The organism is Loktanella fryxellensis (genome assembly GCF_900110065.1).
GTDB classification, from domain to species: domain Bacteria; phylum Pseudomonadota; class Alphaproteobacteria; order Rhodobacterales; family Rhodobacteraceae; genus Loktanella; species Loktanella fryxellensis.
The window spans coordinates 1-55,077 of sequence record NZ_FOCI01000010.1 but is presented as its reverse complement, the minus strand read 5'-3'; the positions used below and the strand labels follow the sequence as shown (position 1 = coordinate 55,077).

General features: G+C 65.9%; 59 protein-coding genes, 1 tRNA gene and 1 pseudogene (1 of these 61 only partly in view). 27 read left to right on the top strand and 34 right to left on the bottom strand.

Annotated features, from left to right (window positions below):
• The 5 genes from dapE to dapD all read right to left on the bottom strand — a co-directional run.
• On the bottom strand, positions 1 to 139 hold the beginning of the coding sequence (dapE, locus tag BMX16_RS09405) for a succinyl-diaminopimelate desuccinylase (protein ID WP_089902242.1). The gene continues 1,010 nt to the left of window position 1, outside the view; 139 of the gene's 1,149 nt are visible here — the first part of the coding sequence; the start codon lies at positions 137 to 139; its stop codon lies off the left edge, out of view.
• Positions 140 to 161: 22 nt separating this feature from the next.
• Positions 162 to 515 carry a hypothetical protein gene (locus tag BMX16_RS09400; RefSeq protein ID WP_089902239.1) on the bottom strand — a complete coding sequence of 118 codons (354 nt, stop codon included), beginning with the start codon at positions 513 to 515 and terminating at the stop codon, positions 162 to 164.
• A 110-nt stretch (positions 516 to 625) separates the two neighbouring features.
• Complete coding sequence (locus BMX16_RS09395; RefSeq protein ID WP_089902235.1) at positions 626 to 868, bottom strand: GlsB/YeaQ/YmgE family stress response membrane protein; 243 nt, start codon at positions 866 to 868, stop codon at positions 626 to 628.
• A gap of 66 nt (positions 869 to 934) precedes the next feature.
• Positions 935 to 1,225 carry a hypothetical protein gene (locus BMX16_RS09390; RefSeq protein WP_089902232.1) on the bottom strand — a complete coding sequence of 97 codons (291 nt, stop codon included), beginning with the start codon at positions 1,223 to 1,225 and terminating at the stop codon, positions 935 to 937.
• Entirely contained in the window at positions 1,225 to 2,052 is an 828-nt protein-coding gene (gene dapD / locus BMX16_RS09385) for a 2,3,4,5-tetrahydropyridine-2,6-dicarboxylate N-succinyltransferase (protein ID WP_089902227.1), read from the bottom strand. Before dapD ends, BMX16_RS09390 begins: the two co-directional genes overlap by 1 nt.
• Before the next feature lie 81 nt (positions 2,053 to 2,133).
• Between dapD and BMX16_RS09380 the strand changes: the two genes are divergently transcribed.
• Entirely contained in the window at positions 2,134 to 2,976 is an 843-nt protein-coding gene (locus BMX16_RS09380; RefSeq protein ID WP_089902223.1) for an LOG family protein, read from the top strand.
• An 83-nt stretch (positions 2,977 to 3,059) separates the two neighbouring features.
• Here BMX16_RS09380 and BMX16_RS18345 read toward each other — a convergent pair whose 3' ends face one another.
• The 3 genes from BMX16_RS18345 to BMX16_RS09365 form a co-directional block, all read right to left on the bottom strand.
• Entirely contained in the window at positions 3,060 to 3,221 is a 162-nt protein-coding gene (locus BMX16_RS18345) for an HNH endonuclease (protein ID WP_089902219.1), read from the bottom strand.
• A 711-nt stretch (positions 3,222 to 3,932) separates the two neighbouring features.
• Positions 3,933 to 5,105, bottom strand: a complete 1,173-nt coding sequence (gene rlmN / locus BMX16_RS09370; RefSeq protein WP_089902214.1) for a dual-specificity RNA methyltransferase RlmN — start codon at positions 5,103 to 5,105, stop codon at positions 3,933 to 3,935.
• 99 nt (positions 5,106 to 5,204) lie between these two features.
• Positions 5,205 to 5,738, bottom strand: coding sequence for an invasion associated locus B family protein (locus BMX16_RS09365; protein WP_177174621.1), 534 nt, complete (start codon positions 5,736 to 5,738; stop codon positions 5,205 to 5,207).
• A 185-nt stretch (positions 5,739 to 5,923) separates the two neighbouring features.
• Between BMX16_RS09365 and BMX16_RS09360 the strand changes: the two genes are divergently transcribed.
• The 5 genes from BMX16_RS09360 to BMX16_RS09340 all read left to right on the top strand — a co-directional run bounded on the left by BMX16_RS09360 (position 5,924) and on the right by BMX16_RS09340 (position 11,934).
• The gene (locus BMX16_RS09360; protein WP_089902212.1) at positions 5,924 to 6,937 is read left to right on the top strand and encodes an asparaginase; all 1,014 of its coding nucleotides are present in this window, start codon (positions 5,924 to 5,926) and stop codon (positions 6,935 to 6,937) included.
• 3 nt (positions 6,938 to 6,940) lie between these two features.
• Positions 6,941 to 7,729: an exodeoxyribonuclease III gene (locus BMX16_RS09355; RefSeq protein ID WP_089902209.1), complete on the top strand. Its 789-nt coding sequence runs from the start codon at positions 6,941 to 6,943 to the stop codon at positions 7,727 to 7,729.
• 159 nt (positions 7,730 to 7,888) lie between these two features.
• Entirely contained in the window at positions 7,889 to 9,406 is a 1,518-nt protein-coding gene (gene gpmI / locus BMX16_RS09350) for a 2,3-bisphosphoglycerate-independent phosphoglycerate mutase (protein ID WP_089902207.1), read from the top strand.
• Positions 9,403 to 10,503: a murein hydrolase activator EnvC family protein gene (locus BMX16_RS09345; RefSeq protein WP_245731459.1), complete on the top strand. Its 1,101-nt coding sequence runs from the start codon at positions 9,403 to 9,405 to the stop codon at positions 10,501 to 10,503. The genes gpmI and BMX16_RS09345 overlap by 4 nt, the downstream gene beginning before the upstream one ends.
• A 12-nt stretch (positions 10,504 to 10,515) precedes the next feature.
• Complete coding sequence (locus tag BMX16_RS09340) at positions 10,516 to 11,934, top strand: S41 family peptidase (RefSeq protein WP_089902205.1); 1,419 nt, start codon at positions 10,516 to 10,518, stop codon at positions 11,932 to 11,934.
• A gap of 63 nt (positions 11,935 to 11,997) precedes the next feature.
• On the opposite strand, the gene BMX16_RS09335 is transcribed toward BMX16_RS09340, so the two are convergent.
• Positions 11,998 to 12,459, bottom strand: coding sequence for a GAF domain-containing protein (locus BMX16_RS09335; RefSeq protein ID WP_089902202.1), 462 nt, complete (start codon positions 12,457 to 12,459; stop codon positions 11,998 to 12,000).
• A 235-nt stretch (positions 12,460 to 12,694) separates the two neighbouring features.
• On the opposite strand from BMX16_RS09335, the gene BMX16_RS09330 reads away from it, so the two are divergent.
• A complete protein-coding gene (locus BMX16_RS09330) occupies positions 12,695 to 14,272 on the top strand; it encodes a gamma-glutamyltransferase family protein (protein WP_089902200.1) in 1,578 nt (525 codons plus the stop codon).
• A 1-nt stretch (position 14,273) separates the two neighbouring features.
• Here the strand turns inward: BMX16_RS09330 and hspQ are convergent, their stop codons facing one another.
• Positions 14,274 to 14,600, bottom strand: coding sequence for a heat shock protein HspQ (hspQ, locus tag BMX16_RS09325; protein ID WP_089902197.1), 327 nt, complete (start codon positions 14,598 to 14,600; stop codon positions 14,274 to 14,276).
• Positions 14,601 to 14,818: 218 nt separating this feature from the next.
• Between hspQ and BMX16_RS09320 the strand changes: the two genes are divergently transcribed.
• A complete protein-coding gene (locus tag BMX16_RS09320; RefSeq protein ID WP_089902194.1) occupies positions 14,819 to 15,403 on the top strand; it encodes a transglycosylase SLT domain-containing protein in 585 nt (194 codons plus the stop codon).
• A 42-nt stretch (positions 15,404 to 15,445) separates the two neighbouring features.
• Here BMX16_RS09320 and dps read toward each other — a convergent pair whose 3' ends face one another.
• Complete coding sequence (gene dps / locus BMX16_RS09315) at positions 15,446 to 15,925, bottom strand: DNA starvation/stationary phase protection protein Dps (RefSeq protein WP_089902190.1); 480 nt, start codon at positions 15,923 to 15,925, stop codon at positions 15,446 to 15,448.
• Positions 15,926 to 16,130: 205 nt separating this feature from the next.
• On the opposite strand from dps, the gene BMX16_RS09310 reads away from it, so the two are divergent.
• Positions 16,131 to 16,733, top strand: coding sequence for a LolA family protein (locus BMX16_RS09310; protein WP_089902380.1), 603 nt, complete (start codon positions 16,131 to 16,133; stop codon positions 16,731 to 16,733).
• A 6-nt stretch (positions 16,734 to 16,739) separates the two neighbouring features.
• Here the strand turns inward: BMX16_RS09310 and BMX16_RS09305 are convergent, their stop codons facing one another.
• Positions 16,740 to 17,960 carry a urate hydroxylase PuuD gene (locus BMX16_RS09305; RefSeq protein ID WP_089902187.1) on the bottom strand — a complete coding sequence of 407 codons (1,221 nt, stop codon included), beginning with the start codon at positions 17,958 to 17,960 and terminating at the stop codon, positions 16,740 to 16,742.
• Positions 17,961 to 18,027: 67 nt separating this feature from the next.
• Between BMX16_RS09305 and puuE the strand changes: the two genes are divergently transcribed.
• Together puuE and BMX16_RS09295 are read left to right on the top strand one after the other, a co-directional pair.
• Positions 18,028 to 19,425, top strand: coding sequence for an allantoinase PuuE (gene puuE / locus BMX16_RS09300; protein WP_089902184.1), 1,398 nt, complete (start codon positions 18,028 to 18,030; stop codon positions 19,423 to 19,425).
• A complete protein-coding gene (locus BMX16_RS09295; protein WP_089902181.1) occupies positions 19,422 to 19,919 on the top strand; it encodes an ureidoglycolate lyase in 498 nt (165 codons plus the stop codon). Before puuE ends, BMX16_RS09295 begins: the two co-directional genes overlap by 4 nt.
• A 47-nt stretch (positions 19,920 to 19,966) precedes the next feature.
• Here BMX16_RS09295 and BMX16_RS09290 read toward each other — a convergent pair whose 3' ends face one another.
• The 5 genes from BMX16_RS09290 to BMX16_RS09270 all read right to left on the bottom strand — a co-directional run bounded on the left by BMX16_RS09290 (position 19,967) and on the right by BMX16_RS09270 (position 27,615).
• Positions 19,967 to 20,947, bottom strand: coding sequence for a type I glyceraldehyde-3-phosphate dehydrogenase (locus tag BMX16_RS09290; protein ID WP_089902178.1), 981 nt, complete (start codon positions 20,945 to 20,947; stop codon positions 19,967 to 19,969).
• Positions 20,947 to 21,768: a bifunctional allantoicase/(S)-ureidoglycine aminohydrolase gene (locus BMX16_RS09285; RefSeq protein WP_089902175.1), complete on the bottom strand. Its 822-nt coding sequence runs from the start codon at positions 21,766 to 21,768 to the stop codon at positions 20,947 to 20,949. The genes BMX16_RS09290 and BMX16_RS09285 overlap by 1 nt, the downstream gene beginning before the upstream one ends.
• A gap of 157 nt (positions 21,769 to 21,925) precedes the next feature.
• A complete protein-coding gene (locus BMX16_RS09280) occupies positions 21,926 to 24,967 on the bottom strand; it encodes a DNA translocase FtsK (RefSeq protein WP_089902172.1) in 3,042 nt (1,013 codons plus the stop codon).
• Between the two features lie 11 nt (positions 24,968 to 24,978).
• Positions 24,979 to 26,157: an aminotransferase class I/II-fold pyridoxal phosphate-dependent enzyme gene (locus BMX16_RS09275; protein WP_089902169.1), complete on the bottom strand. Its 1,179-nt coding sequence runs from the start codon at positions 26,155 to 26,157 to the stop codon at positions 24,979 to 24,981.
• Between the two features lie 123 nt (positions 26,158 to 26,280).
• On the bottom strand, positions 26,281 to 27,615 hold the full coding sequence (locus BMX16_RS09270; RefSeq protein ID WP_089902167.1) for an amidase: 1,335 nt from the start codon (positions 27,613 to 27,615) through the stop codon (positions 26,281 to 26,283).
• A gap of 48 nt (positions 27,616 to 27,663) precedes the next feature.
• On the opposite strand from BMX16_RS09270, the gene BMX16_RS09265 reads away from it, so the two are divergent.
• A complete protein-coding gene (locus BMX16_RS09265) occupies positions 27,664 to 28,911 on the top strand; it encodes a UbiH/UbiF/VisC/COQ6 family ubiquinone biosynthesis hydroxylase (protein WP_089902164.1) in 1,248 nt (415 codons plus the stop codon).
• On the opposite strand, the gene BMX16_RS09260 is transcribed toward BMX16_RS09265, so the two are convergent.
• The 3 genes from BMX16_RS09260 to BMX16_RS09250 are packed head-to-tail and all read right to left on the bottom strand — an operon-like array spanning position 28,908 to position 30,666.
• Positions 28,908 to 29,090, bottom strand: coding sequence for a Trm112 family protein (locus BMX16_RS09260; RefSeq protein WP_089902161.1), 183 nt, complete (start codon positions 29,088 to 29,090; stop codon positions 28,908 to 28,910). The two genes, BMX16_RS09265 and BMX16_RS09260, sit on opposite strands and share 4 nt — an antisense overlap.
• Positions 29,087 to 29,725 (bottom strand): LON peptidase substrate-binding domain-containing protein, encoded by a 639-nt coding sequence (locus tag BMX16_RS09255; protein WP_089902158.1) that lies wholly within the window; start codon positions 29,723 to 29,725, stop codon positions 29,087 to 29,089. Before BMX16_RS09255 ends, BMX16_RS09260 begins: the two co-directional genes overlap by 4 nt.
• Positions 29,726 to 29,751: 26 nt before the next feature.
• Positions 29,752 to 30,666: a thioredoxin family protein gene (locus BMX16_RS09250; protein ID WP_089902155.1), complete on the bottom strand. Its 915-nt coding sequence runs from the start codon at positions 30,664 to 30,666 to the stop codon at positions 29,752 to 29,754.
• A 100-nt stretch (positions 30,667 to 30,766) separates the two neighbouring features.
• Between BMX16_RS09250 and BMX16_RS09245 the strand changes: the two genes are divergently transcribed.
• Positions 30,767 to 31,402, top strand: a complete 636-nt coding sequence (locus tag BMX16_RS09245) for a GDSL-type esterase/lipase family protein (RefSeq protein ID WP_089902152.1) — start codon at positions 30,767 to 30,769, stop codon at positions 31,400 to 31,402.
• A gap of 43 nt (positions 31,403 to 31,445) precedes the next feature.
• Here the strand turns inward: BMX16_RS09245 and rlmH are convergent, their stop codons facing one another.
• From rlmH to BMX16_RS09215, 7 genes and pseudogenes are all read right to left on the bottom strand, one after another.
• Entirely contained in the window at positions 31,446 to 31,916 is a 471-nt protein-coding gene (rlmH, locus tag BMX16_RS09240; RefSeq protein WP_089902149.1) for a 23S rRNA (pseudouridine(1915)-N(3))-methyltransferase RlmH, read from the bottom strand.
• Complete coding sequence (rsfS, locus tag BMX16_RS09235) at positions 31,916 to 32,296, bottom strand: ribosome silencing factor (protein WP_245731457.1); 381 nt, start codon at positions 32,294 to 32,296, stop codon at positions 31,916 to 31,918. The genes rlmH and rsfS overlap by 1 nt, the downstream gene beginning before the upstream one ends.
• Before the next feature lie 156 nt (positions 32,297 to 32,452).
• Positions 32,453 to 32,974, bottom strand: a complete 522-nt coding sequence (locus BMX16_RS09230; RefSeq protein ID WP_089902147.1) for a hypothetical protein — start codon at positions 32,972 to 32,974, stop codon at positions 32,453 to 32,455.
• A complete protein-coding gene (locus tag BMX16_RS09225; protein WP_245731454.1) occupies positions 32,968 to 33,060 on the bottom strand; it encodes a hypothetical protein in 93 nt (30 codons plus the stop codon). Before BMX16_RS09225 ends, BMX16_RS09230 begins: the two co-directional genes overlap by 7 nt.
• 57 nt (positions 33,061 to 33,117) lie before the next feature.
• Entirely contained in the window at positions 33,118 to 34,086 is a 969-nt protein-coding gene (locus BMX16_RS09220; RefSeq protein ID WP_089902140.1) for a hypothetical protein, read from the bottom strand.
• A pseudogene (locus BMX16_RS18340) lies at positions 34,060 to 34,239 on the bottom strand (hypothetical protein); the annotation flags it as partial. The pseudogene BMX16_RS18340 and the gene BMX16_RS09220, both read right to left, overlap by 27 nt.
• 420 nt (positions 34,240 to 34,659) lie before the next feature.
• Positions 34,660 to 36,033: a mechanosensitive ion channel family protein gene (locus BMX16_RS09215; RefSeq protein ID WP_089902137.1), complete on the bottom strand. Its 1,374-nt coding sequence runs from the start codon at positions 36,031 to 36,033 to the stop codon at positions 34,660 to 34,662.
• A gap of 201 nt (positions 36,034 to 36,234) precedes the next feature.
• Between BMX16_RS09215 and BMX16_RS09210 the strand changes: the two genes are divergently transcribed.
• The 11 genes from BMX16_RS09210 (at position 36,235) to BMX16_RS09155 (ending at position 46,651) form a co-directional block, all read left to right on the top strand.
• Complete coding sequence (locus BMX16_RS09210) at positions 36,235 to 37,095, top strand: calcium-binding protein (RefSeq protein ID WP_143058009.1); 861 nt, start codon at positions 36,235 to 36,237, stop codon at positions 37,093 to 37,095.
• Positions 37,096 to 37,298: 203 nt separating this feature from the next.
• Positions 37,299 to 38,702 carry a 3-isopropylmalate dehydratase large subunit gene (gene leuC / locus BMX16_RS09200; protein WP_089902375.1) on the top strand — a complete coding sequence of 468 codons (1,404 nt, stop codon included), beginning with the start codon at positions 37,299 to 37,301 and terminating at the stop codon, positions 38,700 to 38,702.
• Complete coding sequence (gene leuD / locus BMX16_RS09195) at positions 38,702 to 39,307, top strand: 3-isopropylmalate dehydratase small subunit (RefSeq protein ID WP_089902128.1); 606 nt, start codon at positions 38,702 to 38,704, stop codon at positions 39,305 to 39,307. Before leuC ends, leuD begins: the two co-directional genes overlap by 1 nt.
• Positions 39,308 to 39,648: 341 nt before the next feature.
• Positions 39,649 to 40,443: a hypothetical protein gene (locus BMX16_RS09190; protein ID WP_245731452.1), complete on the top strand. Its 795-nt coding sequence runs from the start codon at positions 39,649 to 39,651 to the stop codon at positions 40,441 to 40,443.
• 41 nt (positions 40,444 to 40,484) lie between these two features.
• Positions 40,485 to 41,471: an endonuclease/exonuclease/phosphatase family protein gene (locus BMX16_RS09185; protein ID WP_177174620.1), complete on the top strand. Its 987-nt coding sequence runs from the start codon at positions 40,485 to 40,487 to the stop codon at positions 41,469 to 41,471.
• Between the two features lie 75 nt (positions 41,472 to 41,546).
• Positions 41,547 to 42,653 carry a 3-isopropylmalate dehydrogenase gene (gene leuB, locus BMX16_RS09180; protein ID WP_089902125.1) on the top strand — a complete coding sequence of 369 codons (1,107 nt, stop codon included), beginning with the start codon at positions 41,547 to 41,549 and terminating at the stop codon, positions 42,651 to 42,653.
• Between the two features lie 93 nt (positions 42,654 to 42,746).
• Entirely contained in the window at positions 42,747 to 43,790 is a 1,044-nt protein-coding gene (locus tag BMX16_RS09175) for a DMT family transporter (RefSeq protein ID WP_089902121.1), read from the top strand.
• A gap of 56 nt (positions 43,791 to 43,846) precedes the next feature.
• Positions 43,847 to 43,923: transfer RNA gene (locus BMX16_RS09170), tRNA-Pro, on the top strand.
• A 67-nt stretch (positions 43,924 to 43,990) separates the two neighbouring features.
• Positions 43,991 to 44,449, top strand: coding sequence for a GNAT family N-acetyltransferase (locus BMX16_RS09165; RefSeq protein WP_177174619.1), 459 nt, complete (start codon positions 43,991 to 43,993; stop codon positions 44,447 to 44,449).
• 94 nt (positions 44,450 to 44,543) lie between these two features.
• Positions 44,544 to 45,911, top strand: a complete 1,368-nt coding sequence (locus BMX16_RS09160; RefSeq protein WP_218139858.1) for a hypothetical protein — start codon at positions 44,544 to 44,546, stop codon at positions 45,909 to 45,911.
• Between the two features lie 89 nt (positions 45,912 to 46,000).
• On the top strand, positions 46,001 to 46,651 hold the full coding sequence (locus BMX16_RS09155; RefSeq protein WP_089902112.1) for a hypothetical protein: 651 nt from the start codon (positions 46,001 to 46,003) through the stop codon (positions 46,649 to 46,651).
• Between the two features lie 3 nt (positions 46,652 to 46,654).
• On the opposite strand, the gene BMX16_RS09150 is transcribed toward BMX16_RS09155, so the two are convergent.
• The 7 genes from BMX16_RS09150 to pyk form a co-directional block, all read right to left on the bottom strand.
• A complete protein-coding gene (locus tag BMX16_RS09150) occupies positions 46,655 to 47,104 on the bottom strand; it encodes an ASCH domain-containing protein (protein WP_089902108.1) in 450 nt (149 codons plus the stop codon).
• On the bottom strand, positions 47,101 to 48,174 hold the full coding sequence (gene pheS, locus BMX16_RS09145; protein WP_089902105.1) for a phenylalanine--tRNA ligase subunit alpha: 1,074 nt from the start codon (positions 48,172 to 48,174) through the stop codon (positions 47,101 to 47,103). The genes BMX16_RS09150 and pheS overlap by 4 nt, the downstream gene beginning before the upstream one ends.
• A 96-nt stretch (positions 48,175 to 48,270) precedes the next feature.
• A complete protein-coding gene (locus tag BMX16_RS09140) occupies positions 48,271 to 49,326 on the bottom strand; it encodes a Hint domain-containing protein (protein WP_089902102.1) in 1,056 nt (351 codons plus the stop codon).
• Positions 49,327 to 49,646: 320 nt separating this feature from the next.
• A complete protein-coding gene (gene rplT, locus BMX16_RS09135) occupies positions 49,647 to 50,009 on the bottom strand; it encodes a 50S ribosomal protein L20 (protein WP_089902100.1) in 363 nt (120 codons plus the stop codon).
• Between the two features lie 12 nt (positions 50,010 to 50,021).
• Complete coding sequence (rpmI, locus tag BMX16_RS09130) at positions 50,022 to 50,222, bottom strand: 50S ribosomal protein L35 (RefSeq protein ID WP_089902097.1); 201 nt, start codon at positions 50,220 to 50,222, stop codon at positions 50,022 to 50,024.
• A gap of 110 nt (positions 50,223 to 50,332) precedes the next feature.
• Entirely contained in the window at positions 50,333 to 50,557 is a 225-nt protein-coding gene (locus BMX16_RS09125) for a hypothetical protein (protein ID WP_089902093.1), read from the bottom strand.
• Positions 50,558 to 50,590: 33 nt separating this feature from the next.
• Positions 50,591 to 52,036 (bottom strand): pyruvate kinase, encoded by a 1,446-nt coding sequence (pyk, locus tag BMX16_RS09120; protein ID WP_089902090.1) that lies wholly within the window; start codon positions 52,034 to 52,036, stop codon positions 50,591 to 50,593.
• A gap of 129 nt (positions 52,037 to 52,165) precedes the next feature.
• Between pyk and BMX16_RS09115 the strand changes: the two genes are divergently transcribed.
• From BMX16_RS09115 to araD, 3 genes are all read left to right on the top strand, one after another.
• Complete coding sequence (locus BMX16_RS09115) at positions 52,166 to 52,903, top strand: N-formylglutamate amidohydrolase (RefSeq protein ID WP_089902088.1); 738 nt, start codon at positions 52,166 to 52,168, stop codon at positions 52,901 to 52,903.
• A gap of 12 nt (positions 52,904 to 52,915) precedes the next feature.
• Positions 52,916 to 53,206, top strand: coding sequence for a DUF1244 domain-containing protein (locus BMX16_RS09110; protein WP_089902085.1), 291 nt, complete (start codon positions 52,916 to 52,918; stop codon positions 53,204 to 53,206).
• Between the two features lie 96 nt (positions 53,207 to 53,302).
• Complete coding sequence (gene araD / locus BMX16_RS09105) at positions 53,303 to 55,045, top strand: L-arabinonate dehydratase (RefSeq protein WP_089898362.1); 1,743 nt, start codon at positions 53,303 to 53,305, stop codon at positions 55,043 to 55,045.
• The last annotated feature ends 32 nt before the right edge of the window (positions 55,046 to 55,077 follow it).

The following is a 55,077-nucleotide window of genomic DNA, read 5'->3' as shown; positions in this document are numbered from 1 at the left end:
GGTCCACGCGGGTGCAAGCAAAGCCTGCGTCAGTCAGCACCTGTTCGAGCAGGACCAGCGCGCCGCCTTCTGCAGGGGTGACGGAGTTGCAGCGCACCAGACGCGCGGTCAGATCGACGGGATCGAGGGGGGTCGGCATGGCGCGCACACTCCGGTTGGGGTCAGGCGTCGTCGGCACCGGGGGTGTCGTAGAACGGCGTCATCTGCGCCACGATCACGCTGTTCTCGTCCAGCGCGCGCTGCATCAGGGCGCGTTCGTCGCCGTCGATGTCATGACCGTCGGCCAGACGTTCGTCCAGCGTGCCGTAACCCGACACGTCGAGCGGCGACAGATCGGCCTGCTTCAGGATCGCGACGGTTTCGCGCACGGCCTCCGCCTCGTCCACGCCGGAGGCGTAGCACATCAGCGCGGCACCGGTGGCGCCCTCGGGCAGGCCGTCGTCGGTCGACCGGCCGACCTCGACCAGCAGCGTATAGACCTGCTGCGTGCGTTTGACTGTGGGTTCTTTCGTCATGTGGCTGGCATCGCGCCGAAGCGCTGGCCTGTCAAGGGTGCAGCCGCACCAACGCAAAACGGCGCACAGTTGCCTGTGCGCCGCATTGTGCCGAAACGGTTGGGCCGCTGTTAGCGACGCACCATCCGTGCGATGGCGATCAACACGCAGGCACCGATGAAACCGGCGATCAGGTAGCTGATCGTGCTGGAGGCGGCGTAGAGGCCGAGGACGCTACCGAAGATGAAGTTGAACAGTGCGGCGCCGATGATGCCGAGGACGATGTTCGCCAGAATGCCCATGTTGGACTTCATGAATTGTTCTGCGAGCCATCCTGCGATGCCCCCGATGATGATTGCGCCAATCCAGCCCATGCATGTCTTCCTTCTTGAAAATAACTGGACCATTCGTTGGTCCTTCTGCGACACGAACACGTGAGGTTAATCTTTGTTCCCATCGTCGCGCGACAATACGCGCGATTTCGCGGCCCAGAGTGCGGAGGTGATCAGGACCACCTGCACCGGGACAAAGAACACCGCGCCATAGACGAGGGCCAGCACCGCGAACGGCGGGTCGCGGGACAGCAGCGGGCCCGTCACCGCGACCAGAACCAGCGCCATGACGCCGGCCAGAAGCACCGCATCCGCCAGCACGGGACCCCACGCGGCGAACCATCCCGGATGCACCCCGTCCGCGATGCGTCGCCGTGCCAGCGTTCGGCTGAGGATCATCAGCCGCGCAGCAGGTCGTTGATCGCGGTCTTGCTGCGGGTCTGCGCATCGACCCGCTTCACGATCACCGCGCAGTAGAGGTTGATGCCGTTCTTGCTGGGCATGGAGCCTGCGACGACCACGGAATAGGGTGGCACCTCTCCATAGGTGACCTCGCCCGTTTCGCGGTCCACGATCTTGGTCGACTGGCCGATGAACACGCCCATGCCAAGGACCGCGCCTTGCCGGACGATGCAGCCTTCGACAACCTCGGACCGGGCGCCGATAAAGCAGTCGTCCTCGATGATCGTCGGGCCCGCCTGCATCGGTTCCAGCACGCCACCGATGCCGACGCCACCGGACAGGTGCACGTTGCGGCCGATCTGCGCGCAGGACCCGACCGTGGCCCAGCCATCGACCATCGTGCCTTCGCCGACATAGGCGCCGAGGTTCACGAAGGACGGCATCAGCACCACGCCCGGCGCGATGTATGCGGACCGGCGCACGATGCTGCCCGGCACGGCGCGGAAACCGGCGGTGCGCCAGTCGGCCTCGGTCCAGCCGTCGAACTTGGACGGCACCTTGTCCCACCAGGTGCTGCCGCCGGGCCCACCCGCGATCGGGGCCATGTCGTTCAGGCGGAACGACAGCAGGACCGCCTTCTTGGCCCATTGGTTGACGTGCCACGTGCCGTCGTCCTGCCGATCGGCCACACGGAGCGTGCCGGTGTCGAGGGCGGACAGCGTCGCCTCGATCGCGTCACGCACGTCGCCGGTGGTGGCGGTGGTGATGGTGTCGCGGGCGTCCCATGCGGACTCTATGGTGGATTCGAGGGCGGAGTGGGACATGATCGGGCCTCTGTGCTGGTTTGACGGGTTGGCGCAGGCTATATCCACCACCTTAGCGCTGCGCAACTTTCAGGATGTTTCATGCCCGACGACCACGAAAACCAGTTCCGCCGGTCATCCGAGGATCGCATCACCGCGCGTCAGGTGCCGGACACGCCGCAGACCCGTGCGCCGTCCTATGCGCTGGCCTTTGCCGACGACGCATTCATGGCGCGCGCCGACATGCGCCCGGTCCGGCTGCAGCTGGAGCTGATGAAGCCCGAGATCCTGATGAACGAGGCGGGGGTGAAATCCACCGTGGTCCTGTTCGGCGGCGCGCGGATTCCCGATCCGGTGCACAAGGACACCGCCCGGACACCCATGCTGGCCGACCTGACGCGCTATTACGACGAGGCGCGGACCTTTGCCCGGCTGATCACCGAACGGTCGCTTGCGGACGATCCCTGCGCCAACATCATTGCCACCGGCGGCGGGCCCGGCGTGATGGAGGCCGGCAACCGCGGCGCGGCTGACGCGGGCGGCGTGTCCATCGGGCTGAACATCGTGCTGCCGCACGAACAGGCACCGAACATGTATGTGACGCCGGGGCTGTGCTTCAACTTTCACTACTTTGCCATCCGCAAGATGCATTTCCTGATGCGGGCATCGGCGATCTGCGTGTTTCCGGGCGGGTTCGGGACATTGGACGAGATGTTCGAGGCGCTGACCCTGATCCAGACCGGTCGCATGGCCCGCGTCCCCTTCCTGCTGTTCGGGCGTGCGTTCTGGGAGGGTGTGGTGAACTGGCAGGCGCTGGCGGATGCGGGTGTGATCGCACAGGCGGATTTGCAGTTGTTCCGCTATGTCGAGACGGCGGAGGAGGCGATCGCCGCGCTGGACGGTTGGGGGGAAGAGGGGATGCGGGAGGAGATACCGGGGCGGTGAGGGGGGCATCAAATGGCGATATAGTAGATGGGAAATGCAGCGACAAAGTAATTTAAAAAAACAATAAAAGTGTTCTCAGCGCGCTAAAAGCTTTCAAAGTTGATCTTAAATTCACCCCGATGATATCTGGAATGGCAGTCCCTACAAAGAGTTGTGAAGTTCTTAAGCCCGGACGGCCCATCAACGCTATGTTCGATAATATGATGACCTTCAGCGTCGGCAGGATCATTTTGCCAACAAATCATGCACAGAAATCCTTCAGAGACTTTAATTTGCCTCTGAGCCTTTTTGTGATCATAAGATCTCGCAGCCAAATCTCTAATCTTTCCCTAACAATTTTGCAGCAATTTTCTGCGCCAAAGAAGGAAGATCTTTTGTGTCACCCCTCACAACTTTCGTCTGCGCGAGTGGCGCTATCTTTTTGACACCAGATTCATAATGATCACGCAAAGATTTGCTTTGACGCTTTGTAAGACCGTCTGTCCGAAATATCGCTGATTGATCTGTCGGATGCTTTTTTCCCATTTATTTATCCCCCTAAAACGATTCGAACGAGAAACTTCCAGACTTCGCTTCGACGGAATCATTGCCTTCGCCAATGACTATTCTATTTCCAATTACCGGAAACCCGTCATCATCGCGACCTACCATAGTCACATCTACGGATCCTCCCTTGCGCTTTACCACAATTGACATCATCTCACCAAACGGAAAGACATTTAGAATGGTATCGCCCTTCTTTAGAATGTTAACTGCTACTTCTTTCAAAATCGGAACTCCTCTCATTAGATGGATGAAGACGGCAAAACTGAGAATGCATTAAGCAGCTATCAATAAAAACGACAAATACTCCACACCAACATCGCCGAAATTTCAACAAATAACAAGAAAAATTCTACTAACGCATCAAAGTCCGAAGATATACTCTACTGATGATATAGCTTGTGTGGGTCGCTTCACACCCCCTCGCCCTTCCTCACCCGTCTCACCCGCTCCGTCTCCGACTTCAGCTGACCGCAGGCCGCCATGATGTCCTCGCCGCGCGGTTTGCGCACCGGGGACGCATAGCCCGCCTTGTAGATGATATCGGCAAACGCGTGGATGCGGTTGCCCGACGACCGCTTATACGGCGCACCCGGCCATTCGTTGAAGGGGATCAGGTTGATCTTGGCGGGGATGCCCTCGATCAGCCGCACCAGACGGTGCGCGTCGGCGTCAGTGTCGTTCACGCCGTCCAGCATGACGTACTCGAACGTGATGCGTTCGGAGTTGGAGACCTTGGGATAGTCGCGCAGGGCGGCCAGCAGCGCCTCGATGTTCCATTTCTTGTTGATCGGCACCAGACGGTCGCGCACCTCGTCCGTGGTCGCGTGGAAACTGACGGCGAGTTGGCAGCCGATTTCCTGCGCGGTACGGGCGATTTCAGGCACCACGCCGCTGGTCGACAGGGTGATGCGGCGGCGGGACAGGGCGATCCCCTCGCCGTCCATGGCAATCTTCATGGCGTCGCGGACATGCTCGAAGTTGTAGAGCGGCTCGCCCATGCCCATCAGCACGATGTTCGACAACAGGCGCGGGCCGTTCTCTCCGGTCCCCTGCCCCGGTTCCGGCCATTGGCCCAGATCATCGCGGGCTATCAGGATCTGACCGACGATTTCTGCAGGCGTCAGGTTGCGCACCAGCTTCTGCGTGCCGGTGTGGCAAAACGAACAGGTCAGCGTGCAGCCGACCTGAGAGGATATGCACAGCGTGCCGCGATCCTCCTCGGGGATATAGACGACCTCGACCTCGTGCCCGCCCGCGATCCGCACCAGATACTTGCGGGTGCCGTCGGTGCTGACCTGACGCGTGACGACCTGGGGCACCTCGATGACAAAGGTCGCGGCCAGCATGGCGCGGTAGTCCTTGGCGAGGTTCGTCATCGCCGCGAAATCACGCACGCCCCAGTGATAGAGCCACTGCCACAGCTGGTTGACGCGCATCTTGGCCTGCTTTTCCGGCGTACCCGCGGCGATCAGCGCGTCGCGCATCTGCGGCCGCGTCAGGCCGATCAGGTTCACGGGCCCATCGGGCAGCTTGCGCGGGATCGTGTGCACGTCCTGCGTGATGGGGGCTGTGATCTCGGTCATGGCGGCGGACCTTTCGGGCAATGAAGCAGGCTATCTATACGCAAACGGCCCCGGTTTCCAACTGAAAACCGGGGCCGCCGATGGTCGAACGAGGCTGGATCAGCCGGTGCAGCGGTTGGCCGCCTCGTCCACGGCGGCTGAGAAGCCGAGCAGCGAGAAGGTGTCGGTCGTGATGTTGCCGCGACCGGACCGCGCCACCAGCACCGCATCCGACCCGCGCTTCATCGCGGCGACGACCTGTGCGTCATCCTCCGGCGAGGCGGGCCAGGCGTATTCGCCTTCGGTGAACAGCTGGAAGGTCGAGCCGCCCACGTCGAGCTGCACGGTCGATCCGGGGGCGAATGGGTAGCCGCCGGTGAACATGATCTGGCCGTTCACGTTTTCGGACGGACGGTAGAACACCATCAGATAGATGTCGCCTCGGTTGCCCGTCGTCGGCGTGCCGCTGGAATCGGTCAGCGTGCTTTGCTTGGGCGCCGATGTGCTGATGCACTCGCGCGGGTTCTCGGCCTCGAACGTGCTCCAGTCCGTATTGGCGGCGACGAGGTTGTCCGTGGTCGCCTGCGCGCTGGCTTGCGATGCGACCATCAGGGTCGCAGCTATGGTCAGGGTGCGGAATGTCGATGTCATCATGGTCGTATAGGCCTCCAAGCTGCCTTTGCCTCTGTCCGTCCCGCCGGGTGGGGTCTGAACAACCTTTTCGTCTGGCGGGTCCGTGTTCAACGGGATAGCCCTGCCTCTAGCAAAAAATCGCCCAAACTGCAAAGCCCCCATCGGCGCACAAACCCGTGGGGACGCGACGCCCAAGGAGACATGCCATGACCACCGTAGCCTGCGCCCCCGTCGATCTGGTCGAGGTCTGGCGTGGCGACATCCTCGAATCCATGCATCAGGGCCATGCGGTGATCTGTGGCGCGGACGGACAGATCGTGGACGCGTGGGGCGATGCGGGGGCGGTGATCTATCCCCGGTCGTCGTGCAAGATGATCCAGGCGCTGCCCCTGATCGAAAGCGGTGCCGCCGATGCCCACGGGCTGGGAACGCGGCAGCTGGCGCTGGCCTGCGCCAGCCATCAGGGTGCGCGCATCCATACCGATCCGGTGCAGGACTGGCTGGATACGCTGGGACTGCAGGATGCGGATTTCCGCTGCGGGCCGCAATGGCCCGCCGACGTGCCCGCCCGCAATGCGATCATCCGCGCCCACGCCGGTCCTTGCCAGATCCACAACAACTGCTCCGGCAAACATGCAGGGTTTCTGACGTTGAACCGCCACATCAGCGGCGGGGCGGATTACGAACTGGTCGATCACCCAGTGCAGCAGATGGGCCGCGCCGCGTTTCAGGAGACGACCGGCGAGGACAGCCCCGGTTACGGGATCGACGGCTGTTCCGCGCCCAATTTCGCCACGACGGTCCACGGTCTGGCCCGCGCGATGGCCGCATTCGCCAGCGCCCATGACCGCAGCGACACGCGGTCGCACGCCATGGTGCGCCTGCGCGAGGCGATGATGCTGCACCCGGAACTGGTGGCCGGAGAGACGCGCGCCTGCACCGACCTGATGCGCGCGATGGATGGCCGTGCCGCGATCAAGACCGGCGCCGAGGGCGTCTTCGTCGCCATCGTGCCGGAAGCACGCGTCGGTGTCGCGCTGAAGATCGCGGACGGCACCACCCGCGCGGCGGAGGCGGCGATTGCCGCGATCCTGGTGCGGTTGGGGGTACTGGACGCGGATCATCCCGCCGCCCGCGCGCGCATGGTGCCGGACATCCGCAACTGGCGCGGCACGCTGTGCGGGCGCATCGCTCCTGTCACCGCATTGGCGGGGCGCTGAGCCATGGCCTTTACCCTTGCCACCTGGAACATCAACTCCGTCCGTCTGCGCGAAGGGCTGGTCGTGGACCTGCTGCGCAACGAGGGGCCCGACGTGCTGTGCCTGCAGGAATGCAAGAGCCCGATGGACAAGATCCCGATGGAGCAGTTCGCGGCCCTTGGATATGTCCATGTGATCGGACGGGGGCAGAAGGGCTACAACGGTGTAGCGATCCTGTCCAAGCTGCCGATCGAGGAGACGGGGGCGGCTGATCACGCGGCCCTTGGCCATGCACGCCACATTGCCGGTCGGCTCGAGAACGGGGTCACGATCCACAACTTCTACGTCCCCGCCGGTGGCGACGTGCCGGACCGCGCGGTGAACGTGAAGTTCGGGCAGAAGCTGGATTACCTGACCGCGATGCGCGACGCATTTACGGCAGAGCCACCGGTCCGCGCGATCCTTGTCGGCGATCTGAACATCGCACCGCGTCCTGACGACGTGTGGGACCACAAGAAACTGCTGAAGATCGTCAGCCACACGCCGATCGAGGTCGACCATCTGGCGCAGGTGCAGGCGGCGGGCGGCTGGGTCGACGTGACCCGCGCCGACATCCCCAACGGCAACCTCTACAGCTGGTGGTCGTATCGGTCGCCCGACTGGGATACGGCGGACAAGGGCCGCAGGCTGGACCACATCTGGGCCACGCCGGACATCGCGGGCGCAGCATCGGGCAGCCGCATCCTGCGCCACGTGCGAGGCTGGACGCAGCCCAGCGACCACGTGCCAGTCTTCGCGAGTTTCGATCTGTAGCGAACGCCCGGTGGTGCCACCTCACCTCAGTCAGCGCCCCTTCGGGCCGGCCTACGGCGGAAGTATTTGCGGCAAGATGATGAACCGGCGTGATGCGACGGCGGTTTTCTGCAGCGCGGGATTGCGCTAGGGCTGTCGCGACGTAACCGGAGGTCTGCCATGTCGATCGCACCGAAACCTGTCGTGCTGTGCATCCTTGACGGCTGGGGCCTGAGCGAGACGCGCACGGGCAATGCCCCGCTGCTGGCGCACACGCCGACGATGGACCGGCTGATGGCGAGCTGCCCCCATGCGACGCTGGTGACCTATGGCCCGGACGTGGGCCTGCCGCGCGGGCAGATGGGCAATTCCGAGGTGGGACACACCAACATCGGTGCGGGCCGCGTCGTGGCGATGGACCTTGGGCAGATCGACCTTGCCATCGAGGAACGCACCTACGGCGAAACCGACGGCCTGCGGGATTTCGCTGCGCGGCTAAAGGATACGGGCGGGCGGGCGCACCTGATGGGCGTGGTGTCCGACGGCGGCGTGCATGGCCATGTCGCGCATCTGCTGGAGACCGCGCGTCTGCTGACGGCGCAGGGCATCCCGGTCGTCATCCACGCCATCACCGACGGGCGCGACGTGGCCCCGTCCTCGGCCAGCCGGTACATGGGCGATCTGTTGCAGGCCTTGCCGGAGGGCGCAGAGGTGGTGACGGTCACGGGTCGCTATTTCGCCATGGACCGCGACAATCGGTGGGAGCGGGTGCAGACCGCCTTCGATGCCATGGTGCTGGGACACGGGGCACAGGCCGCGACGGCGATGGGCGCGATCACGGCCGCATATGACATCGACAAGACCGACGAGTTCATTCCCGCAAGCGTGATCGGCGACTACACCGGCATGCGGCCTGCGGACGGGTTGTTCTGCCTGAACTTCCGCTCGGACCGCGCACGCGAGTTGTTGGAGGCGATAGCGAATCCCGCGTTTACCGGCTTTGCCCGCCAGATGCCGGCCCTCGCCGTGCGTCTGGGCATGGTGGAATACAGCGACCGCCACGTGGACTGGTATGGCGCGGTGTTCCCGAAACGCGACATCCGCAACACGCTTGGCGCATGGGTGGCCCAGCACGGGCTGACCCAGTTCCGCGTGGCGGAGACCGAGAAGTATCCGCATGTCACCTTCTTCCTCAACGGCGGCGAGGAGGTGCCGGAAGTGGGCGAGGACCGGCAGATGCCACGTTCGCCCGCCGTCGCGACCTATGACCTGCAGCCGGAGATGTCGGCGGCGGCGGTGACCGAAGCCTTCGTCGGCGCGATCCAGAAGGGTTACGACCTGATCGTGGTGAACTATGCCAACCCCGACATGGTGGGACACACGGGCGACATCGCCGCCGCCGTCGCCGCCTGCGAGGCGGTGGATCATGGTCTGGGTCAGGCGCTGACGGCGCTGGAGGCGGTCGGCGGCGCCATGATCGTCTGCGCCGATCACGGCAACTGCGAGACGATGATCGATCCCGCAACGGGCGGGCCGCACACCGCGCATACGACAAACCCGGTGCCGGTGATCCTGTATGGCGGCCCGCAGGGGGCCGAACTGCGCGACGGACGCCTTGCGGATCTGGCACCGACACTGCTGGGACTGATGGGGCTGGACCTGCCGCCCGAAATGACGGGCCGGAGCCTGATCGCGTGAAACGCGGGCTGCTTGCCCTGATGGTCCTTGCGACTCCGGTTGCGGCGCAAACGCCGGGCGAGGCGGCGCAGCAGGCGGCAGAGCGCCTGCAGTCGGCCCGCACCGCGCTGGAGGCGGCAGGCGGTGCCAGCGATCAGGTCGCGGCCCTGACGCAGACCGTGCGCGCCTACGAGGATGGGCTGATCGCCCTGCGCGATGGCTTGCGGCGGGTCGCGGTGCGGCAGGACACGCTGGCGCTGGAACTTGACGCGCGGCAGGCCGAGGTGTCGCAACTGCTGGGCGTGCTCGCGTCCATCGGCAATGCGCCGACACCGTTGTTGCTGCTGCACCCGTCCGGCCCATTGGGCACCGCGCGGTCGGGCATGCTGGTCGCCGACGTGACCCCTGCCCTGCAACGCGAGGTCGAGGCGCTGCGCGCGCAAACGACCGAACTGGCCACCTTGCAGGCCTTGCAGGAAGGCGCGGCGCAGACCCTTGCGGACGGCCTGCAAGGCGCGCAAGAGGCCCGGGCGGCGCTGTCGGCGGCGGTGTCGGACCGCACGGACCTGCCGCAACGCTATACCGAAGATGCGGTGCAGACGGCATTGCTGTTGGCCAGCACCGACACGCTGGCCGATTTCGCCACGGCGTTGGCAGGCACCGTGGACGTTGCGTCGCCGGACCTGACACCGCAGGGCGACCTGCCGCTCCCGGTGCAGGGCACGGTGCTGCGCGCCTTCAACACGGCCGATGCGGCGGGGATCGTGCGGCCCGGCGTGGTGATCGCGGCACGGCCACAGGCGCTTGTGACGACGCCCGTGGCGGCGACGCTGCTGTTCCGGGGGCCGCTGCTGGATTACGGCAACGTGGTGATCCTGGAGCCCGCGCAGGACATCCTGTTCGTGATCGGCGGTCTGGCCGACGTCTATGGCGAGGCGGGTCAGGTGCTGCCTGCGGGCGCGCCGCTGGGCCTGCTGGGTGGCACCGAACCCGCCGTTGACGCGATTTTGACCCCGGATGCGTCCGGATCGGCCGCTGCGGCGACACAGACCCTTTATCTCGAGGTCAGAGACGGGCAAGGTTCTGTCAACCCGGACATGTGGTTCGCGCTGGATTAGACAGGATCGTCCATGAAGAAGCTGATGATGGCCGCGGCAGGCGGCACCGTTCTGGGTCTGGTGGCGACCACCCAGTTCGCCGGCCCGCTGATTGCGCAGACCACTGCCACCGAACCCAGCGTTTACGAACAACTCGACCTGTTCGGCGACATCTTCGAGCGGATCCGCCAAGGCTATGTCGAGGATGTGGACGACAAGGCGCTGATCGAGGCTGCGATCAACGGGATGCTGACCTCGCTCGATCCGCATTCGTCCTATCTGTCGGCGGATGACGCCGCCGACATGCAGGTCCAGACCAGCGGCGAATTCGGCGGGCTGGGGCTGGAGGTCACGCAGGAAGAAGGCTGGGTCAAGGTCGTCTCGCCCATAGACGGCACGCCAGCCGCTGCCGCTGGCATGATGGCCAACGATTACATCACCGCCGTGGATGGCGAAAGCGTGCTCGGCCTGACGCTGGACGAGGCGCTGGAACTGCTGCGCGGCCCCGTGGGGTCAGAGGTCATCATCAGTGTCGTGCGTGGCGAGACGCCGGAACCCTTCGACGTGTCCATCGTGCGCGACACGATCAAGCTGACCGCCGTGCGCGCCCGGACAGAGGGCGAGGCGGTCGTCCTTCGCGTCACCACGTTCAACGCGCAGACGTTTGCGAACCTCGAAGAAGGCCTGAACGCCCAGATCGAGGCTGCCGGCGGAAACGAGAACGTCGACGGGGTCGTGCTGGACCTGCGCAACAACCCGGGCGGGCTGCTCAATCAGGCGGTCTATGTGTCGGATGCGTTCCTGGACGGGGGCGAGATCGTCTCGACCCGTGGCCGCAACGTCGCCGAAAGCGACCGCTTCAACGCGACGGCCGGCGATCTGGCGCAGGGCCTGCCCATCGTCGTGCTGATCAACGGCGGTTCGGCGTCCGCGTCCGAAATCGTGGCCGGGGCGTTGCAGGATCACCGCCGGGCCATCGTGGTGGGCACGAAATCCTTCGGCAAGGGGTCCGTGCAGACCGTCGTGCCGTTGCAGGGCAGCGGTGCGATGCGGCTGACGACGGCGCGCTATTACACGCCGTCCGGGCGGTCGATCCAGAACCTCGGCATTTCGCCCGACATCATCGTGGAACAGCCAATCCCCGAACCCGTCGACGAAAGCGCAGAGGCCGAGGCCGAAAGCATGGCGCAGCAGATGCGGTCGGAAGCGGACCTGCGCGGCACGCTGGCCAACGACAGCCTGAGCGAGGACGAGATCCAGCAGATCGAGGAAGACCGCGCGCGGACCGAAGCCGCCGCCGCCCTGCGCGACGAAGACTACCAACTGGCCTATGCCATCGACATCCTGAAAGGATTGCAGGCGCTGGGGCCGCAGGTCGAGGTCGATGTGACCATGACCGACGCGGTCGCCCCGGCCAGCGAAGATGGTGCTGAAGCACCCGCCAACAACTGACCCCATTCCGGCTATTCATGACGCCCCGTTCCCGATCGGACGGGGCGTCTTACTGTCCGGCGCTCAAACCCCGCGGGCGAAGGTCGCGTGCAGGATCGCCGACAGCGCGTCCGCATCGTCGGTGGTAAAGGCATCGGGTTGATCGCTGTCGATGTCGAACACGCCCAGCAGCGCACCGTCGCCCCCCCAGACGGGCAGTACCAGTTCCGACCGGGTCGAGCTGGCGCAGGCGATATGGCCATCGAAGGCCTCGACATCCGGCACGAGCTGGACCTGCCCCGTCCGCGCCGCAGCCCCACAGACACCACGCGCAAAGGGGATGACAAGGCACCCGTGACCGCCCTGATAGGGGCCGATCTTCAACATGTCCGGCGCGGTGACGCGGTAGAATCCGGTCCAGTCGAACCGGTCGTCGCTGTGATGCACCTCGCAGGCGACGGTGGCCATCAGGGCGACAGTATCGTCCTCGCCTTCGGTGAGGGATGCGAGGGTGCGGGCGAGGGTCGGATAATCTACCTGTGTCATGTCACGGATCTAGCGTGTTGCGCGGGTCCGAAAAAGCCCTGAAAAGGCCATGCCGCAACCCAACCACCGCCACAAGACGATGGCACCGTGACGGCGTAGCTGCAAAAGCTTCTCGGCGCCGCGTCGTCAAAGCCCCCACCCAGTGACGCGGTGCCGAACCCTCCCCCCTCCCTCCCGATGCTGTTGCCTTTTCGCCAGCGATGCCCGACGTTTGCATGGAAACGGGGGGCCAACCATGCGCGATTTCCACACACCGGGCCGGTCGGCCACCTATGCGACGAACGGCATGTGCGCCACCTCGCATCCGCTGGCGGCCAAGGTCGCCGTCCAGATGCTGGAGGCGGGCGGAAATGCCGTTGACGCCGCCATTGCCGGGGCGGTGCTGCTGGGGATCTGCGAGCCGTCGATGACGGGGCTTGGCGGCGACTGCTTCGTGCTGCTGACGCCGCCCGGCACGGACCGCGTGCTGGCGCTGAACGGATCCGGCCGCGCGCCCGCCGGATGGTCGGCCAACGACCTGCGGGCGCAGGGGCTGACCACCATCCCGCTGAACCACCCGACAGCCGTCACCTGCCCCGGTGCCGTCGACGCGTTCTGCACCCTGTCGCGCGACTGGGGCAGGCTGGGGCTGAAGGCGGTGCTCGCCCCCGCGATCCACTATGCCGAGGCGGGCGTGCCGATCGCCCCGCGCGTCGCCTTCGACTGGGTCCAGGATTCGCCGGCGCTGCAGGGCGTGGCGCGCAACCGGTATCTGCTGGACGGTCAGGTCCCGGCGGTGGGCCAGATGTTCCGCGCGCCGGGTCAGGCCGACGTGCTGCGCCGTGTCGCGACGGAGGGTCGCGCCGGTTTCTACGAAGGCGAGGTGGCCTGCGATCTGGTCACGTCCCTGCGCGCCGCAGGCGGCACCATGACGCTGGACGATCTGGACGCGACCCGCTGCACCTGGACCGATCCGGTGCAGGGCGGCTATGGCGGCCTCGACCTGTTCGAACATCCGCCGAACGGTCAGGGCGCCATCGCCATCCTGATCCTGAACATCCTGCAGCACTTCGACATCGCGGCGATGGACCCCTGGGGCGCCCAGCGCGTGCATATCGAGGCAGAGGCCACCAAGCTGGCCTACGACGCACGCAACAGGTTCGTGGCCGACCCGGACCACGCCACCCGATTGGATCACCTGCTGTCGCCCGACACGGCGCGCGCGCTGGCAGCGTTGATCGACCCCGCACGCGCCATGCCCAGCCTGCCCGCGGCGGCCGAGGCGGTGCACAAGGACACGGTCTATATCACCGTGGTGGACCGCGACCGCATGGCCGTGTCGCTGATCTATTCGATCTTCCACGGCTTCGGATCGGGGATCGCGTCGGACAGGTTCGGCATCCTCTATCAGAACCGCGGTGCGGGGTTCACGCTGGAACCGGGGCACCCGAACGAAGGCGGTCCCGGCAAGCGGCCCATGCACACGATCATTCCCGCGATGCTGCAACGGAACGGGCGCACGGTCATGCCGTTCGGCGTGATGGGCGGGGCGTATCAATGCACCGGTCATGCGCGGTTCGTGTCGAACGTCACGGATTTCGGCATGGACCCGCAGGCCGCCATCGACAGCCCCCGCGCCTTTGCCGACAAGGGCGAATTGCGGATGGAACGCGGGTATGGCGATACGGTGCGCAGCACCTTGGCCGACATGGGCCACAGCATCGTCACGCCGGACACGCCGATCGGCGGTGCGCAGGCGATCCTGATGCGGGACGACGGTGTTCTGGTGGGCGGATCTGACGCGCGCAAGGATGGTTGCGCACTGGGCTACTAGGTCAGTTCATCTGCACATGCAGGGGATAGTGACCATCCTCGAAATCCCCGAACAGGTCCGGCAGGTCGGGGTGATCCACCGGCTCGCCGGAGTAGTCGGCGACGAGGTTCTGTTCCGACACATAGGCCACGTAAAAGCTCTGATCGTTCTCGGCCAGCAGGTGGTAGTAGGGCTGATCCTTGGCGGGACGCGACTCCTCGGGAATCGCCTCGTACCATGCGTCGGTGTTGGAAAAGATCGCATCGACGTCGAAAACGACGCCGCGAAACGGGTGTTTGCGATGCCTGACGACCTGGCCGAGGTGGTATTTCGCGCGTGTCTTGAACATGGATACAACCTCTACCATCCGTTCAGTTAACGGGTTTCGTCCGCAAAAGTCCATATTTCAGGCCTTGTAAACCAGAAACAGTCTGTCGGCGGAGAACCGCGTTTGGCGGATTGTCGCCCCCCCGCCATTCGTGATCGCCGCAGCCCATGTTGATCGTTCACAAATCGCGTCCGCCCGGTTAGGCTTGGACAAAATAAAAGACGAAAAGCGAGAGGCATATGAGCAGTTTCTTTCGCGCACTGGTGTTGCTTGCGCTGCTGGGTTCCTGTGGCAGCCGCGAGTTTACGGCCCCGCGCGACCTTGAAAACGCCTGCAACATCCTGTCGGAGCGACCGGAATACCGGCGTGCCTTCAAGCGGGTCGAAGATCGGTATGGTGTTCCCATGCCCGCCCTGATGGCGATCATCTATCAGGAATCGAAGTTCATCGGAAACAACCGCCCGCCGCACCAGTTCGCCCTGGGCGTGATTCCCATCGGGCGGCAGTCCTCGGCGACGGGATACAGCCAGGCCCTGGACGGGACGTGGGACGAATACGTGGTTGCGACCGGCAATCGCCGCGCGAAGCGTGAGGACATCCATGATGCGACCGATTTCATGGGGTGGTACATGACCGCTACCGTTCGCGAAACGGGTGTGCAGATGACCGACGTGCGCAACCAGTATCTTGCGTATCACGACGGTCGCAGCGGGTTCATGCGCGGCACGTGGCGCAGCAAGGACTGGCTGATTCGCGTTGCAAGCGATGTAGAGGCGCGTGCCCTGCGCTATGACACACAACTGCGGGCCTGCCGCAAACGCTGAGGCATGTGGCGCGCCGTCCGCAGAGGGCGCGCCGGTCATCGTTCAGCGCGGCGCGTTGGCGCCGATGAACCATGCGTCCTGATCGACGGCACGGCTGACTTCGGTCAGCACGTCGGCGGTGCCTTCGTCGCCCGCATCACCCGTCGCGTCGATGCCCTTGCGGATCTTTTCGCCCACGGTCAGGAAACGGTCCTTCAGCGCCTTGATGTGGGCGTTGATGTCCTGCTCTTCGACCGGATAGGCCTTCATCTCGACGCTTTCCGACACCGCTTCCAGCGTGCCGTGTGCGGTACCGCCCAGAACGACGGCGCGTTCGGCCATCGTGTCGGTGCTTTCACCCAGACGGGCCGACACTGCATCCAGCAACTCGTGGACACCGATGAAGCCCGGCCCCTTCAGGTTCCAGTGCGCCTGCTTCACCGCAAGGCGCAGAGCGATGGTTTCTGCGACGCAGCCGTTCAGCACGTCGATTGATTTCTTACGGGCCTGACCGTCGAGGCCGGCAACGAATGTATCTGTCATGGGACAACTCCTGAACCTGTGCGGCAACGCGTGCCGCCGTCTGACGCAGGACAATGCAGCGCACGCCGCATTGTTCCACAGGAGGCGGATAACAGCCCGTCAGCCCGTATCGACGGGGCGTTATCGCATGTCATCCGGGTCTGCGGCATACCAATGGCAACACCACCGCCCTATGTCGGTGGTCAAGCAACCACAGGTGAAAGCCATGAACAGACGCACACTCCTCCTCTCTGCCGCCGCATTGGCCATGGCCGGTGGCATGGCCCAGGCGCAGGAATTGTCCCTGAACGAGGTGTCGGCCTACCTCAACCAGCTGCAGACGGCTCAGGGTGGGTTCACGCAGATCAACGGCGACGGGACGCTGTCCACCGGACAGCTGTACATCAAGCGGCCCGGTCGCATCCGGTTCGAATACAATGCCCCGGACAATTCGTTGGTCATGGCGGGCGGTGGTCAGGTCGCCGTGTTCGACCCCAAGTCGAACACCCCGGCCGAGCGTTATCCCCTGAACCAGACGCCGCTGAACATCATCCTCGAACGCAACGTCGATCTGGGTCAGGCCAGCATGGTGACGAACCGCGTGTCGGACGGCACCACGACGACGATCACGGCGCAGGACCCGGCCAATCCGCAGTACGGCAACATCCAACTGGTGTTCACCGCGAACCCGGTCGAATTGCGCCAGTGGATCGTCACCGACGAGGTGGGCGATCAGACCACGGTGATCCTGAACGACCTGACGCCGGGGGCTGCCATCAACGACGCGCAGTTCAACATCCAGTCGGAAATGTCCCGTCGCGGCGGCTGACGCCCCTTATGACGCGGCGCGGAACCAGCGGGCCAATGCCGCGCGGTCCGCGTCGCTGATCTCGGTCACGTTGGCGGGCGGCATCGCGTGGCTGATCGCGGACTGCACGTAGATCTGCCCCGCGTGGCGCGCGATGTCGGCATCGGTTTCCAGAAACACACCCTTGGGCGCCCAGCGGATGCCGTCCCACACCGGCTCTCTTGCGTGGCACATGGAACAGCGGCCCTGCACGATCTGGGCCGCCTCGGTGAATCCCTCGGCAGACGCGAAACGCTGTTCCGCAGCGGTCAGGGCGCGTGCCTCCGACTCCTCGTACGTGTCGTGCCCCGGAAAGGTGGACAGCCACGCCATCACGATAAAGATGATGACCGTCGCGGCCCACGTCCAGGTCGGCTTGCCGCGGCGCGCGTGCATCGAGTTGAAGTAGTGCCGGATCGTCACCCCCAGCAGGAACACCAGCGCGGCGATGATCCATGCATACTGCGTGCCGAAGGCCAGCGGATAGTGGTTCGACAGCATCAGGAAGATGACCGGCAGCGTCAGGTAGTTGTTGTGGGTGCTGCGCAGCTTGGCGATCTTGCCGTACTTCGGATCGGGCTTGCGCCCCGCCTTCAGGTCGGCGACCACGATGCGCTGGTTCGGCATGATGATCAGGAACACGTTGGCCGTCATGATGGTCGCGGTGAAAGCGCCAAGGTGCAGAAGCGCAGCGCGGCCCGTGAAGACCTGATTGTAACCCCAGCTCATCACCACCAGGACCACGAACAGCAGCAGCATCAGGACCGTGGGCCGCTCGCCCAGCGCCGATTTGCACAAGCCGTCGTAGATCAGCCAGCCCACCGCCAACGACGCCGCCGACAGGGCGATGGCCTGCCACACCGCCAGATCGGCGCGGGCCGGGTCGATCAGATACAGGTTCGCACCCGCCCAATAGACCACCATCAGCAGCGCAAAACCGGACAGCCATGTGGCGTAACTCTCCCACTTGAACCACGTCAGGTGGGCGGGCATCGCATCTGGCGCCACGAGGTATTTCTGGATGTGGTAGAAGCCGCCGCCGTGGACCTGCCACTCCTCTCCGTCCGCCGGACCGGGGACGTTGCGGTTCAGGCCCAGATCCAGCGCGATGAAGTAGAAGCTGGACCCGATCCACGCGATTGCCGTGATGACGTGGGTCCAGCGCACCGCAAAGGCCAGCCATTCCCACAGGATCGCCATGTCATACATCTGCTGAGCCCTTTCGCCTGCTGCGGATAAGACGGTATGTAGACGGCAGTTCCAAAGGAAGACCGAAATGACCCGCTATCCCCGCGACATGATCGGCTACGGCGCGCAGACGCCAGACCCGAAATGGCCACAGGCTGCGAAAATCGCCGTCCAGATCGTCTTGAACTACGAAGAGGGCGGCGAAAACAACATCCTGCACGGGGATGCGGCGTCAGAAGCCTTCCTGTCAGAGATCGTGGGCGCTGCCCCTTGGCCCGGTCAGCGGCACTGGAACATGGAAAGCATCTACGAATACGGCGCGCGCGCCGGGTTCTGGCGTCTGCACCGCCTGCTGAAGGAGGTCCCCGTGACCGTCTTTGGCGTCGCGACCGCGCTGGCCCGAAGTCCCGATCAGGTTGCCGCCATGCAGGACGCCGGGTGGGAGATCGCGACCCACGGGCTGAAGTGGATCGACTACAAGGATGCCCACGAGGATACCGAACGCGCCCACATCCAGCGCGCCATCCGCCTGCACACCGAAGTGACGGGACAGCGCCCGCGCGGGTTCTATCAGGGCCGCACGTCGATCAACACCGTGCGCCTCGCGGCGGACGAGGGGTTCGACTACATCGCCGACAGCTATGCCGACGACCTGCCCTATTGGCTGGACGATGGCACGACGTTGATCGTGCCTTACACGCTCGACGTGAACGACATGCGCTTCGCCACGCCGCAGGGGTTCAACGCGGGCGACCAGTTCTACGACTACCTCAAGGCAAGCTTCGACGCGCTGTACCGCGAGGGGCAGGAGGGCGCGGCCAGGATGCTGTCCGTCGGCCTGCACTGCCGTCTGGTCGGTCGCCCCGGCCGGATCGAGGCGCTGCGCCGCTTCATGAACTACGCGCGGGGCCACGACGGCGTCTGGTTCGCCACCCGCGCGCAGATCGCCGATCACTGGCGCACCCATCACGCCTTCGTCGCACGTCCCCGTCCCAGCCGCATGTCCAATGCCGATTTCGTGGCGGCCTATGGCGGCATCTACGAACACTCGGCATGGGTCGCCGAACGCGCGCACGGGCTGGAACTCGGGCCCGCCCACGATACGCCGACGGGCCTAGCCAATGCGATGGCGCGCGCCTTCCGCGCCGCCACCACGGAGGAGCGGTTGAAGGTGCTGCGCGCCCACCCCGACCTTGCGGGCAAACTCGCCACCGCCCGTCGTCTGACGCCTGACAGCACCGCCGAACAGGCGGCCGCCGGCCTCGACGCGCTGACGGATACGGAGCGTGAGACGTTCCAGCGCGCGAACGCGGCCTATGTGGCCAAGTTCGGCTTTCCGTTCATCATCGCCGTGCGTGACCACACGAAGGACAGCATCCTGCGCGCGTTCGAGGCGCGGTTGCAGAACAGCGTGGAACAGGAGTTCGCCGCCGCCTGCGCGCAGGTCGAACGCATCGCCGCCCTGCGCATCGCGGCCCTGCAGTGATCACAGCACCGCCTCTGACCGCCGTCGCCTTCGCCCCCTTCGGCGACGTGCTGGAGGCATCGGGCGAACCCAACCGGATCATCAACGCGGGCCTGTGCGGGCGCTGGCACGACACCGCACGCCTCGACTTCGGCGATGGCCGCGCCGGGATCAGCCTGTTCCGCGCGCAGCCCCGCACCCTGCCCTACACCTGCGACCTGCTCGAACGGCATCCGGAGGGATCTCAGGCCTTCATCCCCATGACCGCCGCCGCCTTCCTCGTGATTGTGGCCCTCGACGAGGACGGCCAGCCCGGCATGCCGCTGGCCTTCATCACCGCCCCCGGACAAGGCATCAACCTGCACCGCGGCACATGGCACGGCGTGCTGACCCCGCTCGCCGACACAGGTATTCCCGACAACGGCCTCTTCGCCGTCATCGACCGCATCGGCAGCGGCGCGAACCTGCAAGAGGCGCAGGTCGCGCCCTTCACCGTCCAGGCTTCTTCTGGTTGAAAATATCCTCGGGGGGACGGCGCAGCCGGGGGGGCAGACAGCCCCCCTCAACGGTGGCCCATGCGCACCGCCATGTCGATCATGCGCGCTGAAAACCCCCACTCGTTGTCGTACCAGCCGAACACCCTGATCTGATGCGGCGTAGTCGCGAAACACTCCGGCAGGGCCACGATCAGCGATTCGGGCCGCCCCCGCAGGTCGCTCGACACCAGCGGCAGCGCCGTGGTGCCGATCAGCGCGGGATCGGCAGCAGCCAGCAGGTCGCGAAAGCCTTCCGTGGTCACGGCCCGGTCCACCGTCGCGGTCAGGTCGATCGCCGACACGCTGGCGACCGGCACGCGCACAGCGGATGCGGTCAGCCGTCCTGCCAGATGCGGCAATACCTGCGTCACGAGGGCCGCCGCGCTGGTCGTCGTCGGCACCATCGACAGTGCGCCCGCGCGGCTGCGGGCGAAATCCCCGCGCGGCGCGTCGGTCATCGGCTGGCTGGAGGTATAGCAGTGGATCGTCGTCATGTGCCCCGCCACTACACCCAAAGCCGTATCCAGATGGCGCAGCAACGGCGCCAGCGCGTTGGTCGTGCAACTGGCGTTCGACACGATCCGCGCGTCGCCCAGATCCGCGTCGTTCGCGCCCAGCACCACCGTCACCTCCGCCGCCGGTGACGGGCCGGAGATCAGTACCGCACCCGCGCCAGCCGCCAATCCCCGAGCCGCGATGTCGGCGGTCCGTGCGATGCCCGTGCAGTCAAGGACGAGGTCGATGCACCGCAGATCGAGGGTGGACAAATCCGCCGCGTGGCTGACGGGGATCGTCGCACCGTCAATCATCAGGTACCCGTCCGCCTGTCCGACCACCCCGGGATAGGGGCCGAACACGCTGTCGTAGGCGAAGAGGTAGGCGCACATGTCCAGCGGGGCGATGTCGTTGATGCCGGCGACGGTGATGCCGCTGTCCGTGCGCGTGGTCAGCAACTGCCGCAGGATCGTGCGTCCGATCCGACCGAACCCGTTGACCAGGACACGCATCAGCGCAGCGTCAGCGGCATGTGCCGGTTCACGTCCTTGTAGAGCAGATAGCGGAACGGTCCCGGCCCGCCCGCATAGCAGGCCTGCGGGCAGAAGGCGCGCAGCCACATGTAGTCGCCCGCCTCGACCTCGACCCAGTCGCGGTTCAGACGATAGACCGCCTTGCCCTGCAACACGTAGAGGCCGTGTTCCATCACGTGCGTTTCCATGAAGGGGATCGTGCCGCCCGGCAGGAAGTTCACGATGTTCACGTGCATGTCGTGCGCCACGTCCGTGGGATCGACGAAGCGCGTCGTGGACCATGCGCCCTCGGTGCCCGGCATGGCTACGGTGGTCGCATCCGCCTCTTGCGTCACGAAGGGGCGTGGCGCAGCGATGCCCGGCACCGCGACATAGGCCTTGCGGATCCAGTGGAACGTACAGGGTGCGTCATGATCGTTGGCGATGGTCCAGTCGGTGCCAGCGGGCAGGTAGGCGTAGGAGCCGGGGAACAGCAGGTGCGTCTGGCCAGCGATCGTCAGCTCCGCATGGCCCGACACGACGAACAGCACGGCCTGCGCGGTCGCATCCCCCTCTGGCGCGGTGCTGCCGCCGCCGGGGGACAGTTCCGCGATGTAATGGCTGAAGGTTTCCGAAAATCCCGTCATGGGCCGCGCGATCACCCACATCCGCATCCCCGTCCAGTGCGGCAGCAGACTGGTGGTGATGTCGCGCAGCGTGCCCTTCGGGATCACCGCATAGCTGTCGGTGAACACGGCGCGGTCGGTCAGAAGGGCAGTCTGCGGCGGCAGGCCGCCGGTGGGGGTGTAGTGGTCTGTCATGGCTGCGTTCCCTGTTGCGCAACCGTTGGACACCCGATCGCGCAGGTGCGCAAGGCGGTGTGATGGGCAGGCGTGGCAGGGGGGCTTTCTGCCCCCCCGGCTGCGCCGTCCCCCCGAGGATATTTCCGACCAGAAGAAGCCCGGAGGGGGGCTGGCGTCAGTGCTGCTCCGGCACGAGGATCTCGCGCTTGCCGACGTGGTTTGCGGGGCTCACGACGCCCTCGTCCTCCATCTGCTCGACCAGACGCGCGGCCTTGTTGTAGCCGATCGCCAGCTTGCGCTGGATGTAGCTGGTCGAACACTTGCGGTCCTTGATGACGATAGCCACGGCGGTGTCGTAAAGCGCGTTTTCCAGATCGGACCCGTCGCCCAGACCCAGCACCGCGTCGATGCTGGACTCGCCGTCGTCGGTCGGCCCTTCGATGACGCCCGACATGTATTCGGGCGGACCGAAGCCCTTGAGGTAGTTGACGATTTCCTCGACCTCTTCGTCCGAACAGAAGGGGCCATGCACGCGCGTCACCTTGGACCCGCCCGCCATGTAGAGCATGTCACCCATGCCGAGCAACTGTTCGGCCCCCATCTCGCCCAGGATCGTGCGGCTGTCGATCTTTGAGGTGACCTGAAAGCTGATCCGTGTGGGGAAGTTCGCCTTGATCGTGCCGGTGATGACGTCGACGGACGGGCGCTGCGTCGCCATGATCAGGTGGATGCCCGATGCACGCGCCATCTGCGCCAGACGCTGGATGCAAGCCTCGATCTCCTTGCCCGCGACCATCATCAGATCGGCCATCTCGTCCACGATGACGACGATGTAGGGCAGGACTTCGGGCTTGAACTCGTCGGTCTCGAACACCGGCTCTCCGGTCTCGTCATCGAAGCCGGTCTGCACGGTGCGGCTGAACAATTCGTCGTTGGCCAGCGCTTCCTTCACCCGGCCGTTGTAACCGTCGATGTTGCGCACGCCCATCTTGGACATCTTGCGATAACGCTCCTCCATCTCTCCCACGACCCATTTAAGGGCGACGACGGCCTTTTTGGGGTCGGTGACGACAGGGGACAGCAGGTGCGGGATGCCGTCGTAGACGGAAAGTTCCAGCATCTTGGGGTCGATCATGATCATCCGGCATTCTTCCGGCGTCAGCTTGTAGAGCAGCGACAGGATCATGGTGTTGATGGCGACGGATTTACCGGACCCGGTGGTGCCGGCGATCAGCAGGTGAGGCATCTTGGCGAGGTTGGCGATGATCGGCTGGCCGCCGATGTCCTTGCCCAGCGCCAGCGGCAGCTTCATGTTGCTGTCGCCGAAGTCGCGGGCCGACAGGATTTCGCGCAAGACGACCTTTTCCCGGTTCTCGTTCGGCAACTCGATGCCGATCACCGTGCGCCCCGGCACGGTGGACACGCGGGCGGAGAGCGCCGACATGCTGCGCGCGATGTCGTCGGCCAGACCGATCACGCGGCTGGCCTTCAGCCCCGGTGCGGGTTCGAGTTCGTACATCGTCACAACGGGACCCGGGCGGACGCTGACGATCTCGCCCTTGACGCCATAGTCGTCGAGCACGGATTCCAGCATCCGCGCGTTCTGTTCCAGCGCCTCGTCGGACAGGACATGGCGCTGCACCTCCGACGGATTGGTCAGCAGGCTGAGCGGCGGATGTTGGTAGGCGGCGTATTTTTCCTCGAACGTCAGGGACGGCTGCGCTTCGGCCTTGGCTTGCTTGCTGGGGGCGGGCGTGCGGGCCATGCCATGCTGCACCACGGCCTTGCGCGGGGCGACAAGGGGGATCGTCGGGCGCGGGGCGGGCGCGTCCGGGTCGAACAGCGGTGTGGCGGTCAGGGCGGGCACGTCGGCCACAGGTGCGCGCTGATAGACGACGGGCGCCGCGTCTTCGTCCATGTCGTCGGCCAGCATGGGGGCGTCGTCGGCCCAGTCGTCGTCCGCGAAGGCGGGCTCATCGAACGCAGGCTCGATCATCGCGGGCGCCGGCATCAAGGGGGCGACCTGCGGCAGGATCAGCGGGCGCGGCCCCTTGCCGGCGGTCAGGGCGGGTTCGATGCGGACACCCGTGACCGGGTGGGGTGCCGCTGCTGCGGGCGTTGCTCCGGGCAGGATGCGCGCCTTGATCGCGTCGCTGATGCGGCTGCGCACGCGGTCGGGGGCGGGGGCGGCCACGTCGTGGTCCATGTCCGGCACCTCGACCAGTTCAGGTTCCGGTATCGCGCGCGGCGCGGCTGCGGCGCCACCGGGCATGCGGCGGGCGGGCATCGGGGCGGCATCGTCGAAGTCGTCGATCAACTCTAGCTCTGGCGCCGTGCGCGACACGTTGCCGTCGGCGCGGATGATGGGGGGCATCTTGCGCTGCGGATCGTGCAGCGCGGGGGTCGGCATGGCGGTCATGCGCTGCGCGGGCTTCATGCCCGGCATCGCCACAGGCGCGGTCAGCGCGGGCTGCGCCACCGCGCGGGTCGCGCGGGCGTCGGCCCGGTCGGCCATCCGCGCGGCGATGTTGCCGCGCGCGCTGATCGCCGCTTGCGTTGCGCGCGCGGTGCCCTGCCCCGCCGCCCGCAGCGCCATGTCATAGAGCATCACCGCGCCCAGCAGCACGAAACGCCCGGCAATGCGCAGCTCTGGCCGGGTGAAGCCCAGCGCGAACGCCATGAGCGCCACGGTCGCGGCCCCCAGCAGCAGCGACAGCAGTTTGACGCCGACCACCGGCCCCAAGGGCAGGATCAGCAGTGCCTGCCCGAGCAGCGTGTCGCCGAACAGACCGCCCATACCGAAACTCGCGGGCCAGTCGTCGCCGCGCGGGACCGACGCGGCATAGAGCGAGGCCACCGCGATCACCACCGGCACATAGACCACGCGGCCCAGCGCGCGTTCCGACCCACGGTGCAGGACATAGCGCGCGCCCCAGCCAATCAGCACCAGCGGCAGTGCCCAGATGCCCTTGCCCACGATCATCATCAGCGGTGCGGCAGTAGCGGCCCCGAACAGGCCGAGCCAGTTCTGCACCGGCGCGTCGCTGGCGGAAATCCACGACGGGTCGGTCGGCGAATAGCTGAAGAAGACCATCGCCGCGATCAGACCCACGACGATCAGGGCGATGCCCAGCAATTCCTTGCTGCGACGCTCAAGTGCTGCCTGCGTTTCGCTGTCGAGCAAGGGGTCGCGGTGCCGGGTCTGATAAGATGCCATTCTGCCGTTCCTCACTGATAAAGCGTGTCGCGCAAGCGGATCAGACCGCGTTCCACGTCGTCTCTCGGGCCGCACAGGGCCACCCGGATATAATCGGCACCGGGATTTTCACCGTCCACATCGCGCGACAGATAGGCCCCCGGCAGGGTCCGCACGCCGGTCCGCTGCCACAGGCGCAGGGCGGATGCCTCGCCGTCCTGCACCGGCAACCACAAAAAGAACCCCGCAGGTGGGCTGACGTAACCCGGCACGTTGCCAAGGATGCGGTCGGCGATGGCGAACTTCTCCGCATAAAGCGCGCGGGACGCAGTCACATGATCCTCGTCGTCCCAGACCAACGCCGACACCGCCTGCACCGGGCCGGGCAGCGGCGCACCCGCATAGGCCCGCAGGGCGCGGATCGCGGCGATGTTGCGCGGGCCGGAGGCACAGAAGCCGGACCGCAGACCGGCAAGGTTCGAGCGTTTCGACAGCGAATGGAACACCACCACACGCTCCGGGTCGGCACCCATGGCCTGTGCCACCTGCAAGGCACCCGGCGGGGGGGCGTCGCGATAGATCTCGGCATAGCATTCGTCGGCGAAGATCTTGAAGTCGTGCTTTTCGGCCAGACCGATCAGGGTGCGCCAGTAATCCTCGGACGCCACCGCGCCCTGTGGGTTCGCGGGCGAGCAGATGTAGGCGATGGCGGTGCGGTCCAGCACTTCGGTGGCCACGCCCTCGAAATCCGGCAGATGCCCCGTCGCCAGCGTGGCGGGCAGATAGACGGGTTCGGCGCCCACGGACAGGGCGCCTACCGCATAGACCTGATAGAACGGGTTGGGCGTCAGGATGACGGGAGTCCTGCCGCCCTTGTCCTCGGGGCACAGGGCCATGGCGGCGTTGTAGAGCCCCTCGCGCGTGCCATTCAGGGCCATGACCTGATCGGCGGCGATGGTGACGCCGTAACGGCGCTGCAGCCAGCGGGTGATCGCATCCAGAAGCGCGGGCGTGCCGTCGTTGTTGGGATAGCCGCCGAAGCCAGCCATCTGCTGACCCATCGCCGCGGCCAGGAAGTGCGGCATGGGGTGCTGCGGGTCGCCGATGGTCATGTTGATGGGCGTATCGCCCGGCGGAACGGCATCCAGCAGCCCGCGCAAACGGGGCCATGTCGCAACCGGAAGGTTGGAGAACCGCTGGGGAAAATTCATCGCTGCCTCTTGCGGGATCGTGACGCGCCCCGCTTGGATGCCAGAGTAGCGGCAGGGGGCCGCGTCTGTCCAGCGGGACGGCCCGGATTATCAGGGGCTTGCAGCGAAATTGTGGCATTTGAGTCAGTTTGGCACGTCCAGCGCCCGTTCCGCCCAGGCCGCCGTGCGCAGCAGGCGGTCGTCCTGTCCGGTATGCCCGCACAGCATCAACCCGCAGGACGGCGTGCCCGTGGGCAGCGTGACGGCGGGCAGGTCCAGCAGGTTGGCCATGCGGGTGTTGCGCAGGCACAGCAGGTTTTCGGTCCGGTAGTGGTCGGGATCGTCCAGCAGGCGCTGCACCCGCGGGGGCAGTCCGGGCACGGTCGGCATGATGACGGCGTCATAGGCGCAGGTGGCAGCGGCATAGGTCGCGCGCACCGCGCGCAGCGTGGCCCATCCGGCGATATAGTCGGCGGCATTGACCCGTTCGCCCGCAGAAACCCGGTCGTAGGTGGGCGGGAACATCGCATCCGGCTGTGCGGTGATCCGGTCGCGCCACCACGCCCAGGCATCGGCGGTATAAAGCGGGCCTGTCACGGCATAGGCACGGGTCAGGTCGGGGATCTCGATCTCCGTCACGCTGGCCCCTGCCGCACGCAGGCGCGCCACCGCTGCGTCGAACGCCATCCGGGGCGCGTCCGTCACGTCGTCCATCACCACGGTGCGCAGGATCGCCAGTTGCACGGGTGGGGTCGGTCCACGCAGGTCGGGGGCGCGCGACCCCTCCAGCGCCGCCGTCAGCGACGTGGCGTCCTGCACCGACCGGCACAGCGGCCCCACCGTGTCGAAGGTCTGGCACAGCGGCACCACCCCGGTCAGCGGCAGGCGACCGTGGGTCGTCTTGAACCCCACGATGTCGTTCCACGCCGCAGGAACCCGCACCGACCCGCCCGTGTCAGACCCGATCCCCGCCGCAGCAAGGCCATAGACCACCGACGCCGCAGCCCCCGACGACGACCCGCCTGCCACGACGTCGGTGCCGCTGCGATGCGGTGGCGTGGCCGTCATCGGGTTCAGCCCGAGACCGGAAAACGCGATTTCGGTCAGATGCGTCTTGCCGAGGCACACCAGCCCCGCCGCCGTCGCCCGCTGCAATACTTCCGCGTCCCGGTCCGGCACGCGGCCCGCCATCAGGCGCGTCCCCGCTTCGGTCCCCACGCCAGCGGTGTCGAACAGGTCCTTCCAGCTGACCGGCACGCCGTCCAGCGGGCCGCGCCGCAGACCCGACCGCGCACGCAGCGACGCCGCCTGCGCCTCTGCCAGCGCGCGGTCGGGCGTGACGCGGACATAGATCAGGTCGCGATACGGATGGGCAGCGATGGCGGCGAGATACGTCTCGGTCAGCGCGACCGGGTCGATGTCGCCGGCGGCGATCCCCTGCCCCAGATCCGTGGCCGTCATCCAGCGCCAAGCGTCCATCACCGTCACCTCTCCGTTATGGCGGGCAGGCTAGCGACCGCACACCGCATGGACAATCCCGCGCCCGCGCCCATATGTCAGTCCATGGACAACACCGACATCATCATCGTGGGCGGCGGGCTAAACGGTCCAGTCATGGCCCTTGCCGCAGCCGATGCGGGCCTGCGCGTCACCCTGCTGGACGCCGTCACGCCAGACGCGCACCGCAGCCGTGACTTCGACGGGCGCGCCTATGCCATCGCCCACGGCTCGATGCGCCTGCTGCGCGGCATCGGCGTCTGGGACGCCGTGCAGGCAGGGGCCCAGCCGATGCTGGACATCAAGGTGACGGACGGCCGCCCCGGCGAGGGGGCCAGCCCGTGGATGATGCATTTCGACCATGCGGAGATCGAGGAAGGCCCGATGGGCTGGCTGGTCGAGGATCGCCACCTGCGTGCCGCCCTGCTGGACGCCGTCACTGCCGACGCGCGGATCACCCACCGCACCGGCACCCGCGTCACCGCGCAGGACGTCACCCCCTCCGGCGTCTCGGTGACGCTGGCAGATGGCGAGATACTGTCTGCCCGCCTGCTGATCGGCTGCGACGGGCGCACAAGCGGCACCGCCCAGCGCGCTGGCATCCGGCGGATCAAGTGGGATTACGACCAGATCGCCGTGGTCTGCGCAGTGGAACACGATCTGCCGCACCACGGCGTCGCACATCAGTTCTTCATGCCCGGCGGTCCGCTGGCGATCCTGCCGCTGACGGGCAACCGCAGCTCTATCGTCTGGAGCGAGCAGGCCGACCGCGCCCGCGTTTTGCTGACGCTGGACGATGACGCCTTCCTCGCGGCGCTGCAACCGGCGTTCGGATCGTTCCTCGGGCAGATCCGACTGGTTGGGGCGCGGTCGTCCTATCCGCTGGGCCTGACGCTGGCGGACAGCCTGACGGCCCCGCGCGTGGCACTGGTGGGCGATGCGGCGCATGGCATCCACCCCATCGCAGGCCAGGGCCTGAACGCAGGTCTGCGCGATGTCGCAGCCCTCGCGCATGTGCTGGAGGATGCGCGTCAACGCGGCGAGGACATCGGAAGCGTCACCACGCTTGCGCGTTATCAAGACTGGCGCAAGGGTGATGCGACCCGGCTGGCCTTGGCGACGGATGCGTTCAACCGGCTGTTTTCGAACGACAACCCGCTGTTGCGGGGACTGCGCGATCTGGGGATGGGGGCGATCAACGCCATGCCGTCCGTCCGTCGCCGCTTCATCAGAGAGGCGGCTGGACTGACAGGTGCATTGCCCCGCCTGATGCGCTAATCCTCGATCCGGCGCGCCTCGTCGATCAGCATCACGGGAATGCCGTCACGGACCGGATAGGCCAGATGCGCCGCCTTGCTGATCAGTTCCTGCGCTTCTGCATCGTATCGCAGCGGGCCTTGGGTCTGCGGACAGACCAGCGCCTCCAGCATCTGGGGATCGAACAGGGCCTCGGTCATTGCATCACCTCGTCGTCGCCGCCGCGCAAGGCGAACTCGATCAGCGTCATCAGCGTCTCGCGCCGGGTGGACAGGCTCGGCGCCTCCAGCAGGGCCTGCTTGTCCTCGGGCGCGAAGGGGCACAGCATGGACAGCGAATTGATCAGCAACTCGTCCTCTGCCTCGCCCAACTGGTCCCAATCCGTCTTCAGCCCCTGATCCGCAAAGAAGCGGCCCAGCGCATCCATGAACACGGTGCGATCGAACTCGGGGTCATGCTCGACGCGACCCAGATCACGCTCGAACCCCGCCCATTTCACCTTGCAGCGGCGATAGGGGGTGAACCCCTCGACCTCTTCCGACACCCGGAACCGCGAGCGGCCGGCGAGCGTGATCATGTAGCGACCGTCGTCGGTTTCGGTAAAGCCGACAATCCGCCCCGCACAGCCGATGCTGTGCAGCTTGCCCGCCGTGCCGGGGGCGTCATAGGGTTGCACCATCCCGATCAGGCGCTGCGGCGACTTCATCGCATCCTCGATCATCGCCAGATAGCGCGGCTCGAAGATGTGCAGCGGCAGACGCGCCCGCGGCAGCAGCAATGCGCCGGGCAGCGGAAAGATCGGGATCGTGTCAGGAAGGTCGGTCATTGTTGCCATGAGGTTGAGTTAGGCCGCAGGCCGTCTCAGGCAAATATCAGCGACGACAGTTTGCGCCGCCCGGTCAGAACGATCGGATCCTTCGGCGGTAAGGCATCGAAAACCTTGAACAACTGCGTCTTTGCCGCACCCTCGTTCCAGTCGCGGTCGCGACGGAACAGATCCAGCAGATGATCGACCGCTTCCTGGCTGCGGCCCGCCGCATGCAGGGCCGTCGCCAGATCCAGCCGGGTCTGGTGATCGGCCGGATCGGCCGCCAGCTTCGCTTCCAGCTCTCCGACGGGACCGGCAGTCTCGGCCTCGCGCAGCAGGGCGATGCGGGCGGCCAGCGCCTCCAGCGCGGGGTCCGTGCTGATCGCGGCGGGCGCGCCGTTCAGGATCGCTTCGGCCTGATCCACGTCACCCAGCGCCAGATGCGCGGCGATCAGCCCGGCATAGGCCGCGGCGTTGTCCGGGTCCTCCTGCAGGATCGCGGCAAAGGTTTCGGCAGCATCGGCGGCAGCGCCTTCGTCCAGCATCTCCTGCGCTGCGGCGATTGCATCTGCCAGACCGTTGTCGGGCGCACCGGCCATGGCCGCGACCTTTTCGACGAAGGCATTCACTTCGGACGGCGGCAACGCGCCCTGAAATCCGTCGACGGGCTGGCCCTGCCAGAACGCATAGACGGTCGGGATCGACTGCACACGCAGCTGGCCGGAATAGGCGGGATGCTTGTCCACGTCGATCTTGACCAGCTTCACGCGGCCGTCGGCCTTGGTCACAGCAGCCTCCAGCGCCGGGCCCAGCGTCTTGCAGGGGCCGCACCAGACGGCCCAGAAATCGACAATCACCGGCACGGTCATCGACATCTCGACGACATCTGCGATGAAGCCCTGATCGGTGCCGTCCTTGATATGCGCACTGGTCGTGGTCTTGGCGGGGGTCTGGCCCAGAATCTGCATGTCGTTCCTCCTCGATGCGCGGTTGCCCCCTATATGTGGGCGGTCGCACCAAAGGCCAAGGGGGATTGCCCCGCACCACCCCCCTGCCTAGGCTGATCGCATGACTCAGACCATCCTCACCTTTGGCGACAGCAACACGCACGGCACGCCGCCGATCGTCACACGCGGCCTTTATGCCCGCCACGATGCGACGATCCGCTGGCCGCAGATCATGGCTGCGCAGACAGGCTGCACCCTGATCGAGGAGGGGTTGCCGGGCCGCACCGCCTGCCCCGTGACAGACCCGGAGATGGGCGCCCACATGAACGGCCACCTCGGCCTGCGCATCGCGCTGGAGAGCCACGGCCCCATCGACGTGCTGACGCTGATGCTGGGCACAAACGACTGCAAGGCGCATTTCGGCCTGACGCCCGAGGGGATCGCTGCCGGTATTGCTGGCCTGCTCGCCATCGCCTGCGGTGACGTCATGCAGACCCGGCATGGGGGATTCAGGACCCTGCTGATCTGCCCGCCGCCGGTGCTGGAACAGGGGCCCATAGCGCAGGTGTTCCACGGTGGTGCTGCGCGGTCGCAGGGGTTGGCACCGCTCTATGCGGATCTCGCGCGCGTCTGGCACGTGGGCTTTCTAAACGCGGGTCGGAACATCGCCGTCAGCCCGCAGGACGGTGTCCATTACGATGCCGACGCGCACCACACGCTGGGCCTTGCCGTGGCGCAGGCCATCGCCGCGCTCTAGCCGGCCACTCGCTTTTTACGAAATACTCCCGCCGGAGGCTGCTTCACACGCGGTGATAGGGTGACCCTGACAGGATTGACGCCGCGCGATACAACTGCTCGGTCAGCATCACGCGCACCAGCATGTGCGGCCAGACCATGCGCCCGAACGACAATGCCGCATCGGCGCGGGCACGCAGGGCAGGATCGATGCCGTCGGCACCGCCGATGACAAAGGCCACGTCCTGCGGCCCCTGATCGCGCCAGCGGGCCAGCATCTGCGCAAAGTCGGGGGAACTCATGACCGTCCCGCGTTCGTCCAGCACGCAGATCAGCGCGCCGTTGGGGACAATGCGGGACAGCAGCGCGGCCTCTCCGGCAATGCCGCCGCCCTTGCGGTCGTCGACCTCGACGATCTCGGCCGGACCAAGGGCCAGCGCGCGGCCCGTCCGGTCGAACCGGGTCAGATAGTCGGCGATCAGCGCCGCCTCGGGGCCGCCGCGCAGGCGGCCCACGGCGCAGATCCGCACACGCATCAGGGGGCCTTGTGCGCGTCCATGGTTGCGAAATCCTGCGATCCCGGCATCCACATCTTTTCCAGCTGATAGAATTCGCGCACTTCCGGGCGAAAGATGTGGACGATGACGTCGCCCGTGTCGATCAGGACCCAGTCGCCGATGTCCTTACCTTCGATCTTGCTGACCAGACCGAACTCGGTCTTCAGGCGATCGGTCAGCTTTTCGGCCATGGCAGATACCTGCCGCGTGGACCGGCCGGACGCGATGACCATCCAGTCACCCATCTCGGACTTGCCGCGCAGGTTGATCTTGACGACCTCTTCGGCCTTGTCGTCGTCCAGCGATGTCAGGATGGCGTCCAACAGCTGGTCGCTGTCGTAAGAGGCGCGCGCCGTCACAGCGCGGGACCCCGGGGTGGCAGCATGGGCTGCCGAGGTGGAAAGAGACAGTGCATCGTCCTCCGATGATAGGCGCCGGACGGATAGCCCCGGTGCAAGGCATAATCGAAACCTAAGACGTGACGCCCCACATTTCAACAACCGAAGGCGCGGGCGTTAATCCTGTGCCGCGGGCGTGTCAACCTGTGCCGCGGGGGCGGGGGCGCGTGGCGGCGTCTCGAACGCGCCGACGGCAAGACCGTAGATCAGCCAGCGGTCGTCCTCGCGCACGAATTCCAGATCGAATGTGATCGACCGGGGTTGCAGCGGAAAATAGCCCGACAGGCGGATGATCCGCTGGTCCAGCGACACGTCGCTGCGCTGCAGGACGGGTTCGACCGACATCACCGGCAACAGGTCGAGCCGTTCGTCGCGCACCCGTTGCAGACGTATGGACAGGTCCGTCGCGGTGTTGGCGTCATGGAACGCGTCGGATGCATAGTCACGCAACGTCGTGTAGTTGCCGGTCCAGTTGGCATGGTTCACGGCCAGCAAGGCGTCCCGGATCAGCGCCGTCGCATAGCTCTGTTCGATCTGCGGGGTATCCTGCGCGCGGACGGGGGCCAGGGTCGCCGCGCCGAACGCCGTGGCAAGGAGCCACGGCGTCAGACGTTGGTGAAGGGAGATGCGGCTTACCACGCGTAGCTGACGCCGATCCGGCCACCGACCTTGTTGCGATCAAAGCCATAGGTGATGCCCGCATCGAACTGCGTGTTCGCATCCATGCGGTAGGCCCCCGACATGGCGAACGCGGTGGCGCCGTCGAAGGCACCAAGGCCGCCCTACACGGCGAAATCGCGGTCTGTCGGCACATAGGGTGTATCCAGCGCCATCGCCATGGCGATCCCTTCGCGGTTGTCGGCGATGTCGCTGGTGTTGCGCGAGATCTGCGCGGCTTGCGATGCAATGGCGCTGCCCTGTTCCGACAGGGTCCGTCCGATGTTTGCGAACGCGGTGACGTCAGTGTCGGACACCGCAAGGTTGCCATTCGCATCGGAGGTGACGAGACGGACGGCACCCGACTGCGCCTCGCGGCTGGCGTCGGATGTGACGCCGGGCAGGGTATAGGTGTTGGCGCTGTTGCCGACCACGACCTGATTCTCACGCGCGGCGACGGCGCCGTCACCGATGGCGATGCTGTTGTCGCCGGACGCACGGCTGAGATTGCCGAACGACAGTGCACCAGATCCCGACGCGATGGCATTCTCACCGACGGCGGTGGACCGGGTGCCGCTCGCGATGGCCAGATGACCGAACGCCTGTGCGCGTTCGCCGCTTGCGACGGACTGCCAGCCAATTGCGCTCGATCCGAGGCCGGTTGCAGCGGACTCACCTCCTACGGCGGTGGTGGAGTTGCCGTCAGCGACCGCCCCTGCCCCGAATGCGATGGCATCGACGCCATTTGCATTTGCACCGGCCATCTGCCCGTTGCCGTCATTGCCACCGATCGCGATGGCACCTTCGCTGGCGGCAACCGAATCTTCGCCGATGGCGATAGCTTGTGCGCCGGACGCCGTGGCCTGATGGCCGAGCGCGTTGGAGAACGCACCCGTCGCGACCGACTGCCAGCCGAAAGCCGAGGACCCGAGGCCAGAGGCATCGGACTCGCCGCCCACGGTCGTGGTGGACGTGTTGGTTGCCGTGGCCCCCGCCCCGATGGCGACCGCATCGATGCCGGTTGCCGTAGCACCAGCACCCGGACCATCAGCATCGTTGCCCCCGATTGCAACGGTTCCGAATTCGCTTGCCACCGAATCCTCGCCGATGGCGATGGCCTGCGCGCCGCTGGCCGTCGCCTGATGGCGAAGGGCGTTGGAGAAAGCGCCCGTCGCGGACGACTGCCAGCCGAAAGCCGAGGACCCGAGGCCAAGCGCTTCCGCCTCGCCGCCGACTGCGGTGGTCGATGTATTGTCCGCAACCGCATCCGCACGATGGCGATGGCGTCCACGCCGGTCGCCTGCGCGCCAGTCCCGTCTGACGGTGTCGTCGTGTCACCGTCGCTGCCGATGGCGATGCTGCCTTCGCTGTTGGCGCCCGCGGCGTTGCCGATGGCGATCCCTTCAGCGCCCTCCGCTGTCGCCGTGGAACCCACCGACACCCCGTTGGCACCAGGCGTTGGACCGTCGCCGACAGTAAAGGCCTGTGCAAAGGCGCCTGTCGCGCCGCTCATGATGATGACGGTGGCCGCCGTGGTGCGCAGCAGGCGCGCAAGCGTGGTCGGATGCGTTGGCATGGGGGAGATCCTCATGACAGAATTACTGGTTAACACGTGCGACAAGGTAACGCGGCGTCACATCCACTCAACCTTAATCACCCCGGAAATCTCACACCTGCGTGACATCCTTTTCTGCCGCGGCCGCCGCCCGCCGCATCGCCAGCGTGGACCGGTCCAGCACACGTACCTCGCGCTGCGGGAAGGGGATCGAGATGCCGTGCTCCGCGAACGCATCCCAGAGCGCCAGAAACACGTTGCCGCGGATGTTGGTCAGGCCGCCGGTGGGGTCGGAAATCCAGAACCGCAGGATGTAGTCCACCGAACTGTCCCCGAAGCCTGTGATGTGGCAGACCGCCGGGCGCTGCTCCAGCACGCGGGGCACCGCCATGGCCGCGGCGATGGCGACCTTGCGCACCAGATGCGGGTCATCGCCGTACGACGTGCCGAAGGTAATGTCGAGGCGCACGAAATCGTTGGAATGCGACCAGTTGACCACCTGTCCTGTGATCAGATCCTCGTTCGGGATCAGGTATTCCTTGCCGTCGCGGGTGGTGATGCTGACGTATCGCGCGCCCAGCGCATTGATCCAGCCGAACGTCTCGCCGATGGTGATCACGTCGCCGGGCTTGATCGACTTGTCCAGCAGCAGGATCACGCCCGACACCAGGTTCGACACCACCTTTTGCAGACCGAAGCCGAGGCCCACGCCGATCGCACCGGACAGCACCGCAAGGCCGGTCAGGTCGATGCCGATGGCCTTCAACCCAATGAAGACGGCGGTGCCATAGAACACCAGCTGCATCGCCTTGACCGCCAGCACCTGCATCGACGGGCTGATGTCGGCATTGCCGGCAATGCGGCCCCGCGCGCTGCGCGTCAGGAACCGCGCCGCAGCCCACAGAACCCCGACGATCAGGACCGCCTGCAGCACCATCAGCACTGAGATCCGCAGGTTGCCCAGCGACAGGGCGGCACTGTCCAGCGCGCCCGCGACCTGATCGGTCAGCCCGAGGATGCTGACCGTGACCCAGACCCAGCCGCCATACCGCACGATCTTGCGCAGCAGGGGGTTGGCGATCAACCGGGTGGCAAAAGCGATCAGCAGCCACGCCGTCGCCAGATTGGCGATGATCCCCAGCTGATACGTGCGGCTGGCCCATGTGACCTCCCGCATCACGAAGATGACGATCCAGATCAGCACGACGAAGATGATCGCCCGCAACCGCTTGTGCAGCACCACAAGCCAGCGGATGCGCCACATTGGCCAGCCTTCTCGGGCGCGCATCCAGTCGTGCAGGCGTGGGGCCAGCACCATCCGCGCCACATGCGCCACGGCGAACAGGCCCAGCGCGATCAGCAGCTGATACCCGACCCACGGCCGCCACAGGGCCATGACAAAGGATTCGGCCTGCCCGATCAGCCCCTGTCCGGCGTCCAGTAGATCACCCAGTTGCGGCGTGGCCGCGTCGTCGGTCGGTTCCATGATCTTGCCCCTTGCGCCGCGACAGTGCCACGGGGGCCGTCGCGGGGACAAGGGCGCGCGGGACACGGTCCCGTGGCACACGACTGATCCTGTTTCAGACGGCGCGAGATGGGCCTTGACAGAATCGCCCCTCCCCCGCGTCCGCAATTAACATAGCTTAATCAATAAATTAGCGCCGATTTGGAAACAACGGCGGGTGGAGTGGGTAAATTGGAACTGATCGTATTACCTTTGTTGCTGGGTGGTCTGCTGGCCTTCGCCTTTGCCGGGGGCAGTGACGACGACAATGACGACGACGAAACCGTGCCGGACCGCCCGAACCAGCCGGACGGGCCCGACGGAGGTCTGCTGACGGATGGCGACGACCGGTACGAGGGCACGGCTGGCATCGACATCGTGCAGGCCGGCAATGGCGACAACAGGCTGATGGGGCAGGACGGAAACGATGTGCTCAGCGGCAATGGCGGCGACGACACCATCGACGGCGATGCTGGCGACGATGTGCTGGATGGTGGTTCCGGCAACGACACGCTGCACGGCAACAACCCGCGTGACGCCATCTCTGACGGCAACGACAGTTTGTTGTGCGGTCAGGGCAACGACACACTGACCGATACCGGCGGCAACAACCGGCTCGACGGCGGCACCGGAAACGACACGCTGTGGGCCACGACCGAGCGGACGACGATGACCGGCGGCGTGCAGGCGGATACCTTCAACGTCAGCGGCGATGTCAACATCATCACCGATTTCGAACCCGGACGCGACACGCTCGACATTCAGTTGTCCTTTGACCCTGCCGCACAGAATGGCGGCCCCGCCCCCACCACCGACGACATCGACGTGACGCTAGAGGATGACACGCTGGATGACGGAACACCGGTGACCTATGTGCGCCTGTCGCTGGCGGACACAGCGGCCAGCGGCACCCAGATCTCGAACCTGGATCAGGTGATCGAACTGCGCGGGATCACGTCGAACCAGTTGGCCGACGACTTCGACGTGTCGTTGTTCACCGACGATGCCCTGACTGTGGCCATCGACGCGGCCCTGATCCGCTGACCACCCAACACCCTTGCGACACGCGTCGCAGGGGTGTATCTGCACGCCCTATGATACCGATATTCGACATGGATGATCGCGCGCGGCTGCCTTGGCGGTTCTTTGGCGCGACCTGCACGATCCTCGCCCATCTATGATGCGCGCGGTGCAACGGCACCCGCATCACGCCTGACCCCAACATCATCATTATGGGAGAGGACACCATGTCCCCCAAGACGCTCTACGACAAGATCTGGGATGCCCACGTCGCCCACGAGGCCGACGACGGCACCTGCCTTCTGTATATCGACCGCCATCTGGTGCACGAAGTCACCAGCCCGCAGGCCTTTGAAGGCTTGCGCATGACGGGTCGCAAGGTCCACGCACCGGACAAGACCATCGCCGTGCCCGACCACAACGTGCCCACCACGCTGGACCGCGCCAACGCCGCGACCATGACCGAAGACAGCCGCATCCAGGTCGCAGCGCTCGACACGAACGCGCGCGAGTTCGGTCTGCACTACTATCCCGTCAGCGACGTCCGTCAGGGCATCGTGCATATCGTCGGACCCGAGCAGGGCTGGACCCTGCCCGGCATGACCGTGGTCTGCGGCGACAGCCACACTGCGACGCACGGTGCCTTCGGTGCCCTCGCCCATGGCATCGGCACGAGTGAGGTCGAGCATGTGCTGGCGACCCAGACGCTGATCCAGCGCCGCGCCAAGAACATGAAGGTCGAGATCACCGGCAAGCTGCGCCCCGGTGTTACCGCCAAGGACATCACAATGTCCGTGATCGGCAAGACCGGCACGGCGGGCGGCACCGGCTATGTCATCGAGTATTGCGGCGAGGCGATCCGCGACCTGTCGATGGAAGGCCGCATGACCGTCTGCAACATGGCGATCGAGGGCGGCGCACGCGCCGGCCTGATCGCGCCGGACGAGAAGACGTTCGCCTATTGCAACGGTCGTCCGCACGCGCCGAAGGGTGCGCAGTGGGAAGCCGCGCTGGCGTGGTGGAAGACGCTCTATTCCGACGACGACGCCCACTGGGACAAGGTCGTGACGCTGAAGGGCGAGGATATCGCGCCGTCCGTCACATGGGGCACCTCGCCCGAGGACGTGCTGCCGATCACCGCCACCGTGCCGTCGCCCGACGAATTCACCGGTGGCAAGGTCGATGCGGCACAGCGCAGCCTCGACTACATGGGTCTGACCGCCGGCACGCCGCTGTCGGACATCAAGATCGACACGGTGTTCATCGGGTCCTGCACCAACGGCCGGATCGAGGATCTGCGCGCCGCCGCCGCCATCCTGAAAGGCAAGAAGATCGCCGTCAGCCGCGCCATGGTCGTCCCCGGATCGGGTCTGGTCCGTGCGCAGGCTGAAGAGGAAGGTCTGGCGCAGATCTTCATCGACGCAGGGTTTGAATGGCGGATGGCGGGCTGTTCCATGTGCCTTGCCATGAACCCCGACCAGCTCGCCCCCGGCGAACGCTGTGCCGCGACGTCCAACCGCAACTTCGAAGGCCGTCAGGGCCGCGGCGGACGCACCCACCTGATGTCACCGCAGATGGCCGCCGCCGCTGCGATCACCGGTCACCTGACCGACGTGCGGGAGATGATGTAATGGACAAGTTCACCACGCTCAGCGGCATCGCGGCCCCCCTGCCGCTGATCAACATCGACACGGACATGATCATCCCCAAGCAGTTCCTGAAGACCATCAAGCGGTCGGGGCTGGGCGTGAACCTGTTCGACGAGATGCGCTATGACGATGACCGCAACGAGATCGCGGATTTCGTGCTGAACAAGCCGCAGTACCGCGAGGCGGAAATCATCGTCGCGGGCGACAACTTCGGCTGCGGATCGAGCCGCGAACACGCGCCGTGGGCGATCAAGGATTTCGGCATCCGCTGCGTCATCGCACCCAGCTTTGCCGACATCTTCTACAACAACTGCTTCAAGAACGGCATTCTGCCGATCGCGCTGCCGCAGGACCAGGTCGATGTGCTGATGAAGGATGCCGAGAAGGGCTCCAACGCCCGCATCGCCGTCGATCTGGAGGCGCAGACGATCACGTCGTCGGATGGCGAGGTGTTCCACTTCGACGTTGATGCCTTCAAGAAGCATTGCCTGATGAACGGTCTGGACGACATCGGCCTGACCATGGAAAAGGTCGCCTCGATCACCGCGTTCGAAGATCAGGCCGCGACGTCGCGCCCCTGGGTCTGACACCGCCATCGACACAGTTGAAATGCCTCTATGGGGTCGGATCAGTCCGGCCCCATCATCTTGTGGTGCGACCCCGCATCGCCCCAGCCGCACCGCGAAACGGTTGCAAAGCCGCACCACCCGCGCCCTCAAAATGCCTCGTATAATTAACTAATGTTAACCGCATGTTGTGCAGCATCGGTGATCGAGGCAAGATTATGGCAGAAATGAGGCAGACTTCGCCACGTGCGGGGGCAGAACTCGGGACAGTGCGACGGCACAGTATCGTCGCAGACCGGGCAAAGGACGTGAAGGCAGTGACAACGGCCCTACCCGGCGCCTTGATGCGCGCAGTCTGCGTCATGACCGTCATTGCGCTGCCATCCCTTCTGTTGCCCATGACCGGCGTCGCCGGGTTGCAGGTGCTGGCACTCGTCAGCCTGTTCGCCGCCACATTCATCGTGATCGAATACACCGTCGCCAGCCCCAGCTTCGTCGAATTCCGCAGCGCCCCACCTTTCAACCGGCTGCGGTTCATCGCCCTGACCGCGATCGTGTTGATCCTGTCGCTGATCCTGCGCGGGATCGAGGCGCCCTCGACGCTCACGCGTCTGATGCATCTGCTGGCCGAGCGGATCGGCTACGCCCTCGACTTTCCCTTTTCGCCCGTGCGCCTGATGCTGTTGATGATGCCCGCCGGGACCGATCCCGCCGTGCTGGACGTGCTGCGCATGGCCACCGGGCTGTCCTATGTGGTGGCGCTGGGATCGACGCTGATCTTTGCGGCGATGCTGGGGGCCCATCACTGGCCCGCACGCAACGGCGCCTTCAACGTCTGGGTGAACCTGCCGATGTTCGACCCCACCGCGGGCGGCGACATCGTCGCGCGTCTGCAGCGCGACGGACAGGTGAACCTGATCCTTGGCTTTCTGCTGCCGTTCGTGTTTCCTGCCGCTGGCAAGGTGGCGTCGCTGTTCATGGCCCCGTTTGCCATGACCGAACCACATTCACTGATCTGGATCGTCAGCGCATGGGCCATTCTACCTGCAAGTCTGATGATGCGCGGCATCGCCCTGCACAGGGTCGCCGGCATGATCCATTCCCAGCGCAGGCGAAACTATGCGCAGGCGGCGGCAAACGGCATGTTGCCCACCTGATCCTGTGTCTGCTGCTGGCGGCCCCCGCCGCGGCAGAGGACATGCGCATCGCCACATTCGCCGCTCCGCTGGGGCGGGACGGGCCGGGGCTGATGCTGCGCGATCTGGGGCGCGCGGATGTGCAGATCGACGCCGTGGTGGCGATCGTGGCGCAGGTGAACCCCGACATCCTGCTGCTGACCGATGTGGACTTCGACGCGGACGGTCTGGCGCTTGATGCGCTGGCGGACCGGATGGGGTTCGCCCATGCGTTTGCGCTGCGGCCCAACACGGGGATGGCGACGGGCCTCGATCTGGACGGGAACGGGTACCTGGGCGACGCACGCGATGCGCAGGGCTATGGCACCTTTAACGGCGCGGGCGGCATGGCGCTGCTGTCGCGTTGGCCGGTGCAGACGGACGCCGTGCGCGACCTGTCGTCCCTGCTGTGGCGCGACATGGCCGGGGCCACGTTGCCCGAAGGTCCCCTGTGGACCGAGGACATCGCCGCCACCCAGCGCCTGTCCACCACCGGCCACTGGATCGTGCCCGTCGCCGCCCCGAATGGCCCCGTCACGATCATGGCGTTTTCCGCGACTCCCCCGGTGTTCGACGGGCCAGAGGATCGCAACGGTCTGCGCAACGCCGACGAGGTGCGGCTGTGGGCACAGGTGCTGGACGGGTTGCACGGTCCGGCGCCGCAGGACGCGGTGATCGTCGGCAATGCCAACCTCGACCCCGCCGACGGCGACGGGCTGCGCGACGTGATGGTGGGGTTCCTGTCCGATCCGCGCCTGACCGACCCGGAACCGCGCAGCGCGGGCGGGATGGCTGCGGCGGATGCGGACCACGCCGGCAATCCCGCGCTGGACACCGCCGACTGGCCCGACGGTGCCCCCGGCAACCTGCGGGTCAGTTACGTCATGCCCACCGCTGGCTTCACCGTGACGGACAGCGGCGTGTTCTGGCCCGCCCCCGACGATCCCGACGCTGCGATGGCGAATGCGGCGGGTCCGCACCGGCTGGTCTGGGTGGACCTGTCGCGCTGACGCCGCCTGCGGCTTGAAACCGCACCGCCTTGGCGTTACGCGGGGACAACCCCTTTGCAGCGCAGGACACCTCTCATGGCGAACCCCACCCTCCTCATCCTGGCCGGCGACGGCATCGGTCCCGAAGTCATGGCCGAGGTGAAGCGCATCATCACGTGGTATGGCGACAAGCGCGACATGCCCTTCGACGTGACCGAGGATCTGGTCGGCGGCTGCGCCTATGACAAGCACGGCACGCCGCTGCACGACGACACGATGGCGAAGGCGCAGGAAGTGGACGCCGTCCTGCTCGGTGCCGTGGGCGGGCCCGCCTACGACGACCTCGACTTCAGCGTGAAGCCGGAACGCGGCCTGCTGCGCCTGCGCAAGGAGATGGACCTGTTCTCGAACCTGCGCCCGGCGCAGTGCTTCGACGCGCTGGCCGACTTCTCCTCGCTCAAGCGCGAGATCGTGGCGGGCCTCGACATCATGATCGTGCGCGAACTGACCTCTGGCGTGTATTTCGGCGAACCGCGCGGCATCCACACCGAAGGCAACGAGCGTGTGGGCGTGAACACCCAGCGCTACACGGAATCCGAAATCGCCCGCGTCGCGCGGTCGGCGTTCGAACTGGCCCGCCGCCGCAACAACCGCGTGTGTTCGATGGAAAAGGCCAACGTCATGGAATCCGGCGTGCTGTGGCGTCAGGTCGTAACCGAGGTGCACGCCAAGGATTACGCGGATGTCGAGCTGAGCCACATGTATGCGGACAACGGCGCGATGCAGCTGGTGCGCAACCCCAAGCAGTTCGACGTGATCGTGACCGACAACCTGTTCGGCGACCTTTTGTCGGATGCCGCCGCGATGCTGACGGGCTCACTCGGGATGCTGCCGTCCGCCTCGCTCGGCCTGCCGATGGCGAACGGGCGGCCCAAGGCGCTGTATGAACCCGTCCACGGGTCGGCCCCCGACATCACCGGTCAGGGCAAGGCGAACCCGATCGCCTGCATCCTGAGCTTTGCCATGGCCCTGCGCTATTCCTTCGATGCAGGGTCCGAGGCCGACCGGCTGGAAGCCGCGGTGGAAAAGGTGCTGGCCGACGGTGCCCGCACCGCAGACCTGCTGGGGCCGGAGGGTGGCTCCCCCATCAGCACCACCCAGATGGGCGACGCGATCCTCGCCGCCCTCGACGCCAGCCTCTGACCCCCGGCGGTCTGCCGCCGCGATCAGCAACGGCCCTTGACCCTATGCCGGTCAGGGGCCACGCCAGAGGCACCGGAGCCGAGAGGAACACCCATGTCATCCAACGCCCGTGGCGCATTGCTGGCCCTGCTGGCCTTCGGCGTGTTCGCCACCCATGACGTGTTCATCAAGGTGCTGGGCAGCAGCTATTCGCCCATCCAGATCGTGTTCTTTTCCGTCCTGCTGTCGTTCCCGCTGGCGACCCTGTCGCTGATGCGCGACGCGACCCCCGGCACGCTGAAGCCGCGCCACCCGTGGTGGATGCTGACGCGCACCGTGGCGGCGGTCATCACCGGGTTCACCGCCTTCTACGCCTTCAGCGTGCTGCCGCTGGCGCAGGTCTATGCGATCCTGTTCGCGTCGCCGTTGCTCATCACCCTGCTTGCGGTGCCGATCCTGGGGGAAAAGATCCACCTGCGCCGGGGTCTGGCCGTGCTGGTCGGCCTTGCAGGCGTCATGATCGTGTTGCGCCCCGGCAGCACGCAACTGGAACTGGGGCACGCTGCAGCCCTGGCCGCAGCCGTCGGCGGTTCGCTGACTTCGATCATCGTGCGCAAGATCGGGGCCGAGGAGCGGCCGATGGTCCTGATGCTTTATCCCATGGTCGGCAACTTTCTGGTGATGGGCGCGCTGCTTGGCACGGTCTATCAGCCGATGCCGCTGGCCCATCTGGGGATGCTTGCGGTCATCTCGGCCTTCGCATTCGTCGCGGGACTGGTCATCATCGCGGCCTACAAGGCCGGTGAAGCGGTCATCGTCGCCCCCATGCAATACAGTCAGATCCTGTGGGCGACGGCCTACGGCATGCTGTTCTTCGACGAGACGCCGGATGGGGCCACCGTGCTGGGTGCCGCGGTCATCATCGCATCGGGCCTGTACATCGTGTTGCGCGAAAGCCGGTCCACGACCAGCGGCACGCCCGTCCTGCGCACCCGGTCGCGGTTCGAAACGGGCACGTCCCTGCGCCCCCGCCCCGCCGAACTGGACGCGGCCGTGGCGCAAGAGCAGACCCGGATGCAGCGCCTCACGACGACACGTCCGCAGATGCGCGGCCTGCCCGGACGCGGGGCACCGCTGCGGCGGCCGGATGCGGATTGACGGCCCTGCGTACCCCCTTGTCAAACGCGGACCGTGGGGTTACGAGGCAGCACGGTCGGGCTGTAGCGCAGCCTGGTAGCGCACCTGCTTCGGGAGCAGGGGGTCGGAGGTTCGAATCCTCTCAGCCCGACCAAGAGATCAGCAGGATGGACGCCGCAGCGCGGGCGTCATCCGCAAGCGGTCTGAACGACATGACGGACATGACCCACAAGGCGATCAGGCCAGCGACGGCTTTGGATCTGCCGCAGCTCGAAAACTGCGCTGCGCGCGCCTTTAGCCCCTACATCCCGCTGATCGGCCGTAAACCTGCGCCGATGACGGCCGATATCGCCGCGCAGATCGCGGCGGGCGAGGTTTTCGTCGCGACGGATGCGGACGACGCGGTGCTGGGCTATATTGTCTTTCGCACCGCCAGCCTCCGGATGGATCTGGACACCGTCGCCGTCCGGCCCGACGCCGCCGGTCGTGGGCTGGGTCGCCGTCTGATTGCATTCTGTGAAGATGCCGCACGCCTGAAGGGTCTGGATTCAGTGCACCTCCATACCAACGCGGCCATGGCAGCGAACGTATCGCTCTATTCCCGGCTCGGCTATATGGCGGTCGCGCGGCGTCATGAAGATGGCTTCGACCGGGTCTATTTCACCAAGGATCTGAACTGATCCCCGCGACATCGCCCGCTGCGTTGACAATGCCCCGCTTGCGGACAAACAAGGCAGGATGATCTCCCCCACTCCCTCTGACGGTTTCGCCCGCGTGGGTATTCTGCCCGCGGGCGTCGTCGCACTGATGGTGCTGTCGGAATGGACGGGCGCTGCACCCTTCGGCATCGCTGCGGCCTGGCTTGCGACGTTCGCCGTGGCCGCACTGGCGGTGCGGGTGCGCGCGGCGCGGTTGGCCTTTGTCGCCATCGGGCTTGCGCTGGTGATCTGGGCGGCGGCCACGCGCGGCGACTGGGCCGACGTCACGCTGATTGCGATGCAGCGCGGCGCACTGGTCATGGCGCTGTTCACCGCGATGGCCGCGATGCGGACTGCGGCAATGACGGCTCCCGGCATCTTGGCCTGCGGGCGGTTCCTCGCGCGTCAACGGCCCGGCCTGCGCTATACCGCGCTGACGCTGGGTGGGCACCTGTTCGGGCTGATCCTGATCTATGGTGCCATCTCGCTCCTTGGCACGCTGGCCACCGAAAGCAACGCGCAGGAACCCGACGCCGACATCCGCAGGCAGCGCACCCGGCGCATGATGATCGCGATCCAGCGCGGGTTCGCATCGACCCTGTGCTGGTCGCCGCTAGGATTTTCCATGATCATCGGCCTGTCCGTGGTCGAAGGGTCGAGCTGGGTCGCAGCCGCCCTGCCCGGCATCGCTGCGGCGCTGGCGATGCTGGTGGTGGGGTGGGCGCTGGATTCCCTCTACAAGACACGGGTGATCCAGCCGCCTCGCCGTCCGACGGAAAGCTGGCTGGTGCGCCTGCGCCCGCTGCTGCTGCTGTTGGCGCTGGTCATGGCCAGCGTGGGGGTCGTGCATCTGGCGGGCGGCGTCACGGTCATCGGGTCGGTCATGGCACTGGTGCCGCTGATCGCGCTGATTTGGGTGGCCCGGCAGGACCCGCCGACTGGCCTGACGCGTGCGGCCCATGTCCGCAGCCGCGTCCACGGCTTCGTCACCCGCGACCTGACAGGTTACCGGGAGGAGTTGGTGCTGCTATTCATGGCGGGGTTCATCGGCAGTCTGGGCGCGGTGCTGCTGGTGCCGCTGGCGCAGGCGCAGGGTCTGGATTTCGCGGGCGTGCCGCCCTGGGTGATCCTGACGGCGCTGATCTGGGCGATCCCGCTGACCGGGCAACTCGGGATGAACCCGATCCTCGCGGTGTCGCTGCTCGTGCCGCTGCTGCCGACGCCCGCCGCGATGGGCATCCCGCCCACCGCCATGGTCATCGCCATCACCAGCGGCTGGGCGTTGAGCGGGGCCACATCGCCCTATACCGCGTCGGTGCTGCTGGCGGCGAAACTGGGCGGCGTGTCGCCGCTGCGCGCGGGACTGGGATGGAACGGGATCTATGTGCTGGCAGCGGGCGGTGTGCTGACCCTGTGGGTGCTGGCGCTGCTGCACTTCGATTAGCGGATGACAGCCGATGCCTCGCACTCCGTCATCGCCTAACGCCACGACTACGCGTAGGAGGTGGCAACCCTTTGCCGTTGGATGGCCCCATGATGACCCGCCTGCCCTTGACGATCGCCCTGACCTTGCTGACAAACGCAGCACAGGCACAGGACCGCAGCTTTGCCCTGACGCTGGGCGACCGGCAGATCGGCACGCTCGCCTTTGCCGGGTCGGGTGCGAACGCAAGCCTGCTGTCCACGCTGGACAACACCCCGCTGGGCGTGGCCGACGGCACGTTTCAGGCGGCAGCGACCGCCAGCGGCGACACGGTCGGCTATCAGGGGGCCAACCGGGGATCCAAGACCCGCGACATCGCCTATGCGCGAACAGGCGGCACCGTGACCACCGTGACGGTGATGCCTGCGGACGACATGACCGACCTGTCGGTGGCCACCGCAGTGCCGGCTGGCACCCTTACCCCGCCAGAGGTGTTCGGCCAGCTTGCGAACGGGACGACCTGCCCCAATCCCATGGCGCTCTATGACGGACGCCGCGTGGCGCAGATTGCGACGACCGCGATGGCCGATGCGGGCGGCACCGTGACCTGCGACATTTCCTATCGCGTGGTGCTTGGAAAAGGGCACCTGTCGCCCTTCAACTTCAAGTCTCTGGCGATGCAGGCGGAATACCGGGGCGGCGCGTTCGCCCGCCTGACGGTCAGCGCGGGCGGGTTCGACGTGAACATCCTCGCGCAGTAGCGACTAGAGGCTTCTGCCATCCAGATCCTCGACCAGCTCGAAGAACTCGAACACCAGCGGCATGTCGTGCGACCAGCCGCCGTTGCGCTTGAAGAACGCTTCCTTCGAGGTCTGCCAGCCCTGCAGCGTGTAGGTGCTGCTTTCGGCCTCGGCCATCTCTTCGGTCACGTCGCAGAAGCGGATGTGTTCCACCCGCACCGTGCGCACGACAAGGGCGGGCGAGCCGCCCCAGTTGGCCGCGATGTCGCAGCGCCCGACCACGGGCATGGCGTCAGGATCGTCCTTCAACTCGCGGTAAGGGGCGCAGTTGGCGGATTTAAGTCCCTTGCGCACCAGTTCGATCTGCGCCTGACACTCCGCCTTGGTCGTGCCAAAGCGAAAGGTGCCAGCACCCGGATACAGGTCGTTGAGGTCCACGATCGCGTCGTAGTCGTCGTCCTTTGGATCGCTCATCGGCTGAGGCCCGCATGCAGCGTCGGCACGTCCAGTGCGGCAAAGCCGTAGTGGCGCAGCCAGCGCAGGTCGCTGTCGAAGAAGGCGCGCAGGTCGGGGATGCCGTATTTCAGCATCGCGATGCGGTCGATGCCCATGCCGAAGGCGAACCCCTGCCACTGGGTCGGGTCGATCCTTGCGGCCTGCAGCACCTTTGGGTGGACCATGCCGGAGCCGAGGATTTCCAGCCAGTCGTCGCCTTCACCGACCTTCAGCGTGCCGCCTTCCCAGGAACAGCGGATATCGACCTCGGCCGACGGCTCGGTGAACGGAAAGTGCGAGGCGCGGAAGCGGATGTCGACGGTATCGACCTCGAAATAGCTCTTCACGAACTCTTCCAGCACCCATTTCAGGTTCGCCATGCTGATCGCCTTGTCGATGGCGAGGCCTTCGATCTGGTGGAACATCGGCGTATGGGTCTGATCGTAGTCGGCGCGATAGACGCGGCCCGGACAGATCACGCGGATCGGTGCACCCTGCGCCTCCATGCTGCGGATCTGCACGGGGCTGGTGTGGGTGCGCAGCACGGCGGGCGGGCGGTCGTCGCCAGCGGCCCGCGCCATGTAGAAGGTGTCCATCTCGGCCCGCGCCGGGTGGTGGCCGGGGATGTTCAGGGCGTCGAAGTTGTACCAGTCGCTTTCGACCTGCGGTCCTTCGGCGACGCTGAACCCCATGTCGGCAAAGATCGCGCTGACCTCTTCCGTCACCTGGCTGATCGGGTGGATGGTGCCCTGACGGCGGGTGCGCCCCGGCAGGGTCACGTCCAGCCATTCGCTACGCAACCGCTCGTCCAGTGCCGCGTCGCCAAGCGCCGTCTTCTTGGCGATCAGCGCCGAGTTGATCTCGTCCTTCAGCGCGTTCAGGGCGGGGCCCGCCGTCTGACGCTCTTCCGGCGACATGCGGCCGAGCTCGCGCATCTGCGCGCTGATCTCGCCCTTCTTGCCAAGGGCCTGCACGCGCAGATCCTCCAGCGTCGCCTCGTCGGAGGCACCGGAAATCAGGCCCAGGTATTTCGACTTCAGATCGTCCATCGCGGTCCCCTCGTGGTCGCGACGGTGCTAGCGCCTGACGCCCTTGGGCGCAAGCGGGGGGTGCCGGCGGGACCGCCCATCACCCCCCGCCCGGCTTCAGTCGAAGGCCGGCGTCAAGGCGGGCCGGGACCCGGCCGCGGGCGCGATGGTGCGCCGTCTGGATCGCGCGACCATGCGGGCCAGCAGATCAGCCTCATAGGTCTTGAGGGTCGGCAGCGCCGTGACGTGCCGCCGATCCCCGGCCAGCTTGTCGAACTGCGGAAAGACCAGCCGCAGCTCGTCCTGCAACGCCGGACGCAGGCCGTCGCGCAGCATATCGCCCAGAAACAGGCTTTCTGCCGGTATCCCGTTCGCGCGCAAGGTAACGTGGTTGGCGCACATGATGTGGTGATAGGTCACCTCGGTCATGTCCGTGGCCAGTTCCGCCAGCTTGCCGATCAGCGCGACGGCCGGAACGAAGCACGGCCCGATGCCGAAGAGCATTTCGGTCAGCGGATGCGCGATGCAGATGCGGTGCTGCTGCGAGACGACCAGATCGTCCGCCGCCGTATGGTCCGGCAACAGAGAGGCCCTGATCCGCACCGGCACCAGCTTGCGATAGTTGTCTTCGCACAGCGTGTGCAGATTGATGTGCCGGCTGCCGGTCCACACCACGTCGTGCGATGCACCTGACGTGTCGATGACCGCATCGCCCGGCTGCACATCCTCGACCCGGATATTGCCGCGCCGGGTCAGGATTCGCGTGCCGCCCGCGAAACACGGCACGAGTCCCGGCAGCGTCAGCGTGCGGTCCGGATCGATTTCGATCGACAGGGTGACGGTCGACAGGGGCGGCAAGCCTTCCGGCAGATAGAAATAAATCTGGTCCCCCGCCTGAAAGATGGTGATGTCGCGCGGAAACAGTCTGATCCCGAGCGCACCGACCAGCGACACGGTGCCTGACCCGATATAGGTCACCGCTTCCGGGGGGTCGGTATCGTTAAGCCGAAACGTCGCCGTGCCGTCGGGTCCGAGGATGCCGTCGTCGTCGGTGATTGTAGCACCCGTCGACGGCCTGATCCCGTTCAGCACACTCTGGTTGATCAACCCCCCGAGGTTCAACGACGCAAACGTTCCATCATAGGGACGCACCGACAGCTCATAGTTTGCCATAACCAGCTCCTGTTTAAATGCGACCCAATACACGGGCGCATTTTCAGTCTGCTACACAGGCGAGCCGACGAGTCTACAGACAACTTTGACGCGCATTGCCGCGGACTTGCCGCCGGAGTTGAAAACATCGCAATACAAGTGGGTTAGTTACTGTTTCCGGTTTGGAAAAAGTATGGAAACCCGCTCGTTTCCCATCCTAGGTGTCAATTCTCCACTTGATCTTCCGCACACCTCATAAATCTGGATGAAAAGTTTCGAATCACCCATGAAAAAAGCCGCCCCTTTCGGAGCGGCTCTTTCAGTGCTGCGATGCATCAGGTTCAGGCCGGCAGGGCGGCCTTCGCCTTGTTCACGATCGCCGCGAATGCGTCGGGCTCGTGCACGGCCAGATCGGCCAGAACCTTGCGGTCCACCTCGATCCCGGCCAGCGCCAGACCGTTGATGAAACGGGAATAGGTCATCGCCTCGTCGACGGAACGCACACCGGCGTTGATCCGCTGGATCCACAGGCTGCGGAAGTTCCGGCGACGGACGTGCCGGTCGCGGGTCGCATACTGGTTGGCCTTGTCGACGGCCTGCTTGGCAACCTTGAACGTCTTGGAGCGACGGTCGAAGTAACCTTTTGCGGCATCAAGAACCTTCTTGTGCCGACGGTGAGTGACGGTACCACCTTTAACGCGCATGTCGTATTCTCCTTAACGAGCGTAGGGCATCATCGGCTTGATGATCTTCTCATCAGCCTTTGACAGCAAAGTCGTGCCACGCGCATCGCGGATGAACTTGGTCGTACGCTTGATCATGCCGTGCCGCTTGCCGGCCTGGCCTGCCTTGATCCGGCCGGAGGCCGTCATGGAGAACCGCTTTTTGCAGCTCGATTTCGTCTTCATCTTCGGCATTTCCGTCTCCTCTGGGGTAGCGGTAAACGCGCGACTCGGCATGCCATCTCGGCCGGACGCGCGGGGGTTGAGCGCGCCGTATAGGCGCAGCCCGTGGGAAAGACAAGCGGTCAGCGGATGTAGGTCGCGATGACCCGCAGGACCGCATCGGGAATGCCCTCGACCGTATAGGTCATGGGACGTTCCCGCACCGCATAGCCGATCATCAGCGCGGCGATGACCACCGTCAGCGCAGGCGCGCGCGGGACGCGACCATCCATGAAGGCACTGATGATCGCGGGCACCGCCAGCACCGCGATGAAGACGCCCACGACAAAGATCAGATCCGTATCCATGTGGGCGCCTCGCCATCGGTGATGAGGGTCAGACTACTCCGACGCGGCGGCGTGGATCAATCGTTCCGAACAGGGGGCGACGCGCAGGATGTTGGTGGACCCCGGCGTGTTGAACGGCACGCCGGCGGTCACGACGATCAGATCATCCTCGCCGGCCATGCCCTGCGCCTTTGCGGCACGCACGGCCCCGATCACCGCATCCTTGAACCGGTCCACCGGCCCGGTCATCACGCAGTTCGTTCCCCAGGTCAGCGACAGGCGGCGGGCGGTATCAACCTCGTTCGTCAGGGCGAGGATCGGCACGCGGGGCCGTTCGCGCGACACCAGCAGGGCCGTCCTGCCACGCTGGGAAAAGCAGACGATGGCCTTGATGTTGGCCGTCTCGGCGATTTCGCGGGCGGCGGCCACGATGCCGTCGGCGACGGATTCGCGCACGACCTTGCGGCTGCTTTCGATGATCTCGGTATAGGTGGGGTCCGATTCGACCTCCACCGCGACGTTGTCCATGGTCTGGACCGCCTCGATCGGGAACGACCCTGCGGCGGATTCGGCGGACAACATGATGGCGTCCGCGCCCTCGTAGATCGCGGTCGCCACGTCGGACACTTCCGCACGGGTCGGCATGGGCGAGGTGATCATCGATTCCAGCATCTGGGTCGCCACGATCACCGGCTTGGCCGCGGCGCGGCATTTGCGCACCAGCCGCTTCTGGATCGGGGGCACGTTCTGCACCGGCAGTTCGACGCCCAGATCGCCGCGCGCGACCATGATGCCGTCGCTGACCGCGAGGATCTCATCGAATACCTTGACGGCATTCGGTTTCTCGATCTTGGACAGGATCGCGGCGCGGCCACGGCACAGATCGCGCGCCTCTTCCACGTCGGCGGCGCGCTGGACGAAGGACAGCGCCAGCCAGTCCACGCCCAGCTCGCACACGAATTCCAGATCCTTGCGGTCCTTGTCAGACAGCGCCGCCAGCGGCAGCACCACGTCTGGCACGTTCACGCCCTTGCGGTTGGAAATCGTGCCACCCACCAACACGTCGCAGTTGGCGAAGTCCGCACCACAATCCTTGACGCGCAGCTTGATCTTGCCGTCGTTCACCAGCAGGTGCGCGCCGGGCTCCAGCGCGTCGAAGATCTCTTTGTGCGGCAGGGTCACGCGGGTCACGTCGCCCGGCACATCCGCCAGATCGAGGCGGAAGGACGCGCCCACGACCAATTCCTCCTCGCCGTTGGCGAACACACCGACTCGCAGCTTCGGGCCCTGCAGGTCGGCGAGGATGCCGATGGGGCTGCCGAGGTCCTCTTCCACCTGACGGATCATATGGTGGCGCACGCGGATCTCGTCGTGGCTGCCGTGGGACATGTTGAGGCGGAACACATCCGCGCCTGCCTCGTGCAGCTTGCGGATCATCTCGTAGCTGTTCGACGCCGGGCCAAGGGTTGCGACGATCTTGACGTTGCGGTTGCGTTTCATCGGAAAAGGGTCCCTGTTTCAGCTTTGGACACGCGATGTTAGCGGTAACGTCGCCGTCGCAGCCTTATTGCGCAATTCACTTCGCGTCACAACATGCCTAAATGCGGTGACGACAGAATGACGGATCGCATGCCAGAAAACGCCTATCAAATCATCGACACACCGCGCCCGTCACGCTGGCTGATCACCTGCGATCACGCGACCAACATCGTGCCGGACTGGGTGAACGGCGGCGATCTGGGCCTGCCTGCGGCAGAGATGCAGCGCCACATCGCCCATGACATCGGGGCAGAGGGCGTGGCACTCGGGCTGGGTGCGGCGCTGGGCGCCACCGTCGTCGCCTCGCGCTTCTCGCGGCTGGTGATCGATCCGAATCGCGGCGAACAGGACCCGACGCTGCTGATGAAGCTCTATGACGGCACGGTCATTCCCGCCAATGCCCGCGCCGATGCCGCCGACCTGACACGGCGACTGGACCGCCTGCACCGGCCCTATCACGACGCGGTGGCCCGGATGGCGGCGCGGCGCGACGATACGGCGATCTGCGCCGTCCACAGCTTTACCCCGCAACTGCGGGGACGCGCCCCCCGTCCGTGGGACGTGGCGGTCCTCTATGCCGCCGACGACCGCTTGGCGCGACCCTTCATTGCGCTGGCGCGGGCGCAGGGGTGGACGACCGGCGACAACCAGCCCTATTCTGGGCACCTGCCCGGCGACAGCATCGACCGTCATGCCCTGCAGCACGGTCGCCCCAACCTGCTGATCGAGGTGCGGCAGGATCTGATCGCGGACGCGGCAGGACAGGCGCTGTGGGCCGCGCGGCTGGCCCCGCTGCTGGCGCAGGTGCTGGCCGACAGCGCCCTTTGAAGGAGTGACACGATGGACGACGCGACACGCACGGAACTCGAGGCGGCGGCCTTTCGCAGGTTGCAGCAGCACCTGATGCAGGACAGGGCGGATGTGCAGAACATCGACCTGATGAACTTGGCCGGTTTCTGCCGCAACTGCCTGTCCCGCTGGTATCAGGAAGCCGCCGAGGCGCGCGGCATCCCGATGACAAAAGCGGAAGGGCGCGAAGCGTTCTACGGCATGGCCTTCGACGATTGGGTGTCGCAGCATCAGACCGAGGCGACACCAGCGGCACAGGCCGCCTTCAAGGACAGTCACTGAGGGGCGCGTCGACCGCTTGCTCCTGTCTGGCCCTCTGGCCATAGATCGCACGTCGCGGGGCCCCTGCCTGTCGCCGTCCATCCGAGGAGGATCACCATGCCGTTCACCCCAGCTGTTTGGCCCCGTGTTTTGCGGTCTCAGGAGTGGTATGGCGGCACGAGCCGCGACAACATCTATCACCGGGGGTGGCTGAAGAATCAGGGCTATCCGGACGATCTGTTCGACGGGCGCCCCGTCATCGGCATCCTGAACACCTGGTCCGACCTGACGCCCTGCAACGGGCACCTGCGCGAGCTTGCGGAAAAGGTGAAGGCCGGCGTGTGGGAGGCGGGCGGTTTCCCCGTCGAGGTGCCGGTGTTCAGCGCCTCCGAAAACACGTTCCGCCCCACCGCGATGATGTACCGCAACCTTGCCGCCATGGCGGTCGAGGAGGTGATGCGCGCCCAGCCCATCGACGGTGCCGTGCTGCTGGTCGGCTGCGACAAGACCACACCCAGCCTGATGATGGGGGCCGCCTCGACCGACATCCCGTCCATCGTCGTCACCGGCGGGCCGATGCTGAACGGCTGGTTCAAGGGCGAGCGCATGGGGTCTGGCACGGCGCTGTGGCAGATGAGCGAGGACATCAAGGCGGGCAAGATGGACAAGGCCGAGTTCCTCGCCGCCGAACAGGCGATGAGCCGGTCGTCGGGCACCTGCAACACGATGGGCACCGCCAGCACCATGGCCAGCATGGCCGAGGCGCTGGGCATGGCGCTGTCCGGCAACGCCGCGATCCCGGGCGTCGACAGCCGCCGCCGGGTCATGGCGCAGATGACAGGTCGTCGCATCGTGCAGATGGTCAAGGACGACCTGAAGCCGTCCGACATCATGACCAAACAGGCGTTCGAGAACGCGATCCGCTGCAACGGCGCCATCGGCGGGTCCACGAACGCGGTCATCCACCTGCTGGCGCTGGCGGGCCGGGTCGGCGTCGATCTGACGCTGGACGACTGGGACCGCTGCGGGCGCGACGTGCCGACGATCGTCAACCTGATGCCGTCGGGCAAGTACCTGATGGAGGAGTTCTTCTACGCCGGCGGCCTGCCCGTGGTGCTGAAACGCCTGTCCGACGCGGGCCTGCTGCACGACGATGCGCTGACCGTGTCGGGGACCACCATCGGCGCGGAGGTCGCGGGCGCGCAGAACTGGAACGACGACGTGATCCTGCCGGTGGAACGCGCGCTGGCAGCCTCCGGCGGCATCGCCGTGCTGCGCGGCAATCTGGCACCCAACGGCGCGGTGCTCAAACCCTCCGCCGCCAGTCCGCACCTGATGACGCACCGCGGCCGCGCCGTCGTGTTCGAGGACATCGACGACTACAAGGCGCGGATCGAGGACGAGGACCTCGACATCGACGAGACCTGCGTGATGGTGCTGAAGAACTGCGGCCCCAAGGGCTATCCGGGGATGAGCGAGGTCGGCAACATGGGCCTGCCGCCCAAGGTGCTGCGCCGCGGGATCACCGACATGGTCCGCATCAGCGACGCGCGCATGTCCGGCACCGCCTATGGCACCGTCGTGCTGCATACCGCGCCGGAGGCGGCGGCGGGCGGACCGCTGGCCGTGGTGCGCACCGGCGACATGATCGAACTCGACGTGGCCGCCCGGCGCATCCATCTGGACATCAGTGACGCCGAACTGGCCGCCCGTCTGGCCGCATGGCAGCCGGCGGCACCGATGTTCGCCAGCGGCTATTCCAAGCTCTTCGTGGACATGGTCGAGGGGGCCGATACCGGGGCCGACTTCGGCATCCTCAAGGGCTGCCGTGGACGCGAGGTGCCCCGTGACAGTCATTAAAGAGGCAGGCATGAGGGGCGCAGGCGCGGGCG

What these genes read in the sequence shown, in the direction of transcription:
- leuC (WP_089902375.1), top strand. Translation starts at nt 37,299, where the DNA reads ATGTCCCCCAAGACGCTCTACGACAAGATCTGGGATGCCCACGTCGCC.
- BMX16_RS18345 (WP_089902219.1), bottom strand. Translation starts at nt 3,221, where the DNA reads ATGATTTGTTGGCAAAATGATCCTGCCGACGCTGAAGGTCATCATATT.
- BMX16_RS09335 (WP_089902202.1), bottom strand. Translation starts at nt 12,459, where the DNA reads ATGACACAGGTAGATTATCCGACCCTCGCCCGCACCCTCGCATCCCTC.
- BMX16_RS09260 (WP_089902161.1), bottom strand. Translation starts at nt 29,090, where the DNA reads ATGACCGAGGCCCTGTTCGATCCCCAGATGCTGGAGGCGCTGGTCTGT.
- BMX16_RS09150 (WP_089902108.1), bottom strand. Translation starts at nt 47,104, where the DNA reads ATGAGCGATCCAAAGGACGACGACTACGACGCGATCGTGGACCTCAAC.
- BMX16_RS09165 (WP_177174619.1), top strand. Translation starts at nt 43,991, where the DNA reads ATGACCCACAAGGCGATCAGGCCAGCGACGGCTTTGGATCTGCCGCAG.
- BMX16_RS09155 (WP_089902112.1), top strand. Translation starts at nt 46,001, where the DNA reads ATGATGACCCGCCTGCCCTTGACGATCGCCCTGACCTTGCTGACAAAC.
- BMX16_RS09185 (WP_177174620.1), top strand. Translation starts at nt 40,485, where the DNA reads ATGCGCATCGCCACATTCGCCGCTCCGCTGGGGCGGGACGGGCCGGGG.
- BMX16_RS09115 (WP_089902088.1), top strand. Translation starts at nt 52,166, where the DNA reads ATGCCAGAAAACGCCTATCAAATCATCGACACACCGCGCCCGTCACGC.
- rlmH (WP_089902149.1), bottom strand. Translation starts at nt 31,916, where the DNA reads ATGCGTGTGCGGATCTGCGCCGTGGGCCGCCTGCGCGGCGGCCCCGAG.
- BMX16_RS09360 (WP_089902212.1), top strand. Translation starts at nt 5,924, where the DNA reads ATGACCACCGTAGCCTGCGCCCCCGTCGATCTGGTCGAGGTCTGGCGT.
- pyk (WP_089902090.1), bottom strand. Translation starts at nt 52,036, where the DNA reads ATGAAACGCAACCGCAACGTCAAGATCGTCGCAACCCTTGGCCCGGCG.
- BMX16_RS09310 (WP_089902380.1), top strand. Translation starts at nt 16,131, where the DNA reads ATGAACAGACGCACACTCCTCCTCTCTGCCGCCGCATTGGCCATGGCC.
- BMX16_RS09400 (WP_089902239.1), bottom strand. Translation starts at nt 515, where the DNA reads ATGACGAAAGAACCCACAGTCAAACGCACGCAGCAGGTCTATACGCTG.
- BMX16_RS09125 (WP_089902093.1), bottom strand. Translation starts at nt 50,557, where the DNA reads ATGGATACGGATCTGATCTTTGTCGTGGGCGTCTTCATCGCGGTGCTG.
- BMX16_RS09225 (WP_245731454.1), bottom strand. Translation starts at nt 33,060, where the DNA reads ATGGATGCGAACACGCAGTTCGATGCGGGCATCACCTATGGCTTTGAT.
- rplT (WP_089902100.1), bottom strand. Translation starts at nt 50,009, where the DNA reads ATGCGCGTTAAAGGTGGTACCGTCACTCACCGTCGGCACAAGAAGGTT.
- leuD (WP_089902128.1), top strand. Translation starts at nt 38,702, where the DNA reads ATGGACAAGTTCACCACGCTCAGCGGCATCGCGGCCCCCCTGCCGCTG.
- BMX16_RS09290 (WP_089902178.1), bottom strand. Translation starts at nt 20,947, where the DNA reads ATGCGTGTCCTGGTCAACGGGTTCGGTCGGATCGGACGCACGATCCTG.
- BMX16_RS09255 (WP_089902158.1), bottom strand. Translation starts at nt 29,725, where the DNA reads ATGGCAACAATGACCGACCTTCCTGACACGATCCCGATCTTTCCGCTG.
- BMX16_RS09390 (WP_089902232.1), bottom strand. Translation starts at nt 1,225, where the DNA reads ATGATCCTCAGCCGAACGCTGGCACGGCGACGCATCGCGGACGGGGTG.
- BMX16_RS09215 (WP_089902137.1), bottom strand. Translation starts at nt 36,033, where the DNA reads ATGGAACCGACCGACGACGCGGCCACGCCGCAACTGGGTGATCTACTG.
- BMX16_RS09250 (WP_089902155.1), bottom strand. Translation starts at nt 30,666, where the DNA reads ATGCAGATTCTGGGCCAGACCCCCGCCAAGACCACGACCAGTGCGCAT.
- BMX16_RS09275 (WP_089902169.1), bottom strand. Translation starts at nt 26,157, where the DNA reads ATGAATTTTCCCCAGCGGTTCTCCAACCTTCCGGTTGCGACATGGCCC.
- BMX16_RS09265 (WP_089902164.1), top strand. Translation starts at nt 27,664, where the DNA reads ATGGACAATCCCGCGCCCGCGCCCATATGTCAGTCCATGGACAACACC.
- dps (WP_089902190.1), bottom strand. Translation starts at nt 15,925, where the DNA reads ATGACAGATACATTCGTTGCCGGCCTCGACGGTCAGGCCCGTAAGAAA.
- BMX16_RS09110 (WP_089902085.1), top strand. Translation starts at nt 52,916, where the DNA reads ATGGACGACGCGACACGCACGGAACTCGAGGCGGCGGCCTTTCGCAGG.
- BMX16_RS09190 (WP_245731452.1), top strand. Translation starts at nt 39,649, where the DNA reads ATGACCGTCATTGCGCTGCCATCCCTTCTGTTGCCCATGACCGGCGTC.
- BMX16_RS09245 (WP_089902152.1), top strand. Translation starts at nt 30,767, where the DNA reads ATGACTCAGACCATCCTCACCTTTGGCGACAGCAACACGCACGGCACG.
- rlmN (WP_089902214.1), bottom strand. Translation starts at nt 5,105, where the DNA reads ATGACCGAGATCACAGCCCCCATCACGCAGGACGTGCACACGATCCCG.
- BMX16_RS09380 (WP_089902223.1), top strand. Translation starts at nt 2,134, where the DNA reads ATGCCCGACGACCACGAAAACCAGTTCCGCCGGTCATCCGAGGATCGC.
- BMX16_RS09320 (WP_089902194.1), top strand. Translation starts at nt 14,819, where the DNA reads ATGAGCAGTTTCTTTCGCGCACTGGTGTTGCTTGCGCTGCTGGGTTCC.
- rpmI (WP_089902097.1), bottom strand. Translation starts at nt 50,222, where the DNA reads ATGCCGAAGATGAAGACGAAATCGAGCTGCAAAAAGCGGTTCTCCATG.
- BMX16_RS09280 (WP_089902172.1), bottom strand. Translation starts at nt 24,967, where the DNA reads ATGGCATCTTATCAGACCCGGCACCGCGACCCCTTGCTCGACAGCGAA.
- BMX16_RS09330 (WP_089902200.1), top strand. Translation starts at nt 12,695, where the DNA reads ATGCGCGATTTCCACACACCGGGCCGGTCGGCCACCTATGCGACGAAC.
- gpmI (WP_089902207.1), top strand. Translation starts at nt 7,889, where the DNA reads ATGTCGATCGCACCGAAACCTGTCGTGCTGTGCATCCTTGACGGCTGG.
- BMX16_RS09285 (WP_089902175.1), bottom strand. Translation starts at nt 21,768, where the DNA reads ATGACAGACCACTACACCCCCACCGGCGGCCTGCCGCCGCAGACTGCC.
- BMX16_RS09140 (WP_089902102.1), bottom strand. Translation starts at nt 49,326, where the DNA reads ATGGCAAACTATGAGCTGTCGGTGCGTCCCTATGATGGAACGTTTGCG.
- BMX16_RS09305 (WP_089902187.1), bottom strand. Translation starts at nt 17,960, where the DNA reads ATGTATGACATGGCGATCCTGTGGGAATGGCTGGCCTTTGCGGTGCGC.
- BMX16_RS09340 (WP_089902205.1), top strand. Translation starts at nt 10,516, where the DNA reads ATGAAGAAGCTGATGATGGCCGCGGCAGGCGGCACCGTTCTGGGTCTG.
- BMX16_RS09175 (WP_089902121.1), top strand. Translation starts at nt 42,747, where the DNA reads ATGTCATCCAACGCCCGTGGCGCATTGCTGGCCCTGCTGGCCTTCGGC.
- dapD (WP_089902227.1), bottom strand. Translation starts at nt 2,052, where the DNA reads ATGTCCCACTCCGCCCTCGAATCCACCATAGAGTCCGCATGGGACGCC.
- BMX16_RS09365 (WP_177174621.1), bottom strand. Translation starts at nt 5,738, where the DNA reads ATGATGACATCGACATTCCGCACCCTGACCATAGCTGCGACCCTGATG.
- leuB (WP_089902125.1), top strand. Translation starts at nt 41,547, where the DNA reads ATGGCGAACCCCACCCTCCTCATCCTGGCCGGCGACGGCATCGGTCCC.
- BMX16_RS09270 (WP_089902167.1), bottom strand. Translation starts at nt 27,615, where the DNA reads ATGGACGCTTGGCGCTGGATGACGGCCACGGATCTGGGGCAGGGGATC.
- puuE (WP_089902184.1), top strand. Translation starts at nt 18,028, where the DNA reads ATGACCCGCTATCCCCGCGACATGATCGGCTACGGCGCGCAGACGCCA.
- BMX16_RS09355 (WP_089902209.1), top strand. Translation starts at nt 6,941, where the DNA reads ATGGCCTTTACCCTTGCCACCTGGAACATCAACTCCGTCCGTCTGCGC.
- pheS (WP_089902105.1), bottom strand. Translation starts at nt 48,174, where the DNA reads ATGGACGATCTGAAGTCGAAATACCTGGGCCTGATTTCCGGTGCCTCC.
- araD (WP_089898362.1), top strand. Translation starts at nt 53,303, where the DNA reads ATGCCGTTCACCCCAGCTGTTTGGCCCCGTGTTTTGCGGTCTCAGGAG.
- BMX16_RS09395 (WP_089902235.1), bottom strand. Translation starts at nt 868, where the DNA reads ATGGGCTGGATTGGCGCAATCATCATCGGGGGCATCGCAGGATGGCTC.
- hspQ (WP_089902197.1), bottom strand. Translation starts at nt 14,600, where the DNA reads ATGTTCAAGACACGCGCGAAATACCACCTCGGCCAGGTCGTCAGGCAT.